Below are 57,098 nucleotides of genomic sequence, written 5' to 3' on the forward strand. Positions count from 1 at the left end.
GCGTCGAAGCGCGCCTGTTCGGGCGAATTCGCGTCCGCGTCCAGCGGGGCGACGTGGCCGGGGATATCGAGGGATTGGGTGTACATCTGCACCATCCAGAAGAAGTGGCAATGTGACGCAGTATAAATTAACCGACCGGTCGGTCAATTGAATTTTACTTTCGATCGATAAGTGGAATAGGATCGGGGATACCCTCGGGCCATCTTTGTGCGCGCGGGCGAGATTGCTCTACCGTCAATCCATCCAGGAGGTAGTGATGTCACGGACTGTCAGGTTTACCGAGGCCGGTGCGCCCGAAGTGCTTCGATTCGTCGAAGAATCGGTCCGCGGCCCAGGCCGCGGTGAAGTTCGGATCAATGTGAAGGCGATTGGTCTCAATCGCGCGGAAGCGATGTGGCGCACCGACCGGTACATCGAACCGGTGCGCTTTCCGGCCGGGCTCGGGTACGAGGCGGCCGGCATCGTTGACGCGGTGGGCGAGGGCGTCGTCGATTTCGCGCCCGGAGACGAGGTCAGTGTGATCCCGTCGTTCTCGATGAATCAGTACTTCACCTACGGCGAAGTCATCATCGTGCCGGACCATGCGGTTGTCAGGCATCCGAAGTCGCTTTCCTTCGCCGAGGCCGCTTCGGTGTGGATGATGTTCGTCACCGCCTATGGCGCGCTGATCGAAGATGCGAGGGTAGGCGCCGGCGACCATGTCGTCGTGCCGGCCGCTTCGAGCAGCGTTGGACTGGCGGCGATCCAGCTGGCGAATTACGCGGGGGCGACGTCGATCGCGGTCACGCGCCATGCCGGTAAGAGACAGCAGTTGCTCGACGCGGGTGCCGCCTACGTGATAGTGACGGACGAGTCGGACCTTGTCGAAGAGATCATGCGGATCACGGATGGAAAGGGGGCTCGCGTCGCATTCGATCCGGTCGCCGGCCCGAACTTCGCGAAACTGATCGAGGCGCTGTCGTTCCAGGGGATCGCGTATCTATACGGCGCGCTCGACGAGCGTGCTACGACGCTGCCTGTGCTGCAGATGATCGCCAGGATGAATTCCGTGAAGGCGCACAACATCTGGCTAACGAGTGGCGATCCGACGCGCCGGAAGGCCGCGGTGGAGTTCGTGCTCGAGGGCCTCGGAAGCGGCTCGCTGAAGCCGGTCATCGATCGCACCTTTGTGTTCGACGAGATCGTCGACGCGCACCGCTACCTCGAAACCAACGGGCAGTTCGGCAAGATCGTGGTAACGGTGTAGCCAAGGCCTGGCATGCCCTGAGCAGACTTCCCGTGCGTGTCACGACACCACATCGGCGAGCGGCCGCCTCGGCGCATGACGGACGCGCGGCCCGCGCCCAACGCGAAGCAGAAGCTGCGGAAACGCGTCCGTGCGCAGCAGCGTCCGGAGCCGCTCGCGCAGCGCGTCCACTTCGATCGGCTGGTTCAGGTACGAAGCGGTCAATCCCGCCGATGCCGCGACCAGCAACATGCGTTCGAGCGCCTGTCCCGCCGCGAGCCATGCCTCGCGGTCGTCGCGCATCGTCGCGATGCCGACCATCAGCGGCGAGCCATCCACGAGGTGCTGGTGCGTGGCCGGCTGGCCCGCGCCAGCATCGAACACCCGGACGGCCATGCTGACGAGCGGCGCCGCGAAATCGAGCAGCGCGCCGACAGCGGTACCGTAAGCGGGCATGCCATCGTCGCGTCGCCGCGGGTGAATCCAGCTGGCGAGCTCGCGCCTGAAACGCGGGTCAGCGAACTGCGCTCGATCCGCATCGGCGATCAGCTGCGCGAGCGCCTCGCGCGCGGCTTTCTGCTCCACGCAGCAGGCAAGCGCGCCCTCGTCGTCGCAGGCGTCGCTGAACTTGCGTTGCAGTGCGGCGGGCACAGGGTTATCGACGAACGGCGCACGCGTCGTCACGCGCTCCGTCAGCGCGTCGAAAAGATCATGCAGGTGCGGGTCGCGAGGCCCGTCGCGCGACACGCGTACGAGCGCCACGATGTCGGGGTCCGCTTCCGCAGGAAACAGCGTGATCGCATAAGCGAGACCGAGGCGGCACAGCGCCACGCGAAGATTGAACAAAGCGGCACCGCAGCTCATCAGAAGTTCGCGATCGAAAGGATCGACCACGGGAAGCGCGCGCATGCGGTCGGCGCAGATCTGTACGGTCTCGCCGTCGACGATGAACCGCCACGGTTGCGTGTTGTGATTCGATGGCGCGAGTACCGCATAGTGCAGCGCAAAGCGCAATTGCTGTTCCACTGGCGTGGAGGCGGGGAAGTGCGGTTCACCGATTTCCCACGCATCATGTTGCGCGGCATCGCTCATCTCGAAGTCTCCTGTCGGATCAGGGTCGCAAGCACGCAGTTCGTGTCGTTATCGTGTCACCCGGCGCCGCGGCGGGGAAGCACTACAAATCGTTCTCGTCGTCGAACAGCTTATGGCGGATCGCATAGCGAACCAGCCCGTTCTCGTTCGGCATCTGCATTTTTTCGAGGATGCGGGTCTTGTGCGTGCTGATCGTTTTCACGCTGACGCAAAGTTCGTTGGCGATCCCGGTGATGCTCTGGCCTTCGACGAGGCGCCGGAACACGTCGAATTCGCGGTCGGACAAGCGCTGGTGCGGCAGCGTGTCGGCCGGCTCGTTCAGATTCTGCGCGAAGCGTTCTGCCATCGCGAGGCTCACATAGACGCCCCCTGACGCGACTTTCGTTACCGCGCCGACCAGTTCCGCGCTCGCGCTTTCCTTGGTCAGATAGCCTGATGCACCCGCCTTGAACGCGCGCACCGCGTATTGCTGCTCGGCGTGCATCGTCAGCACCAGAATCCGCAGATCGGGTTTTTCCTCCTTGATCTGCTTGATCAGTTCAATGCCGTTGCGCCCCGGCATCGACAGGTCGAGCACCAGCACGTGTGCCTGGGTCGCGCGGATCAGCGCGATCGTCGTCGCGCTGTCGCACGCTTCGCCGGCTACCTCGAAGCCGTTCGCTTGCTGCAGGATATGGCGCAGTCCGTCGCGCACGAGCGTGTGGTCGTCGGCCAGCAACACCTTGATCATCGGGTGATCTCTTCCGGTTGCATCCATTGGCGGGAAAACCTGAAGCAATCGCGAAGTTCGCGCTTTTGCGCTGAGTCGATGTGCATGGAATCGCCGGGCATCGGCGCGTGTTCGCGCAAATCGATTTTAGTCGGCTTTTCGTGACCGTTGGCTCCAGGGGTTTCGCGATCCGCGGCTCGTTCACGATCCGCGATCCACTGACCGCTTGCCCGGCTAACGAGCGGTATCCGTAACACGCGACGCAGCCGCGACGGTTTCGATACCCGGCTGCATCAAGTCGATCACCGGTCGCCAGAACGCGGGCGAGTCGAACGCTGCCATCGGTACCGCGGTGTCGAACGACAAGGTCAGCGCCTGTTCCGCCGGCGTCAGTGCGTCGGCGCTCGCGAGTTGACGCGCGAGCGTGGCGGTGTCCGCGTCGGAGAGATCGCGCGGACCACGCCGGCGCGCTTCGATGCGTTGCGCGAGCACCGCTGGGTCGGCACGAAAGTCGAGAATGCGGGCCGGTACGCCAAGCCGTTCGGCGAGTGCGAAAAACGTGCCGCGCTGACTCGATTCGAGAAAGGTCGCATCGACGATCACGCTGTGGCCGCTTTGCAGCACGCCGTGCGCGAGTCCAAGCAGGTGATCGTAGATCGCGTGACGCGCAACTTGCGTGTAGTGTTCGGCGCCGAGCGCCATTTGCGCGTCGGACGCTGGCCGCATGCGTTTGCGTTCCGCATCGCTCGACACGCGTACCGCGCCGCACAGGTCCGCGAGAGCGCGGCTCGCGACCGATTTTCCCGAACCGGAAAAGCCATGACACAGCAGCAGAACGGGTCGCGGCTTCTGCGTTTGCGCCCGCGCGACCTCGAGGTAGCGCAGGGCCGGTTGCGGGACCGCGACGTTGCGGCCCGCCACGTGCCCCGCTTTCAGGCACGCGACCCACGCCCGCACCAGCGCCCGATAGGCGATGTACAAAGGCATCAGCGACAGCGCCGCATAGTCGCCCAACGTTTCCAGCCAACGGTTCAACAGGCGATTGGCGAGACGAGGTTGCGCTCGCGCACACAGGTCCATCACGAGAAACGCGACATCCGCCGCGACGTCGATCCAGCGTAGCGCATCGTCGAAGTCGATACAGTCGAACATCGCGATGGCGCCGCGCCAGCGCACCACGTTGTCGAGATGCAGATCGCCGTGGCAGCCGCGCACGAAACCCTCGGCGCGGCGCCGCTCGATCAGCGGCGCGAGTTCGTCGAGCTGTCGCGCGCACCACGCGGCAATGCCGGGCAGCGCGGGATGGCTGCAATTGGCCAGCAGCGGTGCGTTGATCGTTTCGATCTGGGTTCGCACCAGCGTCGCGCTGCCATAGCGCGACGAGGGCGCGTTGCGGGGTGCGCTCAGGTGATAGTCGGCGAGCCGCTTCGCCGCGCCGTCGATGTCGCGCGGCGTCAGTGCTCCGTTCGCCGCGAGACTCGAAAAGAGCATCGCCTCGTCGAAGCGGCGCATCCTGACCACGTGCTCGACAGCGACGCCGCCGGCGCCGAGCGCCAGCACGCCGGCACGGCGCGCAATCGGTATCACGGCGGCGTAGATACCTCGCGCGAGTGGCCGGTTCAGGCGGAGCTGGGCTTCGCAGCAGCGCTGGCGTGTCGAGGCGGAGGTAAAGTCCGCGAAGCCTGGTGCGACGGGTTTGATGATCTTGTACGCGAAGCGCCCGGCGAGATACACGACGGATATATGCGTTTCGATTCTGACGATCCCGCCCGCCGGATGACGGTAGGTGCCCGGCCTGCGCAGCGTTGCGTCGAGTCCGCGCAGGCTGCGACGCGCGGCGCGCAATCGGTTGGCGACATGCAGGCTGCCGTGAAGTGTGGCATCGGCTCGGCGCGCGGAAGGCTTGCGGCTCGGCGGCGCACTCATGCCAGGCTCCATGTCGTGACGAGCGGCGTGCCGGGCCGCGCGTGATCGAGAAAAACGAGCGTCTGATTCGACACGGTTGACCTCCACGTAGTGGGACGGCCGGCGCCCGCCTTGCGCGCGAGCCAAAATCATCTACTCATTCAAGTCATCGGGTATGGTAACCGGCTCGATCTGAATCGACGAGGCGGTCAAGCGGACGATACCGGCGTACGCTTCCATATGACGTGGAGCGGGGGCATCGTTTGACCCCGGTCGAACCGCGTGCGATCGTGGCAGCGACGCGCGGGCGGAGCAGCGGATGAAGCGATTCGATATTTTCAATGGCGATGCGGACGGCATTTGCGCGCTGCATCAGTTGCGGCTCGCCGAGCCTGCGGACACCATCCTGATCACCGGGGCCAAGCGCGAGGTCACGCTGCTGCACCGCGCGAACGCGCAGCCGGGCGACAGCGTGACCGTGCTGGATATTTCGCTCGATGCGAACCGCGATCCACTCGTCGCGTTGCTGGCTCTTGGGGTAAAGATCGACTATTTCGATCATCATTTCTCGGGACCGATACCCGCAAACGCGTTGCTGACGACGCATATCGATACGTCACCAGATACGTGCACGGCGCTGCTCGTGGACCGCCATCTGCAAGGCCGGTACACGCGCTGGGCGGTGGTCGGGGCCTATGGCGACAACCTGCATCCGGCTGCGCACCGGGCCGCCAGCGCGTGCGCGATGAACTCGTCCGACGAACGCAAGCTGCGTGAGCTTGGCGAAGCGATCAACTACAACGCGTACGGGGATAGCGTCGCCGATCTTGCCGTCGATCCCGTCGACATGTATCGCGCAATCCAACCCTATTCGGACCCCCTCGAGTTCATTGCGTCGACCAGCGTGCTGCCCGAACTGCAGGCGCGGCGCACTGAAGACCTCGAGCTGGCGTTGGGACTCGTGGAAGTCCGGCGGCTCGCCAATGGAACGCTGCACATTCTCCCCGACGCGGCTTGGGCGCGGCGCGTACGAGGCGATTTCGCGAATCTCGTTGCGCGGCGCGACCCGGCGCGAGCGCACGCTGTACTGACAGCCGGCGCCAATGGCCGATACACGGGCAGCGTGCGGGCTCCGCTCGATTGCCCGCGTGGCGCCGACGTACTTTGCAGAAAGTTCGGCGGAAACGGCAGGGTCGCCGCCGCCGGTATCGACGGGCTCGATCGCGCGCGGCTCGACGAATTCGCGGCAGCGTTCAGCATCGCGTTTTGCGGCGAATCTCGGGGGGCGGGTGGCCGGTAATCGATTGCTGCATCGTCGCTTGGTCAGCGGGGACGGGCTTGATGCAAGTCAACGATCGCCGGCCGCTGCGCATCGATCATTGGGCTGTACTGGAACCGGGGGCCGATCATCAGTGGCCGGTTCTTTGTGATAGGCGCACGGCGGAATCGACGGTTGCAACGACTGGTCGACACGCCCGGCGAGCGGATTCGAAGTGGGTGCCGAAGGGAACACGGCGACGCGTCCTTCAGCGCCTGTCCATTGCGTCGCCTCGTGCCTGCCTGCATCGATGTGCGGCAGCGCAGGGCACTCGATACGGAGATCACTATGCAAGCCTCGGACATCATGACGACCCAGGTCGTGTCGATCGCACCGGACAGCTCGGTCTACGACGCGGCACAGTTGCTCGCCGACAGCAAGATCAGCGGCATGCCCGTTCTCGACGACAAAGGCAGCGTGATTGGCATCGTCAGCGAGGGCGATCTGCTCCGGCGCGTCGAAACCGGCACCGAAACGCCGCGGCGCTCGTGGCTAGCCCAGTTCATCGCGCCTACGCGTCAACTCGCGGTCGAGTATCTGAAAGAGCGTTCGGTTCGGGTGCGTGACGTGATGAGCGCCCCCGCCGTCACCGTCGACGAATCCGCGCCGCTGACGGTGGTCGCCGAACTGCTCGGGCGCAAGCACATCAAGCGTCTACCTGTCTTGCGCGACGGCAAGCTCGTCGGCATCGTCAGCAGGGCTAATCTGGTGCGCGCGCTCGCGAGTTGCGCGCCCGCGCAGCTCGATTCGCAACCGTCGGACGAGCAGATTCGCGCCGCGATCATGAAGGAACTCGCAGGACAGCGTTGGGCGCTGGACGCCGACGACCTGATCGTCACGGATGGCGTCGCTCATTGCTGGGGACCGATACGCTCCGAGGAAGAGCGCCAGGCGATCCTAGCCGCCGCCGCGCGCGCGCCAGGTGTAAAAGAAGTAAAGGATCATCTGGAATATCCGGTCCCGTTCACGCCGATGTGAACAGGGGCGCTTCGGTCACGTCAGTGGGCCTCGCTGTTCAGCAGCGCATCGAGCTTGTGAAGGCGCATCTCCCAGATCAGGCTCAATACATGAAAAGAGTCTTCCAGTCCCTGCAGGCAGTGTCGCGCAATGGATTGATCGACTCTGCCAACGGCAAGGCCATGCAAAAGCGCCCGTTGCCGCAGCAGACGTTGATGGGATATGGCGACCCGGGCCCGAGTGGCGGCTTCGTAGCGGATCGCCGCGGACAGCTCCGTCGATTCCGCGTCGTTACGCGCAGTCGCGTCCGCGGCGCAGGCGAGTGCATTATCGCGGAGTTCGGTAACCTCTCCATTCATGACGACATCCATTGTCTCTATTGCGGATCATGTCGCTGTCTCGAACGCCTGGGCGGCGCTCCCGCCGCCGTCCACCGCGACCAGAATGCTGGAGAACACGTCGGCCTCCGCGTCTCGCGTGTTGTCGGTATTCATGATCGGCCGCTGGTTCGGACCAACTACTGACCTACGTCAATCGAACTGCGCTTAGATTGCGCTGCGTCGGGGAACGTTTGATGCTTGCGATCGATGGCATAGTGACCGAGGCAACGCGCTCGGGCGTTGCGGGGGAGGAAAAGTGATGGGCAACCGGTTTCGCGACCGCGTCGACGCGGGCAAACAGCTAGCCCAAGCGCTGCGCGACTATCAGGGTCGCGGCGATCTGGTCGTGCTGGCCCTGCCGCGCGGCGGCGTTCCTGTCGCGTTCGAAGTCGCGCGGGAGTTGCGCGCGAAGCTCGACGTTCTGGTCGTCAGAAAGCTTGGCGCCCCTCAAGACGAGGAACTGGCGATGGGCGCCATCGCTTCCGGGGGCGCTCTCCATCTGGAGAGGTCGGTACTTCGCGAACTGCAGATCAGTGACACCCAATTGACCGATGTGATCGCCCGCGAAAGGGCGGAACTCGCGCGCAGGGAAGTCGCGTACCGTGGGGACAGCCCCCCGGCGGCAGTGCAGGGCAAGACGGTGATCGTGGTCGACGACGGCATCGCGACGGGGGCGTCGATGCATGCGGCGATCGACGCACTCCGTGACAGACATCCTGCCCGGATCGTGGTGGCGGTCCCGGTGTCGCAATCCGATGCGCCGATGTCATTCGAAGGAATCGCGGACGCGTTCGTCAGCGTGTTGCAGCCGGACTGGCTGATGGGGATCGGCGGGTTCTATGTGAATTTCGACCAGACGAGCGATGAAGAAGTCCGCGCGTGTCTCGCTGCGGCGCGCGGTTGGGAGCCCGAGCAGAGCTCGGACTCGGTCGGGTGACGGCGCAGCGAACGGATACACGGCGGCGGGCCGTGTCGAACGTGGGGCATGTATCGTGAATACAGGAACCATCTGTACGCGGGACGTCACCGTCTGCCGACGGCAAGCGACGATTCTCGAGGCCGCGCAGCTGATGCGCGAACAGCATGTCGGCGACCTCGTGGTGGTTGAGACGATCGGCGGGCACAGCGTGCCTGTCGGGATGCTGACCGATCGCGACATCGTGTTGGCCATCGTGGCCAAACAGGCCAACCCCGAGAAGATCTTCGTGAACGACGTGATGTCGTCGCCGCCGGCGCTCGTCGCCGAGGGGGACGATCTCTGGCTTGCCGCCTCGCGAATGCGTCTGAACGGCGTGCGGCGCCTGCCGGTCGTCGACACCGCAGGCGCACTCACCGGCATCGTGACGCTCGACGATCTGCTCGAGGCGGTGGCTGGGCTTCTGTCGGAGCTATCGCTGGTGACGGATCGCCAGCCCCACATCGAAGAGAAGAACCGCGCGTGACGCCGACCCGGTGCATGCATTGACTCGGATCAACATCCGCGCCGCGAGGCGCCGTAGGCTTGTAAGTGGAACGCCGGTCAGACAGCGGCCAGCAAGACGACGCAATTGACCGGATGCAATTCGACCGTCTTGATCGAAGGCACCGCAAATCATGGAAGACGCTCTCGAAAGGCGCGCGCTGCTGCTTCATCTGGGGCGCGTGATGCAATTGATCGTTCGGCTCGACGAAATGGCGCCGAGTGCGGCAACCATTGGCGAGCTGATCGCGCGATACCCGATTCTCGGTGACGAGCCGCTGCTCGCGCAGCTGCGCCCCGATATGCCCGTGGACGCGTTCAGGACCCGTGCGCTTCACGCGTTCTGCAGGTGGCCGCAAGGGTTGCTCGACGACCCTCTCGACAGGGACGCGCTGGCCGCATCCGTGCGCGCGTCTCTGTTCAGTGACCATCCGCGAGGCTGGCGTGCCTATGTGGTCGGCTTGCGCCGCGACGTCGCGTGGTTCGATGCGAAGGCGACGAAGCGGCGCCCGCCGCGTCGCGTCGCGGACGTGGCGCCGCCGCTTCCGGACGACGGCCCGCCGGCACTCGATGCGCCGGCCGGCCGAGGCATCGCGACGGACATCGAGCGCGGCTTCGGCGCCGCGGGTCATCCGATCGAAAGCGTGGAAGGGGCGAGACGGCTAGATGACGGCCGCGCCGACGAGCAACGGGGCGCGCAGCGAGACTAGCGCTCAGGCGTCGTTGACGGTCGGGAGATGACGTGTCGATGGCTCATGTTCCGAGCGACACGTACAAGAGCACGATCGGTGCCTTCGAACCATTTGGCGTCGCGGAGCGTAGTGGCGCGCCGTAGGTGCAGCGAAAATCCACGAATCTCGACCATTGAAAGTGCACGCCCGCGCCGACACCCGCGAGCAGACCGGGATTATTCTCCGCTGGCTGATCGATGGTGGTCCATACGCGGCCGGCATCGAAAAACACAAAAGGTTGCACGACTGCGTTGCTCGCGCCGAGAGCGATCGCAGGCGTGCGCACCTCGGTCTGGATGTTCCAGCCGCGATCGCCGAGCGTCACGTATGGGTTGTAGCCTCGCACACTGGACTCCCCGCCGAGCCCCATCTCCTCACTCGGCAATAACGTGTTCGGCGTCCACTGAAACGTTCCGTTCGTGATCAGTGTGAAGCCCGCCCCAAGCGCGGTGGCGCGCGACGCAGTCAACTGCATATAGATGTAGCGGGCCGTCGCGCCCTGCCGCGCGGCGTTGAATGCCGCGTCCTGATTGCTGCCATCCCATCCACCCGGACTGGCGACGAGTGTCGCCGCGGCATGCGCCGTGCCCGCGTCGGTCGGTTTGCTGATGCTGTAAGCCAACACGAACTGATGGATGTGCGTATTCGAGTTGAAAACCTGGGAGCCGCCGAATTCCAGATCGTTGTTGCTCCGCTTGAAGTCGTATCCGATCTGGACGAGCTGGGTCGTGTCCGTGATGGTCGGCAGTCGCAAGTCATAACGGACGCTAAGCTGCGCGGAAATGCCCGTTTGCCCATACGTGTCGGGCAGGCGCGGCGTGCTCTGCGCGTAGACGCCGAACAACTCGATCGTGTCGAGCCAGGGCAGCGGCGCCGTGTAGTTCAGCGCGTGCGCGGTGAAGCGGGCGCGGTTCGGGCGGCCTTCGATATCCGGATTGCCGCTGAAAAAATCGTTGCTGGCCGTGAATTGATAGGCGATCTGCTGATCGAGCCCAAACAGGTTGCCGTAGCCGATGCCCGCAAAGAACCGGTCACGGCCGAGGTCCGGCACGCCTTCATTGTCGTAACCCGCGCTGACCCGAAGCGGCAGACGGTCTTCGGTTTGCAGCACGACGTCGGTCGTGTCCGCTGCTTCACCGGGTGCAAACACAGCATCGACCCGTCGATAAGGATTCGCGTTGAGCACGGCGAGTCCCTTCGAGACCGTCGCTTGCGGGATCGGTGCGCCGGGTTCGAGCGGCATTTCACGTTCGAGAAGGCTGCTCGAAAAGTAGGTGTTGCCGCTGGCATGAACCCGCCCGAGCTTGAACTCGGCAATGGCGATACGAACGACTCCCGAGCTGACGTCCTGTTCCGGCACGTAGACGTCGACGAGCGGCTTTCCCGCTGCCCGATACCGCGCGACCACGGCGCGGCGAATCTCGGCGAGGCGGCCGAAAGTCAGCGGCTTGTCCAGGTCCGTGACGAAGCTCTGCAGGAACGCGTCGTCGAGTACGGGCAGTCCCTGCGCGACGATGCGTTGTTGCTGCGTAGGTGATGCCGTCGCGGACGCGGTGGCCGGTTCGAAGACGAGCCCGACAAGCCGCTCGACTGCGATCCGTGCGGACTCGGCCTGCGTTTCCGGGGAGGAGGGCGGCGGCGCGCTTCGCGGCGCCTGCGGGGCGGGTTGAGGCGCGACATCGCGCCATGCCTGTGCGGCTACGGGTGAGGTCTGCATGAGGCCCGCGATGCACGACGCGGTCATCAGGACGGCAGTGCAGTCGGCGGATCGCGGTTTCATCGATCGTTTTCATGCAAAGGGCTGAGCGTACCGGCAGCAGGCTGCGGCGACCAGGCGCGCGCGTCGCGCTGCAAACGATGACATCGCGCATGTAATACGAGCCTGCCGTTGTTCATCGCGATACCTGATGACGGATGTAGTTCATCGAATGCGCAGCCGCGCGTCGAAATCATTCTAGTCGAACCGTCTCGCGTGAAATTCCAAAAGAAACTTGAACCCTCTAAACGGCTCCGGTCACGTCCTGCCGCGTCCGGGGGTGTGTAGGAAACATTCAGTAAGGGTATCCACCATGTGTACTGTCGCGAATCTTGTCTTTACTCTTCCAGACTTGTCATACAACTGATGCAATTTGTCCGGGGGAGACCCGATGTCCAGGCTGTCGTGCGATCTTGATAAAAATGCGCCCGCAACGGGCGACACCTTGCGCATTTCGCGCCGTGGCTTCATTGGGCTCGGAGGCGCGTTGGCGGGCAGCGCACTCCTGCAGGCGTGCGGCGGCGGCAGCGGCGTTTCCGCTGCCGCGGGGGGAGGCGGCAGTTCGACGCCACCGGCCGGAAGCACGCCATCAACGGCCGCGGCCGACCCGATCTGGGGCCCCGACGGCTCGGCGACGAACATCATCAATGCGCTGCAGAAAATCACCCAGAGCGCTTTCCCGGCCGTCGATTTCCCGGTTGAACAGTACGGTGCGCAACCGTGCGCGGTCATCGCGCAGGCCAGCCCTTATACGGGCAGTTCATCGCCGGTGAGTACCGGTGCTGGCGCGACCAACGCACCGGGATCGTTCGATTCACGTCCCGCTTTCCTCGCGGCAATCGCGGCGTGCAGTGCAGCCGGTGGCGGCCGGGTCGTGGTGCCGGCCGGCACGTGGTATTGCGCGGGTCCGATCGTGCTGCAGAGCAACGTCAACTTCCATCTGAGCGCGAACTGCACGATCTATTTCAGCCCGAATCCCGCCGACTACGCGAAAGACGGCCCCGTCAACTGCGGCGCCAACGGCAACCTGTACTACAGCCGCTGGCAGGCAAACGACTGTCTGAACTTCGGCTCGCCCGTGTACGCGCGAAACGCAAACAATATCGCGCTGACTGGCGAAGGTCCGACATCGGTGCTGAACGGTCAGGCGATGACGCCGTTCGCCGGAAGCGGAAACACCAGCACTTGCTGGTGGACCTACAAGGGTACCAGCGGCGCATACGGCTGCGCCGGGTCGTCCACGCCGTCGCAGGCTTATACCAACCCGAACAACGTCGATCTGATGGTGGCCGTCCCCACCATTTCGGCCTCGCTGTACGCGCAGTTGACCAATCCGGCTACGCCCTGGCAGCAGGACCAGAACTACCTGCCGGCGCTCTCCGAAGCGGGCGTGCCAGTCGCGAAGCGAATCTTCGGTCTCGGCCACTATCTGCGGCCGTGCATGGTCGAGTTCCTCGGTTGCACGAACGTGCTGATGGAAAACTACCGAACCAACAACACGCCGTTCTGGCAGCATCATCCGACGGACTGCACGAACGTCGTGATCCGTGGCGTGACAGCCGACAGCATCGGACCGAACAACGACGGTTTCGATCCCGACGCCTGCAACACGGTTCTGTGCGACAGCGTCACGTTCAACACGGGCGACGACTGCATCGCCATCAAGTCAGGCAAGGATCTCGACACGGAGTACGGACCCGCGCAGAACCATGTGATCCAGAACTGCATGATGAATAGCGGTCACGGCGGCATTACGCTCGGCAGCGAGATGGGTGGCGGCGTGCAGAACATCTACGCACGCAACCTGACCATGCTCAACCAGTTCTGGGCAACGAATTCGCTGAACATCGCGATCCGTATCAAGACGAACATGAACCGCGGAGGCTACGTCAAGAACTTCTATGTGAACGGCGTCACGCTCCCGCACGGGGTGAGCCTCACCGGCGGCGGCTACGGCAGCAAGATGCTGACAGGCAGTCCGATCAACGGCACCGTGCCCATCGGTGTGGCCACCGCAACCGCCGCTAATCCGTCCGCGTCGCAAGGCGGCCTGATCACGTTCGATTGCGATTACCAGCCTGCTGCCGATGCCATCCGCACCCGCCCCGCGCTCATTGACAACGTCAACATCACGCACGTCAATGCCTCGAACGTGACATTGGGCAGTACAACCGGCTCGTGTTTCCAGGCCATCGTTGCACAAGGTCCAGTCGCGTTCGACTACAACGGTCCGGCGCCTGCGCCGAGCGTTCCGGCAATCACCGGAGTGACGATTTCCAACTGTGATTTCGGCACACCCGCGGCCGCGGGGCCTGCTAGCGCCAGCACTCCGGGACCGATCTACCTCTACAACGTGCACGACATCACGTTGCAGAACGTGATCATCGCTGGGCAGACGCTCAATCAGACGCTGTCGGATCCGCGTTAAAGGCGACGGGCCAAAGAGCGGCGAGGCGCCGCTCTTTGGCGTCGCAAGGCCGAAGTGAAGTCGTCGCGCGCGGGGCTCTCACGACGAGGTGTTCTGCAACTCGTGCAACTCGCTGAGCAGGCTCGCCGCGTAGGCCGGGATATTCCCCGCTGGCTGTGGCGCGGCGAAGTAGTATCCCTGAACGATCTCGCAGCCGGCCTCGGCAAGAAAAGCCAGCTGCTCCGCTCGTTCGACGCCTTCCGCGACGACTTCGAAACGCAGATTGCGGGCTAGTGCGATGATCGCACCGATGATCGTCTCATCGGCACGACTGCTGCCTATGCCGCGGATGAACGACATGTCGATCTTCAGACGGTCAGCGTGGAAGCGGCGCAGATAAGCCAGGCTCGAGTAGCCCGCGCCAAAGTCGTCGATCGCGATGGACACGCCAATGTCGTGCAGCGCGCGCAGCGTGGGCAGGGCGCCGGGGGCAACCAGGCCTCCTTCGGTAATCTCCAGTTCCAGCCGGTCCGCGGCCAAGCGCGACGCGGCAAGGGCACGACGCACGACGGCGCCGAAATCACTCGACGTAAGCTGGCTCGGCGACACGTTGACCGACATGCGCAGCCCCGGCAGTGCTTCTTCCCAGCGCTTTGCCTGTGCACAGGCAGTTTGCAGCACCCATTCTCCGATTGGCGCAATCAAACCGATGTCTTCGGCCAAGGGTATGAACGTCGTCGGGCTGACCGTGCCGAAGTCCGCGTCGTGCCATCGGATCAGCGCCTCGACCCCGCTCAGCCGGTAACTGCGTATGTCCACTTGCGGCTGGTACACCAGCTCGAAGCCGTTCTGCTCGATGGCGTTGCGCAGCTTGTGCGATAGCGCGATGCGCTGAGCCGCTTCATGTGCGAGCGAAGGCGCAAATCGCTCGACGCCGTTGCGCCCGCCTGCCTTGACCCGATACATCGCAAGGTCGGCGTGTTTCAGCAGGGTTTCGCAGTCCGTGCCGTCCTGCGGATAGCAGCTGACCCCAACGCTCATCCGGACCCGCAGTTGCATGTCGTCGATTTGCACCGGCTCGTCCAGCGTTTGCGTCACGCGCGCCAACAGCGCCGAGAGTTCGGCATCGCCGGTTGAACCCGTCAACATCGTCACGAACTCGTCGCCGCCATAGCGGGTGACCACGCCATCCGATCCGACCGAGGCCGACAGCCGCCGCGCGACTTCCTGCAACAGGCGATCGCCGGCGCCGTGGCCCAGGCTGTCGTTGATGTCCTTGAAATGATCGAGGTCGATGAACAGCAGCGCGAACTCGTGACCCTCGAAGATTGCCGTGTCGATCAGTTCGCGCAGCGTCACGCGGTTCGGCAAGTCCGTCAGCGCATCGCGGCGCGCCTGCCTGACCAGCAGATCGCGCGACTCGATGAGCTCCGTCAGGTCGCTCACCACGCTGATGTGATGCGTAACCTTTTCCGACTCGTCGCTTACTTGTGCAACGTATAGCTGATACCAGAACTCTGTTCCGTTTGCGCGTTGGCTTTTCGTCAGCGTGGTGGCCTCGCGTTTCTCGGCAATCGCCGCACCGATCTGTTGCCACAATCCGGGTGTTTCCGGCCGCGCGGAGTGATCGCCTGAATTCTGCGGGCGCTCATAGCCGGTTATTTTCTCGAATGCCGGGTTCGCGTATTCGACCACGTCGCCGTTCGGATCGGGTCGAGTGATGAGCACGCCGTTGCCAATCGCGTCGAGGGCACGGCTTCGCAGCAATAGCGCGAGCTCGGCGTTCTTTCGCTCCGTGACGTCAACAGCTGTGATGAAGCACGCCCGATGACGGCCATAGGTCAGGAAGTGGTACGACAGTTCGACGTAGACGGGCGTGCCGTCGCTGTGTCGATGCCGGCATACACCGGCCGAGCCGCTTGTGGTGGCCGCGGCCAGCAGCGCGTGCAGATCGCGCAGAAACGACGGCAAGTCGGCTTGCGCATACAGGGCGGCTATCTCGAGCGAACATAGCTGGCGGCGCGTGCGTCCGTATTGCGATGCGGCGGCGCGGTTCGCAGCGAGGATCGATAGCGTCTCGATGTCGAAAATCAACATCGGCAGTGGATGATGATCAAAGTACTGACGGAACCGGCGCTCGCTTTCTGTTGCGATGACGCGCGCGCGTTGCCGCGCGAGACGGGCGCGATAGTGAGCGATCAGCGCATAGCAAAGAAGCAAACACGCCGCCAGCGCCGTGGTTGCAAGCACGGTCCGTTCTATCACCAGATGGCGCGTCGCGCTGTCGGCTGCAGCCCTCAGGGAAGCGGTCTGCGCGTCGCGGAGGATCACCAGCTGGGTGACGATGTTCGCCAGCATGCGGTTCGCTGCGAGCAGCTCAGGGCTGTCGACCGAGCCGCGGCCATCCGCGACGTGCGCACGTACCGCGATGTCGGCCAGAAGCCACGCCCAGCCGGCAGTCTCACCGCGCAGACGCCGTACCACCAGTTGGCTTCGCGGGTCGCTTGCGTAACTTTGTTCCAGCCGGTCGAAGCAGGTGGCGGCCAACACTACACGCTGCACCGGCCACGCGAAAGATGCGACCCGTGCACTGTCGAGCCCCTGCAGGAAGTCGGCGTTCGCCTGAATGTGCACGGCTTGCAGCGTCTCGATGTCATCGCGGGCACGCAGGGCGTGAATGCGCTCTGCAACGGACCGCTCGTGCCATATCAGCGTGTAACCGATGCCGACAGCAAAAATGACGAGACCGGTCAACACCAGTGCGACGGTGATGATCAGTTGCCGGTCGACGCCATGTCGCCGCCTCCACCGGCCAATGACGCCAGCGATGCCTAAGCTCGGAATATATTGCATCGATTCAGAATCAGCGCGCGTGAGTGCAGAACATTGATACTCGACGGCGGCATGGCTGTGCGTCAGCATCTTTTACCGGGTATTGCGCGCAGTAACCGGGCTATTGTCTCCTCAGTGAAGGTATCGGCAGCAATGCGAAGAACTTGAGAATCAATCTGGATCGACCGCAGTCTGGCGGACCGATGGTTCGACGGAGAACGTTCAAAATGTGAGCCGCCGTCAGCTTGATAATTCGCTCGGAGTTTGCGCGTAGAATCCAATCACGAATCCAATACGCCAGTGTCCGGCCAGCGCTTGTGCCTGGCGTTCGGCGAAGGTCGCACATCGGAGACGCCACGGTGAAAAGCTCTGCCACTAGCTACGGTTCGATTGCCCAATTCCTTCACTGGTGCACGGCAATTCTCGTGCTCGTGACGTTCATTTATGGTCCAGGTGGATCTGAACAGCGCGTCTACTCTTCGGTCCACGAGTTCGACCGGCGACTCCACGAGACTTTGGGCTTGTGCGTATTCGCGCTCACGCTCATCCGCCTGTCGTGGCGGCTAGTCGACACGCGTCCCGAGACACCGCCAATTTCTCGCTGGATGGTTGTTATGTCAGCAACCGTTCAATGGATGCTGTATCTGCTTCTCCTGGCATTACCGCTGACCGCCATCTCTGGCGCGTGGCTAGAAGGGCATCCGCTGACGCTGATCGGCGCTCGCGATATCCCGCCGTTGCTGGGTACTTCACATGGAGCAGGCTCAGCCATCGCATCGCTGCACACGTGGCTCGGCGACGCCATTATGTGGCTTGCGGGGTTTCACGCGTTCGCGGCTATTTTTCATCATGTCTTTCTTAAAGACGACGTCCTGGTCGGCATGCTTCCGCGCTGGTTTCCGACTGGGCGGGCGCGTACTGGCCGATAAACCCGAATGGCAAGACCGCACGCCTAGTGATTCACAGCGGGACTGGCCGCCGCCTCTGTCTCTGCGGGAAACGCCTCCATGAAGGCCGCAACGGCTCGGATGTCCCGATCCGACATATTGTCGGAGATAGTCTTCATCACTTCGCCACGGGGGCGTAGCCCGGCACTCCGGAACACCAGTATCTGTTTTTCAACGTAGTCCGCGTACTGCCCGGCGAGGCGAGGAAATCCCCCTGTCCCTTCCCCACGCTGGCCGTGACAGGCACTGCACGCCGGTACACCTTTGTCCGGAATGCCCAGCAAAAAAATCGTCCTGCCCGAATCGATGAGCCGATGATCGGCTGGCGCTCGTGGTACCGGAGGCGGCTGACTGGAGAAGTACGCGGCGAGTTGCTCGATTTGCGTTTCACTCAGATGCGTGAAGCCCCACATGAATCTTCTGGCATTCGGGTCGCTTCGCACATGGGCCTTGAAGTCCGTCAGTTGATTGACGAGGTATTCCCGTGGTTGGCCCGCGAGTTTCGGAAACGTGGGAGATACCGAAACGCCATTTACGCTATGGCAATTCGAGCATACCTGCAACGCGATCGTCTTTCCGGCGACGGCGGGATTGTCGATCTGTCTGGACTGCTCCAGATTGTGGCAGCCGGTTGCGCCGAGCGATAGGGCGACGAGGATCAATCGCGCTCGTGGGAAGCGGCACGTTGAATCCTCAATGGAATTCGCTGGATGTTTCATCGATGAGCCTCCTAAAGAACGTGAGCCGATACCGTCACCAGTACGCGGCCCATAGGTATAGAAATAGCGTGTCGTTGTCGCTCGCATTGCGTCCATGGCCGTCGTAATTCGACCGGGCGCCGAGGTATTTGGTGAAATGCGTGTATTGAAGACCGACGCGAATGTTCGGAACCGGAATCCAGAAGATCTCGGGCATCCACCCTTGCGTGGCCGGCGACGAGTTCGCGCTGCCGGCGTACGCAACACTATCCGCGGTGCCAGTCACGTTGAAGAACGAAAGACTCACGCCATATTTGGCCTGATAGATGTACGAGGCTTTCAGGCGTAAGGAATTCAGATTCGCTGACTGGCTGTTGCCAAACACGAAGTTACCCGGATCGCTGATGTTTTCATGGATGTAGCGCGCCTGTGCGGTGACGGTGTTCGGGTCGAGTATGTACTGGTACTGCGCATCCACACCGATGTCGCGATAGCGGGTGACACCCTGGGTAAAGATCGGCATCGAGTTCGCGTCGTTCGGATAGACGTTCGCATTGATGCCAAAGGTCCCCACCATGATGTTGTGCGGCCCCCACTCATGAGTCAGGGCCAGACGCCAGTACGGATTTTGACCCTTCAGATAGATCTGCGGGTGGTTGGGGTCGCCGGCCTTGTTGCCCTTGCTCATGAACGACCAGATGCCATCAGCGGTGCTATACAGCGACACCTCCGCATAGACGGTCCGGTTCCAGTAGAGGTAGCCGCCCGCACCCACGACCTGCTGCGCGAGTGTGCCTTCGAGGATTGGCTGAAATTGGGGTGAGCCGACCGTGCTGATCGAAGAGGAAATGTACGGATAACTCCATGCCGGAGAACTGTTCCACACATCCTGCGCGGTCGGATTGTTGTGCAGGGTGGTGCCGAGAATCAGGTCGCTGGCGTCCCCTATGATCCTGTCCACATAACGGAAATCCATGTTGTCCGATGCCCAGTGGCCGATCCAGTGTCCGTCGCTGCCCTGATGATCGTAATTCGAGTAAGTGAATTGCGTGAACGCACCGATCCTGTCGGTGATCTTGCCGGCGAGGAAGATGCTGGCTGAATCGAAGATCGGCAGACCGTCTTTGGGCGAGACGATATTGCCGCTGGCATCATGGTTGAGCCTCGTCCTGGTCATGTCGAGCATCGCCATCACGGCGATCGGGACCGTACGTTCGCCGAAGGTATATCCATTGAGCTTGAACATTCGACCGTACGGCGTCAGTTCGGGAAACTGTCCGCCCGCGTGACACGCGACGCAGCTTTGCCCTGTTTGACGGGCGAAAATAGGCAGCGCTCGAACGACTGGAGTAACCAGCAGGCAAAGCACGGCGAGCGCCAGCATCCAGAAGTGACCCATCAGCCGATGGGCGGCATCGTCGCCTGCAATTGCCTTTGACATGTCCGTCTCCCCGACAGCCAGTTCCGCATTCGGTCATGCGCAGGGCGCACGAATCCCTGCCCACTGCGGAAACCGGGCGACAGCATCGCACTTCGCGCTCGGCATGACCGGCGTCGCATTTACATCGGCGTAGTGGGGCAAGCTGATGCCGCGTTGGGGTTGATGCTTGCCTGCGCGAAGCGCTTTCTCCAGACTCCAGAACGAGCGCGCACGCCGATTTATTCCCGCGCATGCGCTTGAACGCGCAAGGCGGGAGATCGAGAGGGGCCTTGTTGAGTTGCCGCGGCTTTGGTTATTCGGGGTCGCGCTAGATCTTCATGCGCTGTAGAACGTGGTCGCCGGAGACGAACTGATGAAACATTGCCGCAGCGATATGCAGGCAGATGACACCGAACAGCACCCACGCGAGAACGCCATGCACATCGCCCATGGCATGCCCGAATGACGAGCCCGGTGCCGACAGTGAGGGTAACGAAACAAGTCCGCCGAGGCGTACCGTCCACGTGCGCGACGAAGCGTTGATCCAGCCGAGCAGCGGCACCAGCACGAGCAGCACGTACAGCGCCAGGTGGGTGACTTTGGAAGCGACGCGAAACAGCGGCGGCAGATTGTCCGGCGGCGACGGGTGAGTCACGCGCCACAGCACCCGCAACACCATCGCCGCGAGCAGCGCGGTGCCGACGCCAAGGTGCCAGGCGATTTCGCCGTCCGGCACGGTATCGCGGTGCACGTCCGGCATCGTCCAGCCGATCACGAACTGCGCGGCTACCAGCCCAACGACGAGCCAATGGAGCAAACGGGCGACGATGTCATAGCGGTGTTCAGTCGAGACTTGCATAGGGGCGCCTGTGAGTTGGTTTCTGTCGAAACGGATCGTACACGGCGGCACCTTAAGGGCAGGTTAAGAACCGGTCGCCAAGGCCGCCTGTCTGCGCCGTTCGAATAACTCGAAGATGGCCATTCCCGCGATCATCGCCGCCACGAATACCCACGCTTTGGCCGACCCGAGCCCGAGCGCGACGAGCGCAGGGCCGGGACAGAACCCTGCAATTCCCCAGCCGATGCCGAACGCGCCACTGCCCAGCACCAGCCTTGCCGTGACGTGCGTCGACGCGGGAATTTGCATCGGCAATCCGAGCAGCGACTTGTCGCGGCGTTTCGCGATCGCGAAGCCGATTGCCGCGACGGCCACCGCGCCCATCATCACGAAAGCGAGCGACGGGTTCCAGCGTCCGGCGAGATCGAGGAAGCCCTGCACTTTGGCGGGGTTCGCCATGCCCGACAACAGCAGGCCGAAGCCGAACAGCAGCCCGCATACGAATGAAACAGCTGTTGCCATCTTAGGCTCCGAGAAGATGTCGAATGATATAGACGGTGACGAAGCCGGCCGCCATGAACGTCACCGTCGCGACCAGCGAGCGCGTGGCGCCGCGTGAAATGCCGCACACGCCGTGTCCGCTCGTGCAGCCGCTGCCGTAGCGGGTGCCGATGCCGACCAGCAAGCCGGCCGCGATCACGGCGGGCCACGACGCGTCGACGGTGATTGCGACGGGCGCATCGACCGCGCGCGCGATCAGCGCGGCAACGACCAGGCCGACGACGAAGGCGGCGCGCCATGCGCCGTCGCGCTTCGTCCAGCGTAGCAGGCCGCCGACTATCCCGCTGATTCCGGCGATGCGGCCCAGCAAAAGCACCATCGCCGCAGCCGCGACGCCGATCAGCAGGCCTCCGCACAGGGAGGCGATCGGGGTGAAATGGTCGAAATCGATCATCGTTCGCTCTGTTTGATTGTTGGGTGGGTTGCGGCAGCGCTTACATCAGCGCCGCTTTGACCAGCAGGCCGAGCGCCACGCATACGAGGATGCTCGCAAAGCCCAACTGCACATGACGGGCGGCGATGCGACGCGAGCCGTCCGCTGAGCATTCCGGCGGCGGTGGCGCCAGTGAACCACAACGCGACTTCGAGTGGAAGTGTTGCGCCGTGGGTGGCCGTTGCGAGAACGCCGCCACTGCCGACGAGCGCGATCACCATCAACGAAGTCGCGACGATGCCGTGCATCGACACGTCAGTCAGCTTGCGCATCATCGGCACGATGATGAAGCCGCCGCCGACGCCGAGCATACCCGTCATCAATCCGGTCAGCGAACCGGTCGCCGCGAGCGCGGCTGCGGTCGGCCAGGTCCAGCGCAAGCGGCCGGTCGCCGGAATGTCGTCTCAGGAAGGGCTGGTTTTAGCCGTCAGGATTTGCTCCATCGGAATCGGCATGGCCTAAGGGTTTCCTGACACGCGAATCAGGATGTGTCACCCTGGTTTTCCAGCTTGCACTGAATGCGATACGACTTCTGCTCATAGATGATGAGGTATCGAAATGCAATGTCGAATTGATGGATCATGATGGGCTATCTGTCGGAGCGGGAAAACGTCGTCGAACAGATCGACTCGATATGTCTACGACTGTTCGACACGTGATGCGAGGCGCGCAGCGTGAAATCGCTCGCATATTTGATGCACTGCTGGCCGCTGATCGACAGCACGCCCAACGCGCTCAAACGGCTGGGCGAAACGATGCGCGAATTGCGTCGCAATCACGCGGAGCAGATCAACGAGCATGACTTTCGCGCGCTGTGCGAAGTAGCCGACCTGATCGACGAACTGACCGAGCCTCGCGCAGTCCGGCTGCTGGCCGTGGTGGGCGAGGCGGCGCAATAGCGAGCCGCAACGCAGCAAAAAACGCAGAAGAGCGGAACAAAGCGGGCGAGAGGCGAGCAGCGTGCGGCGGCAGTGAGGCCGCGGTGCAGCTGTTTCATCGGACGTTTCAAAACCGTCGAGCGCGCGATAGACCAGGCTCTGACATCGAGTGCAGAATAGGACAGCCTGCAACTCGTTGAGCGGTCTCTGAAAGGGAACACCGCATCATGAGCCATTTCGCCACCCCGGTCGCGCAGACCGGCACTATTCTGATAGTCGACGATACGCCGGGCAATCTCGGCGTAGTTGTCGACAGTCTCGAAGCGCGAGGCATACGCGTGCTGGTGGCGCTCGACGGTATCGAAGCGTTGGAGCGCTCGGTCTTCTCGCAGCCCGATGTGATCCTGCTCGACGTGAAGATGCCGGGCATCGACGGCTTCGAGACCTGTCGGCGCCTCAAGCTCGATGAGCGCACGCGTGATATTCCCGTCCTGTTCATGACCTCGCTGACGGGCAACGAGGACCGCGTCGAAGGTTTTCTTGCAGGTGGCGTCGACTATGTGACCAAGCCGTTGCGCGTCGACGAGATGGTCGCGCGCGTCGGCGTGCATCTCGAGCTGCGGGTGATGCACAAGCGGGTTCTCGCGCAAAACCGGCAACTGCTGGCGGAAGTGGCCATGCGCAAGGAAACGGAGGCTGCGTTATCGCAAGCGCGCGACGATCTCGAGCGGCGTGTCGCGTTGCGTACGGAAGAACTGGCGCGCGCGAACGCGTGCTTGCAGGCAAGCGAGGCCCGCTTTCGCGCAATTGTCGAAACGAGCCCGGTGCCGCTGTGCATCACCTCGATGCCTGACGGGCACATCCTGTACACGAATCAGCCGCTGCGCGAACTGTTCGGCATGGACGAACGCTTGTCCGCCAATATCACGGATTTCTACGCCGACCCGGGGGAGCGCGAGCGTCTGATCGAGCATCTGCGCAAGGAGGGCAGCTTGCGCGATAGGGAGATACAGTTCCGGCGTGCGGACGGTACACGGTTCTGGGCGATGGCGACGGCGCGCGTCGCGACTTACGACGATGCTCCCGCGGTCTATGTCGGCCTGAACGACATTACGGGTCGCAAGCAGATGGAACAGGAACTCGTCGAATCACGCGAGCAGCAGCGCGAACTGTCGGCGTATATGGAGGCGATCCGCGAGGAAGAGAGAAAGCGCATTGCGATGGAGATTCACGACGAACTGGGCCAATTGCTGACTGCGCTCAAGATGGACGTGTCGTTGCTCAAGATGCGCATAGCGCACGATGCGGAAGCGTCGAAGAAAGCCGATGATATGCGTCAACTGGTCGAAGGCACGATCTCGATGGTGCGCAATGTCGCGAGCCATTTGCGGCCTGCCGCGCTCAACTTCGGAATCGTGTCTGCGCTCGAATGGCTTGTCGAGGAGTTCAACCGCCGCCATGCGATTGCGTGTGAATTGCGCATCGAAGGCGGCGACCCCGCGTTGTCCGACGCCCATGCGACGGCCCTGTTTCGCATCGCACAGGCGTCGCTGACGAACGTCGCGCGGCACGCCGACGCCACACATGTCGAGGTGACGCTTGTTTCGACAGCGGCGGAGCTCCTACTGCAGGTGCGTGACGACGGCCGAGGCTTCGATCAGCAAGTCGTGAGGCGCGACTATTCATATGGCCTGCTCGGCATGAACGAGCGCGCGCGGCTGATCGGCGGATCGCTTTCAATCGACAGCGCGCCCGGCGCGGGCACCATGGTTTCGATTCACATTCCGCTCGATGCTGTTGGAAGGTAAGGCCAAGCGATTCACGTTCCGCGGCGCAAATCATCGGATTTATCTTCCTTCCAGATATTGCTCGACGAAATTGAGAATCGACTTGGACTGGTAAGCCTTCGCCAACCTGCTGAGGTGGTCCGCGAAGGGTCGATAGCGCTCGTCGAGCTCCGTCAAGTGTTGCGCGTGTTGCGCAATGGCACGCATATCGCCGAGTCGCGCGAGGTAATGCAGCGCTTGAATTTCCTCCGGCGGGGGCGCCTTCAAGTCGTCCGGAAGAGGCGCGACGGCGGGTACAGCAGATGGTCCCGCTTCAGTGACTTGCGCCTCTGAAGCTGCATCGATCCACTCGACATTCAGGAGCGCCGCGACGACGGACAATAGCTGGCCGAAGTCGATCGGTTTGGCCAGAAAGGCATTTGCGCCGGCCTCCAGACTTTGCGCCGCATCGGTTCTCGACGCGCGTGCGGAGACTGCGACGATCGGGAGCTCCCGGAACTCGGCCATCTGGCGCAAGCGACGCGTGGCTTCGAGGCCGTCCGTCCCGGGCATGACCACGTCCATCAGGACGAGCGCAGGATGCAGGGATTCGATTTTCTCCATTGCTTCAGATCCATTACCCGCCTGCGCCATGTCGAATCCGAGCGGACCGAGCATATCGACCATCACGGCACGGTTCTCCGCCACGTCATCCACAACGAGGATAGTCTTGCGCGGCCCTCTGTAGCCGCTCACGATCCGTTCGGGCGTGGCGACAGCCGCGCAAGGCGCTACCACCTCGACGTCCAGCTCGATCGAAAAGGCGCTGCCTATATCGCGGCGACTTTCGACATGGATCTCGCCTCCCATGAGGCGCACGAGTTGCCGGCTAATGGCTAGCCCGAGGCCCGTACCGCCAAAGCGATGATGGTCCTCGCTGACCTGCTCGAAAGGACTGAAGATTTCCTCCAGACGCCCTTGATCTATTCCGATGCCGGTGTCGCGGACTTCAAAACATAGTCGCGTCGGCGGTGTGAAAGCGACGCGCAGACGCACGCTTCCCTGCTCGGTAAATCTGATCGCGTTCGAGAGCAGGTTGAGCAGCGCCTGGCGTAGCCGTATTTCGTCCACCCGCACACACGCGGGCAGATCCGGCGGCATCTCGCAAACGAAGGCCAGGCCTTTTTCCGTGGCCTTCACCCGTATCGTCTCGGCGATAAAAGAGACGAACTGTTCGAGCGGGACGTCGGACAGATTGAGTTCCATTCTCCCGGCCTCGATTTTGGCGATATCCAGGATGTCGTCGATGAGCGTAAGCAGGTGTTCGCCGCTGCGCTGGATCACTGCAAGTCCGTCGAGCTGGTGCTGATCGAGGGTCGTGTCGCGCTTGAGGATTTGCGCGTACCCAAGAATTCCGTTGAGCGGCGTGCGCAGTTCGTGGCTCATGTGTGCCAGAAACTGACTCTTCGCCTGATTGGCCGCATCGGCACGCTCCTTGGCAACGGCTAGTTCCGCTGTCCGCTCGCGAATCATGTCTTCGAGGTGCTCGCGATAGCGCCGCAACTCCGCTTCGGCATGCCTTTGCTCCGTGATATCACGCGAGATACCGAGCAGGAACCGGGGCTCGCCGCGCACATCGACGATCGGAATCTTCATCGTGTGCACGATGCGAAGTCCATGGCGCGTATGAACCGGCTCCTCCGGTATGTCGATCATTTGCCGCGACTCCAGCACCTCGCGATCCTTCAGCGCGAAGAAATTGGCCTCGTCGACGGGAAACAGGTCATGGACGGAGCGGCCGAGGAGCTCCTCGCGCCGGTAGCCGAGAAGTTGCTCCGTCGCCTTGTTCAAGCGCACGAAATGGAAGCTCTCGGCCTCCTTGACGAAGACCATGTCCGGGATGTTTTCGATGATGCTGTTAAGAAAGTTCTCGCTTTCCCGAAGCGCATCTTCGGCGTGCTGACGTTCGGCGATTTCGGCGGCCTGACCCGCGAGCGCCGTACTGAGTTCCGCCGTGCGCTGGGCGACGCGTGCCTCGAGTCCGGCGTTGAGTTCTTTTAGCGCCTGCTCGGCCTGGCGGCGTTGGCGCCGGTCTTCGAGGAACTGCTCGACAGCACGCGCCATATCGGCAATCTCGTCGCCGCCGTGCACGGGGACGCCGGCTTGCGGGTTCCCGGCATCGCCATGTCGCAGAAAATGGCTGACGCGGCGCAGGCGCGCTACCACATGGCGCCCGAGGAATTCGCGGGCGATTAGCCAGGTGAGCAACAGGCTGACAGCGAGTCCGCCTGCCACCCATTTACGAGTGCGATCTGCGTGAGCGGCCAGATCCTGGACTGCTTCACGGTATTCGCTCGTCAAATCATCCGACTGCCGGTGTGCCGCGGCGGCGAGCGCGTCGGCCGCGCCGCGCAGATCCGCGTCGAGGCTGGCCAGCGACACGCCTGCCGGTTGCACCGACGCCGAGGCACCCCGGCGGGCGAGCGCGGTCTCGCGCACCTGCGCCTCGATGTTGACGATGTTGCGAAAGCGTTGACTCGACCGATAAAGTGTCAGCGGGTCGACACCTGGGTCTTCGCTCCTGGTCGCCGAGGCCAGCCGGCTGACCAGGCCGTCGAAGGATGCCAACTGTTCGAGCACCTGCCGATGCGTCTCGCGCACGGCTTCAACCGTATCGTCGCTAGACAGCTGCAAGGCGAGGCGTTCGATCGTCAGCGTGTGCTGCACGAGATCCTGCGCATCCACGAGGCGGGCGAGCCGCTCTTCGGCCAGCTGACGGATCGAGTAGGCCGAAGTGGCCAACGAGTAGATCGACGTGGCGCCGATCACGACCACCAGCGCGGCCAGGCACGAGGCGACGAGCGCAAACTGAGCGTTCAGCGATTGTGGGAATGGCAGTTTCACGGGCGTTGCCAGATCCGACGATAAATGTCGCGATAGCCGTTGTCAGGATCGTAGAGCAGGTGATCGCCGCCGTCAGCGGCGATGTTGTCCGCCGTGACGAGATGCACGGGGCTCACGTAACCCGTTACGCCTTCTCCGGCCAAAAGCCGGTTCAGTTCGTCGACCAACTGCCAGCCGTGCAGATTCAGCGGTTCGGCGACGGTTCCCGTCTGGAATGTACCTGTGCGGATGCGCAGGAAGGCGGACTCGCTGCCGTCGCCGGCCGACAGCATGATCATTGCGGCGTTTGGTATTCCCGCCTGCGTCAATACCGGCACGGCGTAGTCGAAGTAGATGTCGTTGATCCCCAGCGCACAGGTCCAGCGCGGGCCGTAACGCGCGAGCAGGGCGCGTGTCGTTTCCGGCACCAGCTTCTCGCTGCGCGAGATCGCGACGTCGCGCACTTCGAGCAGGGTACAGCCACTGCACTTGCGAACGACAGCAGCCATTGTGTCCGCCTTTTCCTGTGCGATCCGGAAACCGGTATCAGTGAAGATGACGACGCCCGCATGTCCGGCAGACTGCACGACGGCCGCGAGCGCGGTCACCCGTGCAACCTCGAGCGGATCCGTCGAGACGTTCATCGCGACGGGCGTGCCTGGCACGGGTCCGGCCCGCGCCGCCACGTGCCAGCCGACGATCGGGATGTTGCTGTCGGCAAACTGCCGCAGTGCAGGGAGCAGCGCATGTGCGTCGCCCCCGGCGAGGATCAGACCGTCGGGGTGGCCTGCCAGCGCATTCGCGAGCATCTTCAGACGGAGCTCGGCCGTACCGCCGGAATCGAAGATCCTGACGCGCCAGCCTATGACCTTGGCCGCCTCCAGCACACCATCGACCACCCCGAGGATGCCGCCGTTGCGCAAATCCTCGGCGACCACGGCGATATGTTTTCCGGATTGCGCGCGCGGGCCATTGCGCGGCCCGCTCCAGGGCGCAGCGGGTCGCGAAGCGGCGTCGACCACTCGCTTCGCCATGGCCAGAAAGTCCGTCGCGGCGACCGGCGCTGAAGTCGAAGGGGCAGGTAATAAATCCTGCGCCGTGGCCGCCGACAGCTCACACGCGCATGCCAATGCCAGAAGGAAGCCTCTCATGCTGTCCCTCCACGGGGCTCCGTCGAGGTGGATTGGTGTCGCCCAAGCCGCTCGCGGAGCATTTGCTGGTTAGCATATTACAACCCGATTCCCGCGTGGCACGGGTCGTGCGCCGGCGCGCAACGTCACGCTGCCGCTGGATGCGTACGAACGGGCGAGAAGTCTCGGCATCGACTTTCCCGAGCTGCGCGGAGGCCTTGCACGCCTCACGCGACGGCTCGCCGGCCTTCAGCAAAAGGGTCCGCGCCAGCTCGAGCCATCAAACGTCATGGCGCGTGCCGGGCTGCGCGACCTCGTCGCGCAGCCTGCGCCTTTCAGAAGGCGTCGACAACATCGAATCGACATAGGTGTGCGCCCGATTTTCTCCATACTTGAACGCCTCCCGCTCAGTCAGAAAATCGAACTGCTCAGGAAAGCTGACCCGTTCCTGTTGCGGATTGCCGGGCAATCTCACGGTCCATGACACGCGATAACGGCGATATTTACCGCCGAGCCAATGCGTCTTCGATAGCGAGACGTTCACCTCGATATTGCAGCCGCGATACAGCGCGTATTCCTGACTGGACATCGCTTTTCTCCCGCAACTGAACGGGTCGCGCCGTTCGGCCGCGAAAAGCGCGCAGCCCATGGCTGTCTCCGTTATGCGTTTCATATTGACGATGCATCTTTAGCAACCCGCGTTCCCGGCGAACCGCCGCGGCCGTATGCGCAGACGAGCCTCGCAGCTCGCGAGGGTTGCGACGGAGGCGGGCAGCAGCATGCGGAATGCGGAATGCTAGCGGGTTGGTACGGACCGACACGATGAATCACAAAGACCGGGCACGAGAACAGGCGCATACCGAAGCGCTGTGGCTGGGAGCAGAGATGAGCGCGCAGGTGAATTGGACAAAGCACGCCGTTTGTCACGGCAATATCGTGATCATTGGACTAGGAAGCATCGCGAGTTCGCTGCTACCGATACTTTTCAGGCACATCGATGTTTGCCCGAAACACGTGACCGTGTTTTGCCCGCCCGGCAACGATACGGCGATCGCTCGCGAATGCGGGCTGAGCGTCGTCGAGCAGGCGCTGTCGGAGAACAACTTCGAGGCGCTGCTCGCTGGCTACGTCAAAAGAGGCGACCTCGTGCTGAATCTGTCAGTGAACGTGTCGAGCGAATCGCTCGTGCGTTTCTGCTGGTCTCGTGGCGCGCTGTATCTCGACACATCCATCGAGCCATGGGAAGGAGAGTCGACCGATCCCGATCGTTCCGCCTCCAGGCGCAGCAACTATGCGCTTCGCGAAGCTTTGCTGGCCTTTCGGCTCGACAAGCGCGACGGTCCGACCGCCATTCTCACGCGATATGGCCTCCAACAGCGGCATCGAGGCAACAGCGCTGCGCAGCTACGAGGACTGGGCTGCGCTCGCACACCGGCTGAACATCAAGGCGATTCACGTAGCGGAGCGGGACTTCCAGGTCGCCAAATGCCGCAAGGCGCGAAACGAGTTCGTCAATACGTGGTCCGTCGACGCTTTCGTGGAAGAGGGCATGCAGCCGGCGGAACTTGGATGGGGTACGCATGAACGGCATTGGCCTGCGGACGCGCGTCGGCACGGATTCGGCAGTGATGCGGCGATCTACCTGCAACGCCCGGGACTCGCGACCCGCGTACGCAGTTGGACGCCGCTCGCCGGTAGTTATCATGGGTTCCTCATTACGCACGGAGAGTCGATCTCCATCGCCGACCATCTGACGCTTCGCAAGGATGGCGAAGTGATCTACCGTCCGACGGTGCACTATGCCTACCGGCCCTGCGACGATGCATTTCTTTCGATCGACGAGTTCGCCGGACGAGGCTGGCGCCTGCAGGACCAAAAGCGGATCATGCGCGATGAGATCGTCGATGGCGCCGACGAACTCGGCGTGCTGTTGATGGGCAACGACAACGGAGTCTACTGGTACGGCTCCCGCCTGACCACGCCGCAAGCCCGTCGACTCGCGCCGCATAACGACGCAACGAGCCTGCAGGTGGTGGCCGGCATCCTGGCCGGCATCGTATGGGCGCTCGGGAATCCGGACGCCGGCGTAGTCGAGCCGGACGACATCGACTATCAAACCGTGATGCGGGTCGCGCGACCCTATCTGGGCGAGATGATTGGCGTCTATGATTCATGGACGCCGCTCGCGCAACGCTCGCTTCTTTACGATTCGCCGTGCGACGACGATCCCTGGCAATTTCTCAACATACGCGTGCCATAGCGGGCAGACCTTCGGAGACCGGCTTATGTCGTCACTGTTGAACAAGGAACAGGGCGTTGTCGAGGACTCGTATTACGAGGCGAGCGTCACCCGTGCGCAGCCTCATCCTCCATTGCAGGAGAAACTCAACGCGGACGTGTGCGTGATCGGCGCTGGCTATGCGGGGCTTTCGTGCGCGCTGGAGCTAGCCGAGCGTGGCTTCGACGTGGCATTGCTGGAGGCGCAGCGCATCGGCTGGGGGGCGTCCGGGCGTAACGGTGGGCACGCGATTGTCGGCTTCGGCGACGAGGGTGAAGATGCAATCGAGCACCAATGTTCCCGCGAGGTCGCGCGAAGGGCGTGGGATGTGTCGCTGGAGGGTATGCGACTGTTGGAAGATCGGCTTGTGCGCTTCGGCATCGATTGCCATTATCGGCGCGGATATCTGACGCTTGCCGTCAGCGATCGGAAGGCGGAACAACTGATGAACTGGGTGCGGCGCACGCGCGACAGGTACGACTACCCGCTCGAATGGCTGGGCCGCACGGCGCTTGACGCTCATATAGAGTCGCAGCGGTTCGCCGCGGGCGTGTATGACGCCGGGTCTGGCCATCTTCATCCGCTTCTCTATTGCCTGGGTCTCGGCGAGGCGGCGCGTCGCGCGGGCGTCAGGATTTTCGAGAATTCCGCCGTGTCGCGGCTCGATCGGGGCGCTCGGCCTGTGGTGAAGACAGCCGAGGGAGAGGTGTCGTGTGACCGTGTGGTAATGGCTGGAAACGTTTATCTGGGAGAGTTCGGCGATCATCCCGCACCGGAGATCGAGGCCCGCATCATGCCCGTGGGCACCTACATGATCGCGACGGAACCGCTTACCAGTGCGCGGGCCGACGCGCTGATGCCGGGCCGCGCCGCGGCGTCCGACAACAATCTGATACTCGACTACTTCCGGCTGAGCGCGGATCACCGTTTGCTGTTCGGTGCAGGCGAAACGTATGACGCCACCACCCCGCGCAATCTGATCGACCGCATGCGCAGACGCATGACGGGCGTGTTTCCGCAACTTGCCGACGTGAACATCGAGTATGCATGGGGCGGCTATGTCGACATCACGATGAACCGCGCGCCGGATCTCGGTCGTATCGCCGACAACCTCTACTATGTGCAAGGCTTCTCCGGACATGGGCTGGTGTTCGCGGGAATGGCCGGCAAGATTCTGGCGGACGCGATCGGCGGCGATGCTTCCCGCTTCGACGTGTTCAGCCGCATCAGGCATCGACGGTTCCCGGGCGGCAAGAGGCTACGCACCCAGGCTTTGGTTCTGGGCATGTGGTATTACAAGCTCCGTGAACTCATCTGACCGACGCTTGTGATGGGGCCGGTGCCCGCTGATGTTCGCGGGCAGCCGCCTCCGCTTATGTCCTCATACGTCCATCGGACCAAGCGGTATGTCTCTGGTGTCAGGCGCCGACCAGTATGGTCGCCGGTTGTAGTACTTATGCAACTCGGTTCCCCATGCTGGATCTGCCATGGACGGCCAGTGATCCTTGTCGAACCCTGGGTCGTCCTTGATCCGTTGCGCGGTGATGTCGACACGGAAGCATTTTTCCGCCGTGTCGAGAGTGAGTGCATTCCACGGAATCGCGTGCAGCGTGTCGCCCATGCCGAGGAAACCTCCTTCCGACAGGACGGCGTAGGCGACGCGACCACCCCGGACGTCGAGCATGATGTCGGAAATTTTGCCGACATGTTCGCCGTCGGTGGTGATTACCTTGTTGCCGTCCAGTGTGTCGGCGGACATCACATCCGGCCCCGGTCCTTCTCCTACGCCACCGCCAACTATCCGCGCGCCCGTTTCGCCGGTCGTTCGATGTGGATCAAGCCTCGTCATGATGTCCTCCGTCGTTTCTGCTAGTATCAGCCGGGTCGCAACCGCCATGCCCGACCGAACGAGCTAGTCGGCAGGTGAGTCGCAGCGGACCGTCGTGGCGTTGGTTCTTTCTACCGTCAGATTGATCGAGCGTTCCGTGGCAGGACGGGTACGGTGGCGCATGCCGGCTGGAACCGTAAGCATTTGGCCTCGCCGCAACTCGACCTGACCGTCGTCGAAGTCAATGATCAATGTTCCGTCGATCGCGATGAACGTTTCGTCGGAGTCGGGATGGATATGCCAAAAATATGGCGCATTCATCATGCTAATATGGACGTCGTGATCATTGACGGTCGTCAGGACTTCATTTCGGTAACTGTCGCAAGCGGCATCTATCGTGGTGAGAAATTCGACTGGTTCGATCATTCCATCTCTCCCTACTGGATCGGCGGCACGACGCCGAGTTTTTCGGCCAGCATTCTTTCGTAGACGCCGAAATGCAGATCGACCTCTTCCTGCGTCACCACCGTCACGAAGATATTGATCTGGTCCAGCTGCAAACCCAACACCGTGGCGATCGCCGCTTCGAGCTGCGGCGCGCCAAGCCGATCGTCCGGGAAAGTGGTGCCGACAGAGATTTCGTAAGCCGATTCCTGCCGGAATACCACTTCGACCAGCCGCGCGCGGGCGCTCATATTGTTGTCGATCGCCAGCCGGATGACTTCGGCCGCCGAGCGCATCGTCTCGCTTGGAAAACCTTTCGTTGAGCGCAACCGGATTCGGTGCCGCCCAAGGGTGAGCCAGTCATGTTCGAATTCCATGAAGACCTCGCATGGTTCGTCGGAGTGTCGTAAAAATAGTGCTCAACGAGCCGAATTCAAGAACAAAATTTTGCGCTACTCGCCTTGAAATTTTCTCCGTGCATACTATTCTAAATTCCGCTCAGGCAGTCGCGCCGGCCATGCGGCGCGCTGCGTGTTTCGATTTGTTTGCCCGCAGCCCGGCAGACGGACTGGAGCGCGTAGGCCGGTTCGTTTCCGTGCTGCATCGAAGGAGGAAACGATCATGAGTGACCTTTACTTCGGGACCGACCCGTTCAGTGAGTTCGACCGTCTGCAACGGCAGATGGCGAGCCTCTTCGGCGGCTTCCCTTCCAGTATCCGTTCTGGCCGCGCTGGCGCCTTCCCGCAGATCAACATCGGTTCGACCGACGACTCGATCGAGATCGTCGCGTTCGCGCCGGGAGTCGATCCGGCCAAGCTCGACGTATCGCTAGACAAGGGTTTGCTGACCATCAGCGGCGAGCGCGCGAGCTCGCAACCGGAAACCCGCGGCGACGATGTGCGCACCTATGCACAGGAGCGATTCGTGGGCACGTTCCGGCGCGTGGTCGAGCTCCCGCAAAACGCGGACCCTGGCAAGGTCAGCGCGCGGTACACCAATGGATGCCTGATGGTGAGCATCGGCAAAAGCGAGGCATCAAAGCCGCGGGCGATCACCGTTCAGTGAGCGGCTGGCAGAACTACGGAGGACATCATGAACGACACGACTGAACTCGCCAGAAAGGACCAAACGGCGGTGGCCCAGCGCGACGGTGATGCGTCGCAACGCCGGATCACGTTGACACCGCCGGTAGACATCTTCGAGGACAGCCACGGCATCACGCTGTGGGCGGATCTTCCGGGCGTGACCCGGGAGCGGCTGGACGTCAAGGTCCACGATGGCAACCTGTACATCGAAGCAGAGGCGATGGTGCCGACACCGGCGGAACTGCGTCTGCAGCATGCGGAGATCCGTCAGCCTCACTTCGCGCGGGCGTTTTCGATGAGCGCCGACTTCGATGCGTCGAAAATCGAAGCCAATCTGAAGGACGGCGTATTGAAGCTGACGATACCGCGCCGCGACGAAGCGCGACCGCGCCGGATCGAGGTGCGTACCGACTGAACGAACCATCGACATCGGCTAGCACCGACGCCAGGATTACCCCGCAGCGGGTGACGGTCTGGCTCGCCGGGCCGTTAGCTCAATTGGTAGAGCAGCGGACTTTTAATCCGTTGGTTACTGGTTCGAATCCGGTACGGCCCATACGAGTTGCAGCTGTATGGCGCAGACGACAGGCAAAACGCGCCTGCTTGCGAGTGCGAACTTCGTGGCGATGAAACGTCTTGCGTGCCCGGGCATCGTCCATGCTGAGTGATGTTCACGCGCGGCATCACGCGCCGTGTGACACTGCAAGGAGCAAATCATGACGACCCAGCAACAACAGCCGAAAACGCCGAAACCGGCTGACGCCGACACGGGCAACGAAGGCACGTTCGAAACGGACATTTCCGAATCCGGCGATGACGGCACGAACGTGCGGCAAGCAGAAGTCAAAGAAGAAGACCTGTCCGAAGTGAAGCCATCGCAGGAAAAGGGCGGCCAATGACGATGCGCACAGCGTCTCGCGTGTAGAGCTGTCCGTCGCGTTGCCGCGCATCACGCGATCTCGGCCTTCACGAACCGCGCCATGAAGGTGCGGGTCGTGCCATCGGGAAACAGCACCGCGACCTGTTCGTCGGTTGAAAACACCACGTGGCCCGAGCCGTATTTGCGCACGCGGACCGGGTCGCCGCGGCCGAAGCGCGCCTTCCTGCTGGCGTGGCGCGGCGGCCGCTTGTCGTCGGCGGCGGTTCGTTGCGCTTCGAGCGTCGCTGCGAGCGGGTTCAGGCAGTTGTCGCAAGTGCCGCAGCGCTCGAATCCCTGCGCATCGCCGAAATATTCGAGCATCACGCGCCATCGGCATCCGCCGGTTTGCGCGTAATCGATGATCTGCTGGAGTGCGTCGCGATCGCGCGTCGCGAGCTGCGCATAGCGTTCGACCGCAGCCTCGATCGCGCTGTCCTCGGCGCTATCGCGTCCACGCTCGGGGCCACGCTCGCGTAGCCGATACCGCTGCAGCCGGCTACGCGATACGTGCCCGGAGTCGGTCAGCATTTTCATCGCCACGGCGAGCTTGTTGCGGCCCACGTCCGGCACCGCGTCGAGCAGCTCGCGCGCGGTCACGCCAGGACCGGGCGCTTTCGCGCGCTGCGCGAGTACGTCGCAGATCCGCCGCAGCAGCGCAGCATCGGGGTAGCGGCCCAGCGCGAGAAACTGCTGCACACGCCGATCGTTCAGGTCGAACAGCAGCTCGCAGCGCGCGACCTTGCCGTCGCGTCCCGCGCGTCCGCTTTCCTGATAGTACGCATCGATGCTGCCGGGAATCTGGTAATGGACGACGAAGCGGATATCGGGAATATCGACGCCCATCCCGAACGCGTTGGTTGCGATCATCACGCGCACGTCGCCCGACACGAAACGCTCCTGCGCAACGTGCCGATCGCGCGCGGACAAACGGCCGTGATAGCAGGCGGCGGCAACTTCCCAGCTGCGCACCGTCGCCGCGAGTCGTTCGGCTTCGCGCACGGTCGCCGTGTAGACGATGCCTCGGCCGGATTCGCTCGCGAGCAGCGTGCGCAACGCGTCCGTCTTCGCCTCTCTCGCGCGCGTCGATGCCCGCTGTCGTCCGCCACCCACCGACACCTGCGTCACTCGATAGTGAAGGTTGTCGCGATACACGCCAGTGTTCACGATGCGCGGCTCGTGAAGGCCGAGCGAACGCACGATGTCCTCGCGGATGTCCGGCGTCGCCGTCGCGGTCAGCGCGAGGATCGGCGGTTTGCCGAGCGCCTTGACCGCATCGACGATGCGCAGGAACGCCGGGCGAAAGTCGTGGCCCCACTGCGATACGCAGTGCGCCTCATCGACGACCACGAGTTTGATGCGCTGGTGCGAGCCCGCCTGCAATGCGTCGATCAGCTCGGGCCGGGTCAGCTGCTCGGGCGTGACGAACACGATGCCGCGGCGCATGTCGCGCAACGCTTCGTAAGTCTCGCGCAGCTCGGCAGCCGGCACCGCGCTATTGATCCGCCAGGCGTCGATGCCGGCCTCGCGCAGCTTGTCGAACTGGTCTTTCATCAGCGCGATCAGCGGCGACACGACGAGCGTCCAACCGTCGAGGTGCAACGCCGGTAACTGGTAGCACAGCGATTTGCCGGCCCCCGTCGGCATCACGGCGAGCGTGTCGCGCTGTTCGAGCACGCTGCGGACGATCTCCCGTTGGCCGGGGCGCAGCCGGCGGATGCCGAAAACCTCACGCAGCGTCCTGCGCATTGCATTCAGACGGGCAGACGTGTCGCGCGTGGTGTCGGTGTCAGTCATGAAGATCGGGTTTGCCGGTTGGCCTGGGGGCGCAGCTAGTCCGCCAGCGACGTAGCAACCACCGTACCTCGACGGGGCGACGCGGGCGGGATCGCCCAGGCGTTGAAGATCCGCTGCGCCTGGGGCAACAATGCGCAGCCCGTCACCGCCAACGACATCGCGACGTTGCGCAGCGAATTGCACAAATAGCCGGAAGCCGCGCGCGGATCATTCATTAACCGACGCACTGATATGCGCGATCAACGGATAGTGATCCGACGCGATTCGCGAAAGCGCCGTGCGATGAGCTTCGCCAGTTCTGCATCCACGCGCAACCGGCCCCCGCGGACACGCTTGCCCAGCCGATTCGTCGATGATCGCGCGATCCCGGACTACCGGATATCGACGATGGCTTCGCGTACGTCGATCTTGCGCGGGATGACGTGCTCGCGATAAGCGAGATCGGCGCAGTCCTGCTGAGCCTTGACGACTTCGTCGGTGAGCGGATAGTGGACGCCCCATTCGAGCCGCGGCAGCGCCCGCGTCCAGATTTCCAGCCGAACGCCCGTGTTCTGCGACAGGAACTGCGCCGTCTGCGCGGGATGCGCCAGTTCAAGCGCCGTTTGCCGGTCGAGCACATCGAACAGCAGACGCAACGCGGCGGGATAACGCTGCGCGAACTCGCGTGAGCCGATGTAGAAGCCGTACTGCGGCACCGACAGTTGCCCGATCGACAGAATCGTGCGCGCGCCCGTCGCGAGTTCCGTATCGGCATAGCGCGGGTCCGGCACCGCCCACGCATCGATGAAGCCGCGCTCGAACGCGGCGCGCGCGTCGCTGTAGTTCAGATAAACGAACTGGACTGCCGACGCTGGGAGTCCCGCATCGGCGAGCGCCTTCAGCACGAACAGATGTCCTTGCGAGCCCTTCGCGAAGGCGATTCTCTTACCCTTCAGATCTTCGATCCGCCGCGCGGGCGAGTTCGCCGGCACGATCAGCCCGTAGCTCTTTTGCATGCGCGGCGCGGACGCGACGTAGACAACGCCGGGCGCGGCGCCCGCCTGCGCGAGGATAGGCGGCGTCGCGCCTACTGTGCCGACGTCGACGTCACCGGCGTTGATCGCTTCGACGAGCGGCGCGCCATAGACGAACTCCATCCACTTGACCGCGACACCGTGTTGCGCAAAAGCTTTTTCGAGTTCGCCGGATGCGCGCAACGCGACGAGCGGATCGCCTTTCTGGATGCCGATGTTGATGGTCGCGGGCCAGGCGGCGTCGGCTTGAGCCGGGACCTGATAGCCAAAGCAGACGACGAACGCCGCGAACGTTCGCCACCACAAGCCGCGGAGTGGACGCATGGTGTCAGTTCTGGAAATACGGGTTGGCGGGCCGGCCGAGTCCGTAATGGCCGCGCAGCGTATCGGCTTCGTAGTCGCGCCGGAATAGCCCGCGCTTTTGCAGGATCGGCACGACATGATCGACGAAGATATCGAGCTGTGCCGGCAGCACGGGCGGCATGAGGTTGAAGCCATCGGCCGCGCGGCTCTCGATCCAGTCTTCGATGACGTCCGCGATGCGCTCCGGCGAACCCGCCACCGTGAAGTGGCCGCGCGCGCCGGCGAGCTGGCGCAGGAGTCCGCGCAGCGTCGGCCGTTCGCGCGCGACGAGATCGGTGATGACGGCGGCGCGGCTTTGCGCTGCCTGCACCGTCGAAGGGTCGGGGAAGTCGTCGCGCGAGAGCGGCTGATCGAGCGGCAATGCGGAGAAGTCGTACCCGCCGAAGCGGTTCGACAACCGGCTCAGGCCGACTTCGATATCGGTCAGCGCATTGAGTTCTTCGAGCAGCGTGTGAGCTTGCGCGTCGGTCGGGCCGATCGCCGCGCTCAGACCTGGGAGGATGACGATGTCGTCCGCACGTCGGCCGGCGGCAATCGCCCCTTGCTTGAGTTCGGTGTAGAAATCCGCCGCTGATGCCTTGCTCAGATGGGCGGTGAAGACCGCTTCCGCATGACGGGCGGCAAACGCCTTACCCGTCGCCGACGAACCCGCCTGCACGAGCACTGGTCGTCCTTGTGGCGGGCGCGGCAGATTGAGCGGACCGGCGACGCGATAAAAGCTGCCTTTCCAGTCGATGCGCCGCACTCGTTCGCGCTCGAGGAAGCGTCCGGTTTGCGGGTCGTCGATGATCGCGTCGTCGGCCCAGCTGTCCCACAGCGCCTTGACGACGCCAACGTATTCGTCGGCGCGCGCGTAGCGCTCGGCATGCTCGGGCGCACGTTCGTAGCCGAAGTTCGGGCCGGCGCCTCCCACCCACGAGGTGACGATGTTCCAGCCAATGCGCCCACCCGAAATATGATCGAGCGACGCAAACTGGCGCGCCAGATTGAACGGCTCGGTGTATGTCGTCGATGCCGTCGCAATCAGGCCGATGCGGGTCGTTTCGCGCGCGAGCGCGGCAAGTGCCGTTATCGGTTCGAGTGCGCCGCTTGCGACGTAGCGCGCACCGTCGCCGAGTTCGAGGGCATCGGCGAAGAAGATCGAATCGAAGCGGCCCGCCTCGGCGCGCTTCGCAAGATCGGCGAAATAGGTGATGTCGGTCAGGGCCTTACGCGTCGCGCCCGGATGGCGCCAACCCGCTTCGTGATGACCGCGGCCGTGAATGAACAGATTCAGATGGATAGGGCGGGGCATGGGCGAACTGTGTCCTGCGTGTGCGCAGGGACGCGACGACGATGAAGCGACTCATTCTATTGCCGCTCTCCGGCGGTTCAAACGAACAAAGTCAGATATCGATATCAATGCGTGCCCGGATGCGGACGGAACGCGCGCGTTGCGCGGCAACGCTTTGTGTTTGAGCTGTTTGGTCGCATTGATGCCCGGAGGGCGGTACCCGGTCTAGCTACCGTGATTCACCAGAATGCACACGGGACTTTTGCGTTTGGCGATCGCGGCGGCATAGTCCTCGGAGAACGCCCGCTGCGCGAAGCAAGGCGCCGAGGTCGCGAGCAGGGCATCGACCTGCGCATATTGTTTGTTGAACACCCATGGCCGGCGTGCGAGCGTGCGGTCGTCGAGCCAGTAGGGACTCCAGTCTCGGGTCGTCTCGATGACCTCGCGCGCGAATTCCGGCCCGTACTCTAGCGCCCCCTCGATAACAACATCGATATACGACTCGACGAGCGGGAATTTCGCGTCAGGCACCGGAAGCCCTTCTCCCGGCGCTTTGCCTTGGGCCTTCGGCACGTAGACCCAGACAGTTCCCTGCGTCGGCAGCGGCTGCCACGACACCGCCTCGATAAGCGCCCGCGGCACCTCGACGCGCACGTATCCCTTCTCGCGCTCGTCGAACGCGGACATGTCGTTGCCGGCAACGGGATAGATCACTCCATTGATCGTCATCGGCGTCTCGCCCTCGAACGGACGCCGCAGGCCGAGCGCCGTGAACCCCGAGGATGCGCGGTCGCTCCAGCTGCGCACATAGCCGAACGCCGCCGACACGCGCACCGGAATCGCCGCAACCGGCTTGCCGGCCGTGGCAGCGCGCGATGGCGTGTTGATGAGCGATCCGTAGCCGAAAATGAACTGCGTCGGCTGATCGGGAAGACGCGTTCCCCAGAAGTCGGTGGTCTGCGCTAGCGCTGCCGAGCCAAGCAGCGCTAGCGCTACAACGAATCCTCGAATCTTTGCCATCGCCGACATCGTCGTATCTCCGTCCAATGCGTTACCGCAGATGATCGCTTCAGCCAGGGCGGCCCCGGCAAACGCGCGCGCCTGGCCTCAGGGTCGTCCAACCGGATTTCCGAGCCAACTGAAATCAAAACTGGCGGCAGGACCGACGCACGGAGCGATTCTAAGTCGAAAGCGTCCTGTGCGAGCCGGCACGTACAATCCGGTAGATCCGGACAGGTGACGCGCAACGGAAGATCTTTCGACAATGACAGGAAAGGACAGACCCGATGCCGAATTCTGAGCGCACGCGGCTGACTGCGCTGATCGACTCTGTCTGGCGCATCGCGTTTCGCCTCGGATTTCCGCTCGCCCGCGCATGGTGGCACTTGCGGCGGCCTCGCCATGAGGGCGCGCTAGTCGCTATCTACGTCGGCGAGTCGCTGTTGCTGCTGAAGTCATCGTACCGTGCCGAATGGGGGTTCCCGGGCGGCAGCGTCCGGGCCGGTGAGACACCTGCTGCCGCGGCGCTGCGCGAGATGGCCGAGGAGATCGGGCTCGCGTTTCACCCGTTACTCCCGGCAGGCAGCGCAGCCGGCGAGTGGGATGGGCGAAGGGACCGGGTGCATTTCTTCGAAATGCGCGTCGATCACTTACCCGAACTGCGGCTGGATCATCGCGAGATCGTCGCCGTGCATCTGGCGTCGCCGCAGGAATTGCCCGGCTTCGCGGTGACAGGCGCGGTCGCTGCGTATCTCCGCAGGGATGTGCGCCGCTAGCCGAGCCGCCCGGCGCGCGGTCGGTGTGACGCCGGACCCCGCGCGATGCGCGTTGCGCGACCATCGCGGGGCCATGGCCAGTAACGCGTCATTCGATATGCGCGAGCACGATCAGCGTCAGCGTGACGACGATAGCGCCGCCGATTCGCGTGGCGATCTGCGCGAAGGGCATCAGTTGCATCCGGTTCGCCGCGGTCAGGATCGCGACGTCGCCTGTGCCGCCCTGGCCGCTATGGCATGCATTCACGATCGCCGTGTCGATCGGGTAGAGCTTGAGCCGGCGCGCAACCAGAAAGCCGGTGCCCATCAGTGTCGCCACGGTCGCGACGATCGTCACGATATTGGCCAACGTGAACGCGGCGATCAGCTTGTCCCATGGGGTCATGGCGACGCCGATCGCGAACAGCAGCGGATATGTCACCGCGGTCGAAAAGAACTTGTAGACGACGAATGCGCCTTCCTGCAACTGCGGCGAGACCGCACGCGCCAGCTTGACCAGCACCGCGAGGAACAGCATGGCAACCGGTGCGGGCAGACCGAACAGGTTGCGGCACATCAAGCCAAGCAGGTACAGCGTGATCGCCGTGATGCCGGCCGCCGCGATATGCGTCACGTCGATATGACCGCGAATCTCCTCCTCTTCAGGATCCATTTCGTCCGTCTCTCCGGGTTGCAGGCGCCCCTCGCCGGTGAGATGGGGAAAGCGCTTGCCGAGCATGTCGAGTGCGCCGGCGAGCACGATGGCGGTGAGGCTGCCGAGCATCACCGGCGGCAACACTTGTGCAAACAGCTCGCCCTGCGGCAGATGCATGATTTCGGAATAGCCCACCGACAGCGGAATGGCGCCTTCACCGACACCCCCCGCCATGATCGGCACGACGATATACAGCAGCGTATGACGCACGCCGAGTCCGAATGCCGAGCCGACCGCGATACCGACGATGCATGCGGCCAGCGAACCCAGCGCGAGCGGCACGAAGATCTTGAGAAAGCCCTTGATCAGCACGCGCCGGTCCATGCTGAGAATACTGCCGACGATGATCGACGCGATGAACAGATAAAGGAAATTGCTCTGCTTCGTGAACTCGGTCGTGAGGCCGAGAATTGGCTTGGGCAACAGGTGATAGTAAGTCAGTGCGGAAGGCACGAACGTCGCGCAGATCGCGGCCGCGCCGATATTGCGCAGAAGCGGCAGGCGCTTGCCAAGTTCCGCGCAGGTGAAGCCGAAGAACGCCAGCACGGCGATCGCCATTGAAATCTCACCCGGGATCTTGCCCGTCACCGCGAACCCGGTAATTAGCGCGAGCAGAATGAAATAGACCGGCAGCGGGATGATGCCGATTCTGTATTCCATCAGCTTCCACCAGCCTTCGGGCCAGAATCGAGTGACGTTGTCGGACCGCTGCGCGGCCGCCGCCGGTGAGTGCTTCGGCGTAGGTGAGGTGATGGACAAAATACGACTCCTTGATTTGATGCCGGGAATGTATGCCGGCGTCGCGTTTCGATACGGTCGAAGTGGTATCCGATGAGTGAACGGAACCGGAATGACAAAAAGCCCCTGGCTGAAAGGCGCACGCGCGCGCTTACCCAGGCAATACGCCATGCCGGATCGAACAACGGATCAACTCGGAATTATTTGCAATGCAGAGCTTCTGCATCGTCCGCGTCTTGGGTTTGCTGATGTCTTCGCGGTGAGAAGACTGCCGAAGCTTGCTCCCGGGCGGTTGCGTCATCAACGCCGAGCCACACCTGTCCGTCGCACCGCGCGCAAATGGCCAGCTTTCTCGCATGCGACGCGTCCGGACGAACTACGCTCCCGCGGTATCCGCATGCTGCGCATGCGTAGGTGTAACGTACTCCCGTGAGTGTCTCCACAGCCTTCTCCTGGCGGTCGCATCAGCCGCTTGACTCTGTAGCAACGGTAGCGGCGGTTGGAACCGGCAACTCATTCATCCGATCCTTTGCCTTGCTTCCAGATGTCTGCCGCTCAGGTTGCGGATCTCGTCCGGGCTTATCGTCCAGCGCGCGGCAGATATCGACCATCAGGTCGTTGTCGCTGGCAAAGCGCATCACAAAATCAAATCCGTCCGGACAGATACGTCGCAATTCGTTCGAGATACGTAGGCATTTGATGTCCTGCTCCACGACCGGCATCGCGAGCCGTGTGCTGGCTATAGGGTTGCCTGCGCAGCGTTCGCCTACGAACAGTGCAACGACTCCCGCGAGGCGCTCGGCCCAGTCGCCCGGACGGAAGAGCTTGCGCTGCGACGTCACGCCGCGGATCAGGTGGTGTTCGATGCCATCGGTAGTCATGTTGCGGCTATCGCGGCATGCGCGTCGTCAGGTAGCAGGTATAAGCACTGTGATTGCGTGGGCTCATCCAGCATCGCGTTCCGGCGTTGAAAGCACGATGGGGTCCCCGCAATCGATGATGCAATTCTAGGAGCGTGGAACCTTCTGAACGCTTTCAGCCACTGCACGTTCCGATGGGGGTTTTCCATGAGCAAATCCGCAGGCCATTTCATGGAAATCCCCTAAATGCAGGTCCTGACCGTGAAAGCCGGGAGAAGGGTTGGCGCTCCGACAATCCCGCCACCGACGCAATCGAAGTTAAGTGTGTCTCGTCATTGCGGCGGCTTCCAGCCTGTTGTTCAGCCTTGCCTCGCAGCACGCGGCAGCCGCGGAGAGCGGCAGATCACGACCATGGTGGGCAGTATCACGAAGCTCACCAGGAGTTGGGCAGAACGGATACGAACGAGTTTGTGAGCCCGAAACAGGTCGAGGGCGTCCTCGCCTCATCACAAGTGGAATCCGAATAATCGGTGCAAGCGTCGTCGTGTATATCAGTGAAGCCACTGTGTTGCATAAATGACACGGGAAAGGAAGGTGAAGGATTTGGATGACTAGCATTGCCAACATTCGCATACCGAACCGGTTGCAGGGACCTTGAGACGCACGCAATCGTGTGCAGGGAAAACACAATTTCAACACAGTAGTCTGAGGAGACATCTTGAAGACGAAATATCTTTCGCTGGCCGTCGCGGTCAGCGCACTCGGGGCAAGCGGCGCGCACGCGCAGTCGAGCGTGCAGCTTTATGGGCTGATGGATCTGAGCGTGCCGACTTACCAGTCCCACGCGGATGCCAACGGGAATCACGTCATCGGCATGGGCATTGGGGGAGAGCCGTGGTTTAGCGGCAGCCGCTGGGGCATGAGGGGCGCCGAAGACATTGGCGGCGGCTCGAAGATCATCTTCCGACTGGAGAGCGAATTCGTTGTCGCCAATGGCCAGATGGAAGATCCGGGTCAAATCTTTGACCGCGATGCGTGGGTCGGTATCGAGAACGACACGTTCGGCAAAATTACGGCAGGCTTTCAGAACACCATTGCGCGCGATGCTTCGGCGATCTATGGCGATCCGTATGGCAATGCGCGGCTGACGACGGAAGAGGGCGGCTGGACGAACGCCAACAACTTCAAACAGATGATTTTCTACGCGGCCAGCGCAACCGGCACGCGCTATGAAAACGGCGTCGCATGGAAGAAGCTGTTCGACAATGGCATCTTTGCGAGTGCAGGTTACGCGTTCGGCAACCAGACGAGTTTCGGCACCAATGCGAATTACCAGGTTGCACTGGGCTATAACGGCGGCCCGTTCAGCGCGTCGGGCTTCTATAGCCACGTGAACCGCGAAGGCAACACGAACCAGTCGTTCTCGGTCGGCGGCAACTATGTGTTTGGAATTCTGCGTGCCAACGCCGGCTACTTCCGTTATCTCGGCAATCAGGGCGCGCTGGGTCAGCGTCAGGATAACGCGTGGACCGTGTCGCTCAAGCTGTCGCCGAAGGGTCCGCTCGATTACCAACTCGGCTATCAGCAGATGCGCGTGAAGAATGCCGCGTATAACACCGACGGTGATATTCCGAATGCGAACATCGGCGCATTCGACCCAACCTCGGGCTTGCACGACGGTTGGAAGGAAACGCTGTATTGGTCCGCGTTTTATCATCTGTCAAAGCGCACCGAAGTGTATCTGGCCGGCGACTATATGAGGCTGCATGGCGGCTACACGGTCGGCACCACGTTCGGCGCGACGAACCAGCTCGAACTGACCACGGGTGTGCGTACTCGATTCTGATCGGGAAACACGGACTCGCAGCGCATCCGTTTCGATTGACGTTCTTTAGCTAGCGGTCGCGGACTTTTCCGCGGCCGCTTTTTCATTTCAGCAGGCGAGGGAGAGGCATGTTCAGCAATACGTCTATCAGAACCGCGCTCACCGTGACCATCGCCGGCTACACAGCCGCGTTGATGTTCGTGATCGCGATATCCGTCGCCGGTTTGAAGACCACGAACGGGGCGCTCGAGAAGATGTACGCCGAACAGACCGTTGCGATGCGCCACCTCGCCGCGAGCGGCGAGGCGCTTCAGAACGTGCGCGTCGATCTCGGCGCCTACGAAACGCTCGTGGCACAGGGAAAGCCCACTGATGCGGTGCTCGCTCGCGTCCATGCCGGGCTTGCGGACAGCGATCGCGAACTGGCGGCCTATTTCGCGCAGCCTGCGTCGGACGACGACGAGAAGGCGCTGACCGACGCGCTGCGCGCAAAGCGCGAGCAGTTGCTGAAACAGGTGCTTCTACCTGAAGTCACTGCGCTCGACCAGAACGATTTCATCACCTTCCGGAGCACGGAACGGCAGGCACCCGATGCGGTGTTCAGCGACTATAAGCATGCCGAATCTGCGCTCGAAAACTTCCAGATGAGGCACGAGGAAGCACGCTTTACCTCGGCCCAACAGCACTTCCGTTTACTGTGCTGGGTGTTCGCCGCAATCGGGCTGGTCGCGCTGGTGCTTGGCCTCTGCACGCGCTTCATGGTGAAAGCAGCGATTCTTCGACCTATCGACGCCGTAATCGACCACTTCGAACGAATCGCGGCCGGCGACCTCACGGGACAGATCGGCGGCGTGCGCGCCAACGAAATGGGGCGCCTGATGGCCGCGCTGGCCCGCATGCAGCAGAGTCTCGTTGCCGCGGTCAGTCAGGTTCGTTCCGGCACGGAGGCAATCGCACAGGGTGTGCGAGAGATCGCGAGCGGCAATGCCGATCTGTCGGCGCGCACCGAACAGCAGGCGGCGACGCTGGAGGAGACGGCCGCGAGCATGGAGGAATTGACGGCGACGGTCAGTCAGAACGCCGACAACGCGCGCGAGGCCAACACGCTCGCTGAAAACGCGTCGCGAATCGCGGCACGTGGCGGCGAAGTGGTCGATCAGGTGATCGACCTGATCGCCGACATGTCGTCGGGATCGAACCGGATCGTCGACATTATCGGCGCGATCGAAGGTATCGCCTTTCAGACCAACATACTTGCACTAAATGCCGCCGTGGAAGCCGCGCGAGCCGGCGATGAAGGACGAGGATTCGCCGTGGTGGCGGGTGAAGTGCGTGCGTTGGCGCAGCGCTCGGCGGCCGCCGCGAAAGAGATCAGGGAACTGATCGTCAGTTCGGTGGCGAAGGTCGAGAATGGGTCCGAACTGGCGATACGCGCCGGCGCGACCATGTCGGAGATCGTTGGTGCTGCGCGCAACGTGACCCGTATCGTGAGCGAAATCAGCGTGGCTTCGGAAGAACAGTCACGGGGCATCGAGCAGATCAGCCGCGCGGTCACGCACATGGACAAGGCGACTCAGCAGAATGCCGCGCTCGTCGAGCAGGCTGCGGCTGCCGCGGCATCGCTCGAGGAGCAGGCGGCCGCGCTCGACGGCGCGGTCGCGGTGTTCCGGATGAGCGAGCCGCTCGCGTCTTCCGGCGAGCCAACCGGGAAGCGGCCGGAGCGGGTTGCCGCACTTTCGCCCGCGTGCGCATGACGATGCGCACGCCATCGCAGCGCAACCTGTGCGGCAATTGAAGATCCAACTGCATGACAGTGACGTGCGTGGAGGTGCAACATGGACACTCGAGCGATGCTGCGCCGCATTGCAACCGGTTTGCTTGCCGGCATGGTTCTCTTTGGCTTAAGTGGTTGCAATGCGTTGAGCGGGCCGCCCGCGCCAGAATGGCCGGGTCCTCACGCACCGTATCCGTTCCCCGGCGATGTCCCGCATCGAACGCAGTGATGACGAGCACTGCCAACCTCGGCGCTTGCCTGTCAATGCCCGAGGCCGGGAAACGCAATCCAGTACTGCGGCAGTGTGTTGATGTGCGACGAGCCCGCTTTCAGCCCACAGCGGCCATTCGTGAATTGCTTCAGAATACAAGCCGATGAAGCAACTCCACGGTTTGTACAACCACATTTCACTGAGGCTACCAATGGTTGATTGGTCTGCTATCGCGATCGTCTTTTCCGTGTATGCGGCGGCTGTCGTCATACCCGGGCCGAACTTCGTCGCAGTCACTCACAAGGCGGTCGCCGGCAGACGCTCCGATGCGCTCGCGCTTGTCGCCGGGATCGTGACGGTGAATCTGTTCTGGGCGACTTGTGCCATCCTTGGTATCGGAATGGTGTTCGCTATTTTCCCGTGGCTCGGTGTCGGCGTTAGGCTTGCTGGCGCGGCCTGTCTGATCTGGTTCGGGCTGCGGCTCGTTGTGTCGGCGCGGGCAACCCCCTCGGGAGCACGTCACCCAACGAAGGCGCCTCTGTTTCGTGCCGCGTTCCTGCAAGGCATCGCGACAAATATCGCGAACCCGAAGTCGATCGCCTTTTATGCGGCGGTCTTTTCCTCGGCGGTGCCCACCCACGTTTCCATGCCGACGTTCTTCGCGATGCTTGCTACTGTCGGTGCATCAGCGACGTGCTGGTACGGAGCAGTCGCGCTCGTTCTATCGCACACGGTGATCGCGACGGCGTATCGTCGCGCGAAGGCATGGATTGACCTCACCTGTGGAGGGCTCATGATTGCGCTGGGAATCCGGCAGGCACTTCGTTAACAAAGTGCCCGGCGCAGCCCATCTGAACGGCCGCTCTGCGTGTGGGCGACCGTCCCTGCTATGCGGCTCGCTGCGCTTCGAGCAATTGCGGATATTTGCCCGCGACCTCGCGGAAGATGTCGCTGATCGACTGCCCGCCTGGATCAAGACGGCCGTCGGCTTCCCATGCATCGAACGCGTCGAAGATCTTGTGCTTCAGGAAGTGCCGCCACACGACCGGCACACCGGCCAGGATTTCCGTCAACACCGCGTAGCGCTCGCGCGTCCAGCGCGCTTCATAGGCGGTGCGCGCCGCGCCGTAATCGAAGTGCGCGGCCGGCGTGCGCGGCGCGTTCGCCTGGAGTTCGGTGCGCCGCGCAGCGGTCGCTTCCATATCTACTTCGCCGGCGCGCAGTACGACGCCGTACAGCGCCAGCGCATCCGCTTCGCTCAGATAGCCGCGCGTCACGTCGGTCGCGACCATCCGCGGATCGCGCTCGTACGGGTTGCCATAACCGCCGCCGCCGCAGCCTTCGAGGCGGATCACGTCGCCTGGGTCGCACACGACCAGATCGGTCACGCCAAGGTTCTCTTCCTGCACGGTGCCCGGGTTGCGCGTGAAGCGCGACGTCGATCCCGCCTTGCCGCCGAGCACGCCCCAGGACGCGAAGCGTGAGCGGTCGCGATTGCGCGCGGTCACCAGCGTGCCCGGCGAGAACACGCGGAACTCCATCACGGTGCCGAGTCCGCCGCGATAACGTCCCGCGCCCGCGCTGCCCGGCACCATGCCGTACTTCAGGATGCGGATCGGCACCTCGGCTTCGTTGATCTCGACCGGCGTGTTGCGCAGGAACGCGACGTTGGCGCCTGACGCGTCCGAGCCATCGCCGTTGATCATGCCGCCCGCGCCGCCGCCGACCGGACCGATTGCCGCGATCACGGTGCGTCCGTCGCTATCGACGGTGCGCACGTTCAGAATCGACATGCCGCCGGCCGGGCACGCGGGCAGCCGGTCCGGACAGACCATCGAGAACGCGCCGAACGTGACGTTCTGCGCGACCTTGCAGGTCAGACTGCGCATGCCGACCGCGGCGGGCGGCAGGCAGTTCATGATCGTGCCTTCCGGCAGCACGCAGCGCGCGACCTTCAGCATGCCCGCATTGAGCAGCAGATCCGGGTGCAGCGAATACAGCACGTAATTGAGCCCGACGAGCGCGAGCACGTGCCGCTCCTTGCCACCGGTCGGCATGTTCAGCGACGAATTGAGCTGCGGGTCGCTGCCGGTGAAATCGAGCACCAGCGATTCGCCTTGCACTTTCAGATTCAGCGCGACGCGCAGCGGCTTGCCGTTGACCGCATCCTCGTCGGCGTACTCGGCGAAGAAATATTCGCCATCCGGCATGCCGGCGACGATCGCCCGCGCCTGCTCTTCCGAGTAGTCGATCATCGCGTGCATGCCAGCCTTGAAATCGTCGATGCCGAAGCGTTCGATGATTTCCAGCACACGCCGCTCGCCGGTCATCAGCATCGCGATTTGCGCCTTCAGGTCGCCGCGATTCTGCTCGGCGGCGCGGACGTTGATCGCCATATGGTCGAGCAGCGTCTCGTCGAGCACGCCCGCGCGCACGATCCTGGTCGGCGCCCAGCGAATGCCTTCCTGATAGATCTCGGTCAGCGTGCGCGACAGCGACGCGGGCACCGCGCCACCCATGTCGGTGTTGTGAATGTGGCCGCCGACGTAGCAGACGATCTCGCCGTTGTAGAACACCGGCTTCCACATCATCACGTCGGGGGTGTGCGTGGCGACGTAACCGCTGTACGCGTCGTTGGTCATGCCGATGTCGCCCGGCTCATAGTGATCGATCGCCTCGATCACCGAGCCGAAGTCGAGGCCCGGATACCAGGTCGCGCCGAGCGTTTTCGGCGACGCGAACGTGAGCCCTGCGGGCGTCATGATCGTGCAGGAGAAATCTTCGGTTTCCTTGACGAACGCCGAGTGCGCGGTGCGCATCAGCGTGTGGGCCATGCTTTCCGCGGCCGCGACGCAGTAATTGGCGAAGATCTGTAGAACGGATCGATTGAATGTCATGGTCTAGTCCTTCCGATATCACTGGCGCTTCACTGAGCCGACAGCAGCAGGTTGCCGTATTCGTCGACGATGGCTTCGAAGCCCGGCAGCACGCAGGTCGTCGTGTCGTCCTGCGCGATGATCGCGGGGCCGTGAAAGCGATGACCGGCGAGCAGCACCGAGCGGTGGTACAGCGGCACCTTGCGCCAGGCGCCGTCCAGATACACGTCGATCAGCGCCTCGACGCGCGGCGCGCCTTCGCCGAGCGCGATCTTCGGCATCTCTGGCTTCGGTGTCGGCAGGCTGATCACGAGGCGCAGCGCCACGACCTGCACGGGCGAACTCGCGTCGCTGTGGCCATACAGCCGATGATGCTCGCGGTGGAACGCGGCGCCGATCGTCGCGATGTCGCCGTTGCGAATGGCTTGCGGATCGAGCGGTGTGTCGACTTCGAACGACTGGCCGCGGTAGCGCATCTCGGCCGAGACGAGCATTTCCGCGCCTGCGTCGGAGCCGGTTTCGTTGATGATCCACTCGCGCGCCTGCGCTTCGAGCGTCGCGAGGTCGCCGGCGAGTTTGTCGAGCGAAGCGGCGTCGAGCGGGTAGTAGGTGGTGCGCACGAAGTCGTTCTTCGTATCGGCGATCAGGCCGCCCAGCGCGCTCAGCACGCCCGGCGTGGTGGGCACGATCAGATGGCGCATGTTCAGCGCGCGCGCAAGGAAGCCGCCGAGCATCGGGCCCGCGCCGCCGAACGGCATCAGCGAGAATGCGCGCGGATCGATGCCGAAGCGCGACACGATACGGCTCACGCCGCCGTACATGCCGGACACCGCGACGTCGATGATCGCGGCCGCCGTTCGATGCACGTCGATACCGAGCCGTTGCGCGAGCGGTTCGATCGCGCGGCGGCTCGCTTCGACGTCGACCTGCACCGCGTTATAGCCGAGCGACGCACGGCCCAGCACGCCGATCACCGCGAACGCGTCGGTGATGGTCGGGCGTGTGCCGCCGCGGCCATAGCAGACCGGACCCGGGTTCGAGCCGGCGCTTTCCGGACCGACCTTCAATACGCCGAAATCGTCGACCCATGCGATCGAGCCGCCGCCATCGCCGATCGACGAAACCGACACCGACGGGATATGAATCTGGAAGTCGCCGATGTACTCGCCGGTCGCATACTGCGGTTTGCTATCGACGATCAGCGCGACGTCGGCCGTCGTGCCGCCGATGTCGAGGCTCATGCAGTCCTTGATCTTGCACATGCCGGCCAGATACGACGCGCCGATCACGCCCGCGGCGGTGCCCGACAGGATCATCTGCACGCAATTGCGCTTGCCGTGCTCGGCGCTCATCACGCCGCCATTCGACTTCGTCACTTTCAGGTCCGCGCCGACGCCGCTTTCGGCAAGTGCGGCCTGCAAGCGCGTCAGGTATTGCGACACGCGCGGCTGCACGTAGCCGCCGATCGTCGCGGTGACCGTGCGTTCGTATTCGCGGATGATCGGCCACACTTCGTGCGAACACGATACGAAAAACCCGGGCGCCGCTTTCTCGATGATCGCTTTGACCTGCTGCTCGTGCGCGGGATTGCGATAAGAATGCAGCAGCGAAATCACGACGCCTTCGCAATGCGCCGCCTGCAGCGCTTCGAGCGCGGCGAGCACGCTCGCTTCGTCGATGGGCGCTTCCTCGGTGCCGTCGGGGCGCATACGGCCATCGACGCCAAATACGCGATCGCGCGTGATGAGCGGTTCAGGGCGCCGCGACATCAGGTTGTACATGTCGGGGATCTTCAGGCGCGCGATGTCCAGCACGTCCTCGAAATGGCGCGTCGTGATCAGCGCGAGGCGCAAGCCCTTGCGTTGCACGACCGAGTTCACGCCGACCGTCGTGCCGTGCGTGAAGTACACGACTTCGTGCGGATCGATACCGAAGCGCGCTTTCAGGCCTTGCATGCCGTCGATCACTTCGCTGCCCGGCGAATCCGGCCGCGAGAACACTTTCAGCGTGCGCGTGGTGCGCGTCTCGTCGTCCAGCACGGCGAAGTCCGTAAACGATCCGCCGATATCCACTCCAATTCTCAAGCCCATTGCCGTCCCTTTAGGTAAGCCTCGCGGACCATTCGCGTCTGCGTCGCGTCAACGACTCTGATTCCCACAGCGATTGGTGAATGAAAAAGCAGCCTTTGCACGTCCGGTGATTTGTGCCACAATGCGGCACGATGTTCTCTGATACGGTACAAGTTAGCATGCGATATTTGCGGTCGCAAGGGGATCAAAAGTGAACAGCCTTCTGAAAAGCATCGAAATCATCGAGACGATCGCGCAGCATCAGCCGATCGGCGTCAGCGAACTGTCGAAGCTGCTGAAGATGCCGAAGTCGAGCGTGCAGCGCGTGCTGATGACGTTTCAGGAGGCTGGGTGGCTGAGGCAGGCCGGCAGCGAGTCGACGCGCTGGGAAATCGGCGCGCGGGTGGTCGGCGTGCGGCCGAGTGCGCTGAAGGGCGGCGCGTTGCAGAAGGCCGCGCGTCAGCCGATGCAGGACCTGTGCGATCTCGTCGACGAAACGGTTCATTTGTCGATCCCGGACGGCACCACGGCGATGGTCCTGATCGAGGAAACCGAGTGCAAGCAGGTCGTGCGCACCGCCTACACGATCGGCAGCGTATCGCCATTTCATGCGACCGCGAACGGCCTCGCGGTACTCGCGCACATGAGCGGCGCGCAGGTCGATGCGATCCTCGGCCGCGACCTGCCGAAGTACGGCGAAAACACGCTCAACGACCCCGCGCTGATTCGCGAGGAACTCGAGCGCATTCGCGAACGCGGCTATTCGATGAACCTCGGCCAATACCGCCACGCGATTTACGCGATCGGCGCCCCGGTGTTCGACAGCAACGGCATCGTTGTGGCCAGCGTGTGCTTTTCGATGCCGGGATCGCGCTTCAATCCGGACAACATCGACGAATGGGGCCGCGCGGTCAGACGCACGGCGAACGAGATCAGCGGGGGCAGCCTCGCGTGAATGCGCTCACAGAACAATTCAATGAACTCGAACAGATGACCCGACGCGCAGCGCGGGTCGTCACATCATCTCAGGACTCGCCAGCCGGGTTCCATCGCTAAAGCGCGTCAACCGGTAGGGCTGCATATCGATCCCGGTTGCGTCATTGGTCACGATGCGGCTAACCAGCATGCCGGCTCCCGGTCCCAACCCGAAGCCATGACCGCTGAACCCGGACGCGATCACGAGGCCGGGCGTGCTGTCCACACGCGACATCACCGGCACCAGATCGGGCGTCGTGTCGATTGCGCCGGCCCAAGCATGCGCGACACGCAATCCCGACAGCTCGGGAAACACCGTCGCGACGTTTTCCAGCGCACGGGTCGGCCACTCGGCATCGGGCACAGGATTCAGAACCCGCGTTAGCTCGAACGGCGAGATGTCGTCGTTACGCCAGTCGGCACTCCCTTCGGGGCCGCCAAAGAACGGTTGCGCGATCCGGAACTTGAGCTTCTTGTTGAGTTTGCTGCGGAACATCTTGCGAAACTTGACCGCGTGCCGCAGGTTCTGCGGCGAGATTTCCATGCGTCCGTAGCCGGGGACCGCGATCGTATAGCCGCCGTCGAGCCGCCGCCTCATCGCGAAGTTCGGGCCGGAGAAGCACCCGTCTATCACGGCCGGCGCTTCGGCCGTGCGCAGCGCGGTGCCGATCACGTTGACCGCCGGCAGATCGATGCCATGACGCCGGCAGAAGAGGGCACTCCACGCGCCGCCGGCCAGCACGACGCTGCTCGCGCCGATCAGGCCGCGCTCGGTCCATACACCGGAGACACGGCCCGCGCTGATATCGAGTCCGCGAACCGCGCAGGTCTGATGCACACGCGCGCCGAGCCGTTGCGCGCCTCTCGCAATGGCGGGCGCCGCTTTCGACGGCTCGGCGCGTCCATCGGAATGCGACCACACGCCGCCTGCCCACTTCGCCTGACCATTGGGAACGCGCGCCGCCAGTTCGCGAGCCGACAGCAACTGACTATCGAAGCCGAGCGCACGGGCCTTGCCGAGCCATGTTTCCCATTGCGCGACGTCCGCGGACTGCTCGCTTCCGTACAGGATGCCGGCCCGCCTGAAGCCGATGTCTTCGCCGAGTTCGTCGCTCAACTCGCTCCAGCGCGCGAGGCTTTGCATCGCGAGCGGCAACTCGTGCAGATCGCGGTTCTGCTGACGCACCCAACCCCAGTTGCGTCCCGATTGTTCAGCGCCAATGATGCCTTTCTCGAGCAGCACGACCGATACGCCGCGCCGCGCGAGCTCGTAAGCGGTGCTGACGCCGATAATGCCGCCGCCGATCACCGCGACGTCACAGCGAGCGGGGAATCCGTCGCTATTCGAAACTTCGTCGATTCTTAGCATGTTCGAGCCACCATGATGGATGTGAGCGGCGATTACCGGGTGCGTGTGGCTGCAGTCAAAAGATCACGTAGATCTTGCGCAGCGTTTCGTCGATGTTCCAAAGCCCTTCGGTGTTGGCTTCGAAGAACAGCGTGTCGCCGGCGGCGAAGCGGATCGTGTCTTCTCCGTCGGGTGTGAAGGTGCCGCTGCCCTTGATGAAATGCATGACCTCCGCCTGCTTGACCGAGCGCCTGTAGGTGCCGGGCGAGCACTCGAACAGCCCGGTGTCGACCGCGTCATGACCCGGAATCACGTACTGGCGTCCCGCTACGCGTGACGGCTCGGTGCCGGGCAGGCCGGCGGTTCCCCAATCCTCGAGGGCGGTGACTTCCGCCGCTTGCCTGATCTGCTGGACTTTCATGTGGTTTGTTCCTGTTGGCGTGAGCGCAGGTCGATACGGCGTTCGATCCGGCCTAGCCGGACCACGGTGACGCCGGCGCGCAACTGGCGCAGCGACGGCATCACGAGCATGCAGTCGTCGTACGGCGTCGCGACCGGCTGGCCATCGGCCCAGGCGATCACGGTGCCGGCGTGCTCGAACGTTTCGAGCCCGGTGTAGGGCCCCGCGAAGCGGAAGTCCATGCTCTTTGCAACGACCGGTTCGGTCACGCGGACGATGCGCATTTCATCGGGCAGCGGCCTGATCCAGCCGGACGGCAGATCCGCCGCGTCGACGATGCCCGAGAGCAACAGAAAACGTGCGGTGCAGTCGCGCGCGACCGTCACCGCGCTGGCTTCCCAATGCTGGCCGCATTCGATCAGCAGCGCGTTCTTCGCGCTCGCGTCGTCGCCGAAGCCTTTGTAGTCGCGCATCCGGCGGCCTTCGGGATGGCCTTCGTCCTGGATCACGGTGGCGGGCGCGCCGAGCCGCTCGGCCAGTTCCGCACCTTTGCGCAGCGGGCCGGCGACGATCAGCGGCGCGCTTTTTTCATGCATCGAATGCAGATCGAGCAACAGGTCGACCGTGTCGATCACCGGCCGCATCGCGCGCGCACGATCGAGTTCGGACGAGCGCGCTGTAACGTCGTCGAGTTTCGCGGCGGTCCATACGCGATTGAAGTCCTGATCGACGAAGCGCGCCTTGTCGGGCGTTGCCGGATCGAAACGCGCGTAGGCGGCGACGTTCGCGAACGACAGCGTGAGCTTGCCGCGCCGCGGCCGCAGCCCGCCGCGCAACAACGCGTCGACGGTGATCGCGCCGCACACTTCGTTGCCGTGCGTGAGCGCGTTGATCATCACGTGCGGTCCGGGTTGGCCGGAGTCGAACGTGTGCACGTATGCGATGCCCGTATTGCCTTCGGCGTGCGCCGAGATGTCCGGGAATTCGACTTCGATCGGATAGGCTTGCATGTTTACTCCAGTCCTCCCTGACACAGATACTTGATCGACAGATAGTCATCCAGTCCGTACTTCGATCCTTCGCGACCATAGCCGGATTCCTTCACGCCGCCGAACGGCGCCGCCTCCGAGGCGAGCGCGCCTTCGTTGATGCCGACGATACCCGCCTCCAGCGCGCGCGACACGCGCTCGATACGGCGCATGCTCTCGCTATAGAAATACGACGCGAGCCCGAACGGCGTGTCGTTCGCGGCCTGCACCGCTTCCTGCTCGCTGTCGAACGGGAACAGCGGCACGACCGGGCCGAAGGTTTCCTCGCCGCACAACGCCATCGACGCCGTGGCGTTGCCGAGCACCGTGGGCGCGTAGTAGTGCGGTCCCAGTTCGGTGAGCCGCCGTCCGCCGGTCAGCACGACCGCGCCATTCGCGAGCGCGTCATCGACATGACGCGCGATCTTGTCCACGGCCCGTTCGTTGATCATCGGTCCGATCTGCGAAGCGGGATCGCTCGCGGGGCCAACCCGCAGCTCGGCCACCTTCGCGCACAGCAGCGCGGAGAAATGCTCGTAGACGCCGCGCTGCACGTACACGCGATTCGGGCACACGCAGGTCTGCCCGCCATTGCGGAACTTCGCGGCGAGCAGGCCATTGGCCGCGGCATCGAGGTCGGCGTCGTCGAATACGATGAAGGGCGCATTGCCGCCGAGTTCCAGAGAAAGCTTCTTCAGCGTGCTTGCCGATTCACGCGCGAGGTGCTTGCCGACGAGCGTCGATCCGGTGAACGTGATCTTGCGCACGCGGCTGTCGGCGAGCCATTCGCCGACCGTCTCCGACGCGCCGGCGCGCGAGGCCGAGATCAGGTTGAGCACGCCGGCTGGCACGCCCGCCTCGTGCGCCAGCATCACCAGCGCGATGGCGGTGAGCGGCGTGTCTTCAGCGGGCTTCGCGACGACCGTGCAGCCTGCCGCGAGCGCCGGCGCGATCTTGCGCGCGATCATCGCGAGCGGAAAATTCCACGGCGTGATCGCGGCGACGATGCCGATCGGTTCCTTGATCGCACTCATGCGTTTGCCACGCTGCTGCTGTGGAATCAGATCGCCGTAGATGCGGTTGGCTTCGTCGGCGAACCACGCGACGTACGACGCGCCATAGCTGACCTCGCCGCGCCCTTCGGCGAGCGGCTTGCCCTGTTCGAGCGAAATCAGCGCGCCGAGCGCGTCGCGATTCGCGACG

At 63.2% G+C, this 57,098-nt stretch carries 48 protein-coding genes, 1 tRNA gene and 4 pseudogenes (1 of these 53 running past the window's edge); 22 read left to right on the plus strand and 31 right to left on the minus strand.

Going from position 1 to position 57,098, the window contains the following annotated elements:
• Positions 1–256 precede the first annotated feature (256 nt).
• The gene (locus AB3X96_RS32700; RefSeq protein ID WP_368592909.1) at positions 257–1,246 is read left to right on the plus strand and encodes a zinc-dependent alcohol dehydrogenase family protein; all 990 of its coding nucleotides are present in this window, start codon (positions 257–259) and stop codon (positions 1,244–1,246) included.
• Between the two features lie 39 nt (positions 1,247–1,285).
• On the opposite strand, the gene AB3X96_RS32705 is transcribed toward AB3X96_RS32700, so the two are convergent.
• From AB3X96_RS32705 to AB3X96_RS32715, 3 genes are all read right to left on the minus strand, one after another.
• Complete coding sequence (locus AB3X96_RS32705; RefSeq protein WP_368592910.1) at positions 1,286–2,317, minus strand: nitroreductase family protein; 1,032 nt, start codon at positions 2,315–2,317, stop codon at positions 1,286–1,288.
• 82 nt (positions 2,318–2,399) lie between these two features.
• Positions 2,400–3,047 carry a response regulator transcription factor gene (locus AB3X96_RS32710; protein ID WP_176111918.1) on the minus strand — a complete coding sequence of 216 codons (648 nt, stop codon included), beginning with the start codon at positions 3,045–3,047 and terminating at the stop codon, positions 2,400–2,402.
• Between the two features lie 213 nt (positions 3,048–3,260).
• Positions 3,261–4,952: an AAA family ATPase gene (locus AB3X96_RS32715; RefSeq protein ID WP_368592911.1), complete on the minus strand. Its 1,692-nt coding sequence runs from the start codon at positions 4,950–4,952 to the stop codon at positions 3,261–3,263.
• A gap of 298 nt (positions 4,953–5,250) precedes the next feature.
• On the opposite strand from AB3X96_RS32715, the gene AB3X96_RS32720 reads away from it, so the two are divergent.
• Both AB3X96_RS32720 and AB3X96_RS32725 read left to right on the plus strand, forming a co-directional pair.
• Positions 5,251–6,231: an acetyltransferase gene (locus AB3X96_RS32720; RefSeq protein WP_368592912.1), complete on the plus strand. Its 981-nt coding sequence runs from the start codon at positions 5,251–5,253 to the stop codon at positions 6,229–6,231.
• Positions 6,232–6,537: 306 nt separating this feature from the next.
• Positions 6,538–7,227 (plus strand): CBS domain-containing protein, encoded by a 690-nt coding sequence (locus AB3X96_RS32725; protein ID WP_368592913.1) that lies wholly within the window; start codon positions 6,538–6,540, stop codon positions 7,225–7,227.
• Positions 7,228–7,247: 20 nt separating this feature from the next.
• Here AB3X96_RS32725 and AB3X96_RS32730 read toward each other — a convergent pair whose 3' ends face one another.
• Positions 7,248–7,577 carry a hypothetical protein gene (locus AB3X96_RS32730; RefSeq protein WP_368592914.1) on the minus strand — a complete coding sequence of 110 codons (330 nt, stop codon included), beginning with the start codon at positions 7,575–7,577 and terminating at the stop codon, positions 7,248–7,250.
• Between the two features lie 268 nt (positions 7,578–7,845).
• On the opposite strand from AB3X96_RS32730, the gene AB3X96_RS32735 reads away from it, so the two are divergent.
• The 3 genes from AB3X96_RS32735 (at position 7,846) to AB3X96_RS32745 (ending at position 9,755) form a co-directional block, all read left to right on the plus strand.
• On the plus strand, positions 7,846–8,523 hold the full coding sequence (locus tag AB3X96_RS32735; RefSeq protein ID WP_368592915.1) for a phosphoribosyltransferase: 678 nt from the start codon (positions 7,846–7,848) through the stop codon (positions 8,521–8,523).
• Between the two features lie 55 nt (positions 8,524–8,578).
• On the plus strand, positions 8,579–9,028 hold the full coding sequence (locus AB3X96_RS32740) for a CBS domain-containing protein (RefSeq protein WP_368592916.1): 450 nt from the start codon (positions 8,579–8,581) through the stop codon (positions 9,026–9,028).
• Between the two features lie 151 nt (positions 9,029–9,179).
• Complete coding sequence (locus tag AB3X96_RS32745) at positions 9,180–9,755, plus strand: hypothetical protein (protein ID WP_368592917.1); 576 nt, start codon at positions 9,180–9,182, stop codon at positions 9,753–9,755.
• Between the two features lie 43 nt (positions 9,756–9,798).
• Here AB3X96_RS32745 and AB3X96_RS32750 read toward each other — a convergent pair whose 3' ends face one another.
• Entirely contained in the window at positions 9,799–11,520 is a 1,722-nt protein-coding gene (locus tag AB3X96_RS32750) for a ShlB/FhaC/HecB family hemolysin secretion/activation protein (protein WP_368593025.1), read from the minus strand.
• 403 nt (positions 11,521–11,923) lie between these two features.
• On the opposite strand from AB3X96_RS32750, the gene AB3X96_RS32755 reads away from it, so the two are divergent.
• A complete protein-coding gene (locus AB3X96_RS32755) occupies positions 11,924–13,960 on the plus strand; it encodes a glycoside hydrolase family 28 protein (protein WP_368592918.1) in 2,037 nt (678 codons plus the stop codon).
• A 78-nt stretch (positions 13,961–14,038) separates the two neighbouring features.
• On the opposite strand, the gene AB3X96_RS32760 is transcribed toward AB3X96_RS32755, so the two are convergent.
• Positions 14,039–16,792: a putative bifunctional diguanylate cyclase/phosphodiesterase gene (locus tag AB3X96_RS32760; RefSeq protein ID WP_368592919.1), complete on the minus strand. Its 2,754-nt coding sequence runs from the start codon at positions 16,790–16,792 to the stop codon at positions 14,039–14,041.
• Positions 16,793–17,130: 338 nt separating this feature from the next.
• Here AB3X96_RS32760 and AB3X96_RS32765 point away from each other — a divergent pair, with 338 nt between their 5' ends.
• The gene (locus AB3X96_RS32765) at positions 17,131–17,700 is read left to right on the plus strand and encodes a cytochrome b/b6 domain-containing protein (protein WP_176110707.1); all 570 of its coding nucleotides are present in this window, start codon (positions 17,131–17,133) and stop codon (positions 17,698–17,700) included.
• Between the two features lie 23 nt (positions 17,701–17,723).
• Here the strand turns inward: AB3X96_RS32765 and AB3X96_RS32770 are convergent, their stop codons facing one another.
• The 6 genes and pseudogenes from AB3X96_RS32770 to AB3X96_RS32795 all read right to left on the minus strand — a co-directional run.
• The gene (locus AB3X96_RS32770) at positions 17,724–18,437 is read right to left on the minus strand and encodes a cytochrome c (RefSeq protein WP_368592920.1); all 714 of its coding nucleotides are present in this window, start codon (positions 18,435–18,437) and stop codon (positions 17,724–17,726) included.
• Positions 18,438–18,471: 34 nt separating this feature from the next.
• Positions 18,472–19,857 (minus strand): cytochrome C, encoded by a 1,386-nt coding sequence (locus AB3X96_RS32775; RefSeq protein ID WP_368592921.1) that lies wholly within the window; start codon positions 19,855–19,857, stop codon positions 18,472–18,474.
• Positions 19,858–20,164: 307 nt separating this feature from the next.
• Positions 20,165–20,695, minus strand: a complete 531-nt coding sequence (locus AB3X96_RS32780) for a cytochrome b (RefSeq protein WP_368592922.1) — start codon at positions 20,693–20,695, stop codon at positions 20,165–20,167.
• Positions 20,696–20,758: 63 nt separating this feature from the next.
• On the minus strand, positions 20,759–21,196 hold the full coding sequence (locus AB3X96_RS32785) for a DUF6691 family protein (protein ID WP_368592923.1): 438 nt from the start codon (positions 21,194–21,196) through the stop codon (positions 20,759–20,761).
• A gap of 1 nt (position 21,197) precedes the next feature.
• Positions 21,198–21,629 (minus strand): YeeE/YedE family protein, encoded by a 432-nt coding sequence (locus AB3X96_RS32790; RefSeq protein ID WP_368592924.1) that lies wholly within the window; start codon positions 21,627–21,629, stop codon positions 21,198–21,200.
• A gap of 40 nt (positions 21,630–21,669) precedes the next feature.
• Positions 21,670–22,057: pseudogene (locus tag AB3X96_RS32795) on the minus strand (TSUP family transporter); the annotation flags it as partial.
• Between the two features lie 192 nt (positions 22,058–22,249).
• Between AB3X96_RS32795 and AB3X96_RS32800 the strand changes: the two are divergent.
• A pseudogene (locus tag AB3X96_RS32800) lies at positions 22,250–22,567 on the plus strand (hypothetical protein).
• A 206-nt stretch (positions 22,568–22,773) separates the two neighbouring features.
• On the plus strand, positions 22,774–24,354 hold the full coding sequence (locus AB3X96_RS32805; protein ID WP_368592925.1) for a response regulator: 1,581 nt from the start codon (positions 22,774–22,776) through the stop codon (positions 24,352–24,354).
• Positions 24,355–24,393: 39 nt separating this feature from the next.
• On the opposite strand, the gene AB3X96_RS32810 is transcribed toward AB3X96_RS32805, so the two are convergent.
• The 3 genes from AB3X96_RS32810 to AB3X96_RS32820 form a co-directional block, all read right to left on the minus strand.
• Positions 24,394–27,216 carry an ATP-binding protein gene (locus tag AB3X96_RS32810; RefSeq protein WP_368592926.1) on the minus strand — a complete coding sequence of 941 codons (2,823 nt, stop codon included), beginning with the start codon at positions 27,214–27,216 and terminating at the stop codon, positions 24,394–24,396.
• Complete coding sequence (locus AB3X96_RS32815) at positions 27,213–28,346, minus strand: substrate-binding domain-containing protein (protein WP_368592927.1); 1,134 nt, start codon at positions 28,344–28,346, stop codon at positions 27,213–27,215. The genes AB3X96_RS32810 and AB3X96_RS32815 overlap by 4 nt, the downstream gene beginning before the upstream one ends.
• A gap of 259 nt (positions 28,347–28,605) precedes the next feature.
• On the minus strand, positions 28,606–28,914 hold the full coding sequence (locus tag AB3X96_RS32820; protein WP_368592928.1) for a hypothetical protein: 309 nt from the start codon (positions 28,912–28,914) through the stop codon (positions 28,606–28,608).
• Between the two features lie 296 nt (positions 28,915–29,210).
• On the opposite strand from AB3X96_RS32820, the pseudogene AB3X96_RS32825 reads away from it, so the two are divergent.
• From AB3X96_RS32825 to AB3X96_RS32835, 3 genes and pseudogenes are all read left to right on the plus strand, one after another.
• Positions 29,211–29,618 (plus strand): annotated as a pseudogene (locus AB3X96_RS32825) (saccharopine dehydrogenase NADP-binding domain-containing protein); the annotation flags it as partial.
• 70 nt (positions 29,619–29,688) lie between these two features.
• Positions 29,689–30,585: a saccharopine dehydrogenase C-terminal domain-containing protein gene (locus AB3X96_RS32830; RefSeq protein WP_368592929.1), complete on the plus strand. Its 897-nt coding sequence runs from the start codon at positions 29,689–29,691 to the stop codon at positions 30,583–30,585.
• Positions 30,586–30,610: 25 nt separating this feature from the next.
• Positions 30,611–31,921 carry an NAD(P)/FAD-dependent oxidoreductase gene (locus tag AB3X96_RS32835; RefSeq protein ID WP_368592930.1) on the plus strand — a complete coding sequence of 437 codons (1,311 nt, stop codon included), beginning with the start codon at positions 30,611–30,613 and terminating at the stop codon, positions 31,919–31,921.
• 63 nt (positions 31,922–31,984) lie between these two features.
• Here AB3X96_RS32835 and AB3X96_RS32840 read toward each other — a convergent pair whose 3' ends face one another.
• The 3 genes from AB3X96_RS32840 to AB3X96_RS32850 all read right to left on the minus strand — a co-directional run bounded on the left by AB3X96_RS32840 (position 31,985) and on the right by AB3X96_RS32850 (position 33,252).
• A complete protein-coding gene (locus AB3X96_RS32840) occupies positions 31,985–32,452 on the minus strand; it encodes a PRC-barrel domain-containing protein (protein WP_368592931.1) in 468 nt (155 codons plus the stop codon).
• Positions 32,453–32,515: 63 nt separating this feature from the next.
• A complete protein-coding gene (locus AB3X96_RS32845) occupies positions 32,516–32,857 on the minus strand; it encodes a cupin domain-containing protein (RefSeq protein ID WP_368592932.1) in 342 nt (113 codons plus the stop codon).
• An 11-nt stretch (positions 32,858–32,868) separates the two neighbouring features.
• Complete coding sequence (locus tag AB3X96_RS32850; RefSeq protein WP_368592933.1) at positions 32,869–33,252, minus strand: hypothetical protein; 384 nt, start codon at positions 33,250–33,252, stop codon at positions 32,869–32,871.
• Positions 33,253–33,496: 244 nt separating this feature from the next.
• On the opposite strand from AB3X96_RS32850, the gene AB3X96_RS32855 reads away from it, so the two are divergent.
• From AB3X96_RS32855 to AB3X96_RS32870, 4 genes are all read left to right on the plus strand, one after another.
• Positions 33,497–33,940 carry an Hsp20/alpha crystallin family protein gene (locus AB3X96_RS32855; protein WP_368592934.1) on the plus strand — a complete coding sequence of 148 codons (444 nt, stop codon included), beginning with the start codon at positions 33,497–33,499 and terminating at the stop codon, positions 33,938–33,940.
• 27 nt (positions 33,941–33,967) lie between these two features.
• Positions 33,968–34,375, plus strand: a complete 408-nt coding sequence (locus AB3X96_RS32860; protein ID WP_176111097.1) for an Hsp20/alpha crystallin family protein — start codon at positions 33,968–33,970, stop codon at positions 34,373–34,375.
• Between the two features lie 68 nt (positions 34,376–34,443).
• Positions 34,444–34,516: transfer RNA gene (locus tag AB3X96_RS32865), tRNA-Lys, on the plus strand.
• 160 nt (positions 34,517–34,676) lie between these two features.
• The gene (locus AB3X96_RS32870; protein ID WP_368592935.1) at positions 34,677–34,859 is read left to right on the plus strand and encodes a hypothetical protein; all 183 of its coding nucleotides are present in this window, start codon (positions 34,677–34,679) and stop codon (positions 34,857–34,859) included.
• A 50-nt stretch (positions 34,860–34,909) separates the two neighbouring features.
• On the opposite strand, the gene AB3X96_RS32875 is transcribed toward AB3X96_RS32870, so the two are convergent.
• From AB3X96_RS32875 to AB3X96_RS32895, 5 genes are all read right to left on the minus strand, one after another.
• Complete coding sequence (locus AB3X96_RS32875) at positions 34,910–36,673, minus strand: ATP-dependent DNA helicase RecQ (protein ID WP_368592936.1); 1,764 nt, start codon at positions 36,671–36,673, stop codon at positions 34,910–34,912.
• Positions 36,674–36,708: 35 nt separating this feature from the next.
• Positions 36,709–36,888 (minus strand): hypothetical protein, encoded by a 180-nt coding sequence (locus tag AB3X96_RS32880; protein ID WP_368592937.1) that lies wholly within the window; start codon positions 36,886–36,888, stop codon positions 36,709–36,711.
• Between the two features lie 156 nt (positions 36,889–37,044).
• Positions 37,045–38,010: an aliphatic sulfonate ABC transporter substrate-binding protein gene (locus tag AB3X96_RS32885; RefSeq protein WP_368592938.1), complete on the minus strand. Its 966-nt coding sequence runs from the start codon at positions 38,008–38,010 to the stop codon at positions 37,045–37,047.
• 4 nt (positions 38,011–38,014) lie between these two features.
• Positions 38,015–39,343: an LLM class flavin-dependent oxidoreductase gene (locus tag AB3X96_RS32890; RefSeq protein ID WP_368592939.1), complete on the minus strand. Its 1,329-nt coding sequence runs from the start codon at positions 39,341–39,343 to the stop codon at positions 38,015–38,017.
• Positions 39,344–39,547: 204 nt separating this feature from the next.
• Positions 39,548–40,351, minus strand: a complete 804-nt coding sequence (locus tag AB3X96_RS32895) for a gamma-glutamylcyclotransferase family protein (RefSeq protein WP_368592940.1) — start codon at positions 40,349–40,351, stop codon at positions 39,548–39,550.
• 257 nt (positions 40,352–40,608) lie between these two features.
• Here AB3X96_RS32895 and AB3X96_RS32900 point away from each other — a divergent pair, with 257 nt between their 5' ends.
• Positions 40,609–41,097 (plus strand): NUDIX domain-containing protein, encoded by a 489-nt coding sequence (locus tag AB3X96_RS32900; RefSeq protein WP_368592941.1) that lies wholly within the window; start codon positions 40,609–40,611, stop codon positions 41,095–41,097.
• A gap of 88 nt (positions 41,098–41,185) precedes the next feature.
• Here the strand turns inward: AB3X96_RS32900 and AB3X96_RS32905 are convergent, their stop codons facing one another.
• Both AB3X96_RS32905 and AB3X96_RS32910 read right to left on the minus strand, forming a co-directional pair.
• Positions 41,186–42,544 carry a 2-hydroxycarboxylate transporter family protein gene (locus AB3X96_RS32905; RefSeq protein WP_368593026.1) on the minus strand — a complete coding sequence of 453 codons (1,359 nt, stop codon included), beginning with the start codon at positions 42,542–42,544 and terminating at the stop codon, positions 41,186–41,188.
• 584 nt (positions 42,545–43,128) lie between these two features.
• Positions 43,129–43,410: pseudogene (locus AB3X96_RS32910) on the minus strand (DUF3579 domain-containing protein); the annotation flags it as partial.
• Positions 43,411–44,107: 697 nt separating this feature from the next.
• Here AB3X96_RS32910 and AB3X96_RS32915 point away from each other — a divergent pair.
• The 3 genes from AB3X96_RS32915 (at position 44,108) to AB3X96_RS32925 (ending at position 48,028) form a co-directional block, all read left to right on the plus strand.
• Complete coding sequence (locus tag AB3X96_RS32915) at positions 44,108–45,235, plus strand: porin (RefSeq protein WP_368592942.1); 1,128 nt, start codon at positions 44,108–44,110, stop codon at positions 45,233–45,235.
• Positions 45,236–45,342: 107 nt separating this feature from the next.
• Positions 45,343–46,968, plus strand: coding sequence for a methyl-accepting chemotaxis protein (locus tag AB3X96_RS32920; RefSeq protein ID WP_368592943.1), 1,626 nt, complete (start codon positions 45,343–45,345; stop codon positions 46,966–46,968).
• Positions 46,969–47,410: 442 nt separating this feature from the next.
• Complete coding sequence (locus AB3X96_RS32925; RefSeq protein ID WP_368593027.1) at positions 47,411–48,028, plus strand: LysE family translocator; 618 nt, start codon at positions 47,411–47,413, stop codon at positions 48,026–48,028.
• 58 nt (positions 48,029–48,086) lie between these two features.
• Here the strand turns inward: AB3X96_RS32925 and AB3X96_RS32930 are convergent, their stop codons facing one another.
• On the minus strand, positions 48,087–50,096 hold the full coding sequence (locus AB3X96_RS32930; protein ID WP_368592944.1) for a hydantoinase B/oxoprolinase family protein: 2,010 nt from the start codon (positions 50,094–50,096) through the stop codon (positions 48,087–48,089).
• 29 nt (positions 50,097–50,125) lie between these two features.
• Complete coding sequence (locus AB3X96_RS32935) at positions 50,126–52,165, minus strand: hydantoinase/oxoprolinase family protein (protein WP_368592945.1); 2,040 nt, start codon at positions 52,163–52,165, stop codon at positions 50,126–50,128.
• A 190-nt stretch (positions 52,166–52,355) separates the two neighbouring features.
• Here AB3X96_RS32935 and AB3X96_RS32940 point away from each other — a divergent pair, with 190 nt between their 5' ends.
• A complete protein-coding gene (locus tag AB3X96_RS32940; protein ID WP_368592946.1) occupies positions 52,356–53,099 on the plus strand; it encodes an IclR family transcriptional regulator in 744 nt (247 codons plus the stop codon).
• Positions 53,100–53,159: 60 nt separating this feature from the next.
• Here the strand turns inward: AB3X96_RS32940 and AB3X96_RS32945 are convergent, their stop codons facing one another.
• The 4 genes in view from AB3X96_RS32945 to AB3X96_RS32960 are tightly spaced (at most 55 nt apart) and all read right to left on the minus strand, a layout consistent with a single transcriptional unit that may run on beyond the window.
• On the minus strand, positions 53,160–54,488 hold the full coding sequence (locus AB3X96_RS32945; RefSeq protein ID WP_368592947.1) for an NAD(P)/FAD-dependent oxidoreductase: 1,329 nt from the start codon (positions 54,486–54,488) through the stop codon (positions 53,160–53,162).
• 55 nt (positions 54,489–54,543) lie between these two features.
• On the minus strand, positions 54,544–54,888 hold the full coding sequence (locus tag AB3X96_RS32950; protein WP_018435672.1) for a cupin domain-containing protein: 345 nt from the start codon (positions 54,886–54,888) through the stop codon (positions 54,544–54,546).
• Positions 54,885–55,877, minus strand: a complete 993-nt coding sequence (locus tag AB3X96_RS32955) for a M14 family metallopeptidase (protein ID WP_368592948.1) — start codon at positions 55,875–55,877, stop codon at positions 54,885–54,887. Before AB3X96_RS32955 ends, AB3X96_RS32950 begins: the two co-directional genes overlap by 4 nt.
• A gap of 2 nt (positions 55,878–55,879) precedes the next feature.
• Positions 55,880–57,098, minus strand: partial view of an NAD-dependent succinate-semialdehyde dehydrogenase gene (locus tag AB3X96_RS32960; protein WP_368592949.1) — the 3' portion only. Its footprint extends 260 nt past the window's final position; only the last 1,219 of its 1,479 coding nucleotides appear in the window; the start codon falls outside the window, past its right edge; the stop codon is at positions 55,880–55,882.

This window comes from Paraburkholderia sp. BR13439 (assembly GCF_040948805.1).
GTDB lineage: Bacteria > Pseudomonadota > Gammaproteobacteria > Burkholderiales > Burkholderiaceae > Paraburkholderia > Paraburkholderia youngii.

Bases quoted from the DNA above. Each gene is read 5' to 3' on its own strand.
- AB3X96_RS32700 (WP_368592909.1), top strand. From the start codon at position 257: ATGTCACGGACTGTCAGGTTTACCGAGGCCGGTGCGCCCGAAGTGCTT.
- AB3X96_RS32705 (WP_368592910.1), bottom strand. From the start codon at position 2,317: ATGAGCGATGCCGCGCAACATGATGCGTGGGAAATCGGTGAACCGCAC.
- AB3X96_RS32710 (WP_176111918.1), bottom strand. From the start codon at position 3,047: ATGATCAAGGTGTTGCTGGCCGACGACCACACGCTCGTGCGCGACGGA.
- AB3X96_RS32715 (WP_368592911.1), bottom strand. From the start codon at position 4,952: ATGAGTGCGCCGCCGAGCCGCAAGCCTTCCGCGCGCCGAGCCGATGCC.
- AB3X96_RS32720 (WP_368592912.1), top strand. From the start codon at position 5,251: ATGAAGCGATTCGATATTTTCAATGGCGATGCGGACGGCATTTGCGCG.
- AB3X96_RS32725 (WP_368592913.1), top strand. From the start codon at position 6,538: ATGCAAGCCTCGGACATCATGACGACCCAGGTCGTGTCGATCGCACCG.
- AB3X96_RS32730 (WP_368592914.1), bottom strand. From the start codon at position 7,577: ATGGATGTCGTCATGAATGGAGAGGTTACCGAACTCCGCGATAATGCA.
- AB3X96_RS32735 (WP_368592915.1), top strand. From the start codon at position 7,846: ATGGGCAACCGGTTTCGCGACCGCGTCGACGCGGGCAAACAGCTAGCC.
- AB3X96_RS32745 (WP_368592917.1), top strand. From the start codon at position 9,180: ATGGAAGACGCTCTCGAAAGGCGCGCGCTGCTGCTTCATCTGGGGCGC.
- AB3X96_RS32750 (WP_368593025.1), bottom strand. From the start codon at position 11,520: ATGACCGCGTCGTGCATCGCGGGCCTCATGCAGACCTCACCCGTAGCC.
- AB3X96_RS32755 (WP_368592918.1), top strand. From the start codon at position 11,924: ATGTCCAGGCTGTCGTGCGATCTTGATAAAAATGCGCCCGCAACGGGC.
- AB3X96_RS32760 (WP_368592919.1), bottom strand. From the start codon at position 16,792: ATGCAATATATTCCGAGCTTAGGCATCGCTGGCGTCATTGGCCGGTGG.
- AB3X96_RS32770 (WP_368592920.1), bottom strand. From the start codon at position 18,437: ATGAAACATCCAGCGAATTCCATTGAGGATTCAACGTGCCGCTTCCCA.
- AB3X96_RS32775 (WP_368592921.1), bottom strand. From the start codon at position 19,857: ATGTCAAAGGCAATTGCAGGCGACGATGCCGCCCATCGGCTGATGGGT.
- AB3X96_RS32780 (WP_368592922.1), bottom strand. From the start codon at position 20,695: ATGCAAGTCTCGACTGAACACCGCTATGACATCGTCGCCCGTTTGCTC.
- AB3X96_RS32785 (WP_368592923.1), bottom strand. From the start codon at position 21,196: ATGGCAACAGCTGTTTCATTCGTATGCGGGCTGCTGTTCGGCTTCGGC.
- AB3X96_RS32790 (WP_368592924.1), bottom strand. From the start codon at position 21,629: ATGATCGATTTCGACCATTTCACCCCGATCGCCTCCCTGTGCGGAGGC.
- AB3X96_RS32805 (WP_368592925.1), top strand. From the start codon at position 22,774: ATGAGCCATTTCGCCACCCCGGTCGCGCAGACCGGCACTATTCTGATA.
- AB3X96_RS32815 (WP_368592927.1), bottom strand. From the start codon at position 28,346: ATGAGAGGCTTCCTTCTGGCATTGGCATGCGCGTGTGAGCTGTCGGCG.
- AB3X96_RS32820 (WP_368592928.1), bottom strand. From the start codon at position 28,914: ATGTCCAGTCAGGAATACGCGCTGTATCGCGGCTGCAATATCGAGGTG.
- AB3X96_RS32830 (WP_368592929.1), top strand. From the start codon at position 29,689: ATGGCCTCCAACAGCGGCATCGAGGCAACAGCGCTGCGCAGCTACGAG.
- AB3X96_RS32835 (WP_368592930.1), top strand. From the start codon at position 30,611: ATGTCGTCACTGTTGAACAAGGAACAGGGCGTTGTCGAGGACTCGTAT.
- AB3X96_RS32840 (WP_368592931.1), bottom strand. From the start codon at position 32,452: ATGACGAGGCTTGATCCACATCGAACGACCGGCGAAACGGGCGCGCGG.
- AB3X96_RS32845 (WP_368592932.1), bottom strand. From the start codon at position 32,857: ATGATCGAACCAGTCGAATTTCTCACCACGATAGATGCCGCTTGCGAC.
- AB3X96_RS32850 (WP_368592933.1), bottom strand. From the start codon at position 33,252: ATGGAATTCGAACATGACTGGCTCACCCTTGGGCGGCACCGAATCCGG.
- AB3X96_RS32855 (WP_368592934.1), top strand. From the start codon at position 33,497: ATGAGTGACCTTTACTTCGGGACCGACCCGTTCAGTGAGTTCGACCGT.
- AB3X96_RS32860 (WP_176111097.1), top strand. From the start codon at position 33,968: ATGAACGACACGACTGAACTCGCCAGAAAGGACCAAACGGCGGTGGCC.
- AB3X96_RS32870 (WP_368592935.1), top strand. From the start codon at position 34,677: ATGACGACCCAGCAACAACAGCCGAAAACGCCGAAACCGGCTGACGCC.
- AB3X96_RS32875 (WP_368592936.1), bottom strand. From the start codon at position 36,673: ATGACTGACACCGACACCACGCGCGACACGTCTGCCCGTCTGAATGCA.
- AB3X96_RS32880 (WP_368592937.1), bottom strand. From the start codon at position 36,888: ATGAATGATCCGCGCGCGGCTTCCGGCTATTTGTGCAATTCGCTGCGC.
- AB3X96_RS32885 (WP_368592938.1), bottom strand. From the start codon at position 38,010: ATGCGTCCACTCCGCGGCTTGTGGTGGCGAACGTTCGCGGCGTTCGTC.
- AB3X96_RS32890 (WP_368592939.1), bottom strand. From the start codon at position 39,343: ATGCCCCGCCCTATCCATCTGAATCTGTTCATTCACGGCCGCGGTCAT.
- AB3X96_RS32895 (WP_368592940.1), bottom strand. From the start codon at position 40,351: ATGTCGGCGATGGCAAAGATTCGAGGATTCGTTGTAGCGCTAGCGCTG.
- AB3X96_RS32900 (WP_368592941.1), top strand. From the start codon at position 40,609: ATGCCGAATTCTGAGCGCACGCGGCTGACTGCGCTGATCGACTCTGTC.
- AB3X96_RS32920 (WP_368592943.1), top strand. From the start codon at position 45,343: ATGTTCAGCAATACGTCTATCAGAACCGCGCTCACCGTGACCATCGCC.
- AB3X96_RS32925 (WP_368593027.1), top strand. From the start codon at position 47,411: ATGGTTGATTGGTCTGCTATCGCGATCGTCTTTTCCGTGTATGCGGCG.
- AB3X96_RS32930 (WP_368592944.1), bottom strand. From the start codon at position 50,096: ATGACATTCAATCGATCCGTTCTACAGATCTTCGCCAATTACTGCGTC.
- AB3X96_RS32935 (WP_368592945.1), bottom strand. From the start codon at position 52,165: ATGGGCTTGAGAATTGGAGTGGATATCGGCGGATCGTTTACGGACTTC.
- AB3X96_RS32945 (WP_368592947.1), bottom strand. From the start codon at position 54,488: ATGCTAAGAATCGACGAAGTTTCGAATAGCGACGGATTCCCCGCTCGC.
- AB3X96_RS32950 (WP_018435672.1), bottom strand. From the start codon at position 54,888: ATGAAAGTCCAGCAGATCAGGCAAGCGGCGGAAGTCACCGCCCTCGAG.
- AB3X96_RS32955 (WP_368592948.1), bottom strand. From the start codon at position 55,877: ATGCAAGCCTATCCGATCGAAGTCGAATTCCCGGACATCTCGGCGCAC.